The organism is Chryseobacterium hilariae (assembly GCF_051400735.1).
Lineage (GTDB): Bacteria > Bacteroidota > Bacteroidia > Flavobacteriales > Weeksellaceae > Chryseobacterium.
Genome location: NZ_JBLFFJ010000007.1, coordinates 1 through 57,671 on the forward strand (window position 1 = coordinate 1; position 57,671 = coordinate 57,671).

53 protein-coding genes (1 of these 53 running past the window's edge) are annotated in these 57,671 nt (G+C 37.9%); 31 read left to right on the forward strand and 22 right to left on the reverse strand.

Going from position 1 to position 57,671, the window contains the following annotated elements; all coding sequences use genetic code 11:
* Positions 1-137: 137 nt before the first annotated feature.
* Positions 138-707, forward strand: coding sequence for a S24 family peptidase (locus ACMGDK_RS18150; protein ID WP_436809224.1), 570 nt, complete (start codon positions 138-140; stop codon positions 705-707).
* Between the two features lie 286 nt (positions 708-993).
* On the opposite strand, the gene ACMGDK_RS18155 is transcribed toward ACMGDK_RS18150, so the two are convergent.
* A complete protein-coding gene (locus ACMGDK_RS18155; protein ID WP_436809225.1) occupies positions 994-2,172 on the reverse strand; it encodes a T9SS type A sorting domain-containing protein in 1,179 nt (392 codons plus the stop codon).
* A 514-nt stretch (positions 2,173-2,686) separates the two neighbouring features.
* Here ACMGDK_RS18155 and ACMGDK_RS18160 point away from each other — a divergent pair.
* Together ACMGDK_RS18160 and ACMGDK_RS18165 are read left to right on the forward strand one after the other, a co-directional pair.
* Positions 2,687-3,739, forward strand: a complete 1,053-nt coding sequence (locus ACMGDK_RS18160; protein ID WP_436809226.1) for a phage tail-like protein — start codon at positions 2,687-2,689, stop codon at positions 3,737-3,739.
* A gap of 15 nt (positions 3,740-3,754) precedes the next feature.
* Positions 3,755-4,270 (forward strand): phage tail-like protein, encoded by a 516-nt coding sequence (locus tag ACMGDK_RS18165; protein WP_436809227.1) that lies wholly within the window; start codon positions 3,755-3,757, stop codon positions 4,268-4,270.
* A 61-nt stretch (positions 4,271-4,331) separates the two neighbouring features.
* Here ACMGDK_RS18165 and ACMGDK_RS18170 read toward each other — a convergent pair whose 3' ends face one another.
* Positions 4,332-5,099, reverse strand: coding sequence for a methyltransferase domain-containing protein (locus tag ACMGDK_RS18170; protein WP_436809228.1), 768 nt, complete (start codon positions 5,097-5,099; stop codon positions 4,332-4,334).
* Positions 5,100-5,362: 263 nt separating this feature from the next.
* Positions 5,363-5,833, reverse strand: coding sequence for an Lrp/AsnC family transcriptional regulator (locus tag ACMGDK_RS18175; RefSeq protein ID WP_436809229.1), 471 nt, complete (start codon positions 5,831-5,833; stop codon positions 5,363-5,365).
* A gap of 142 nt (positions 5,834-5,975) precedes the next feature.
* On the opposite strand from ACMGDK_RS18175, the gene ACMGDK_RS18180 reads away from it, so the two are divergent.
* Entirely contained in the window at positions 5,976-7,364 is a 1,389-nt protein-coding gene (locus ACMGDK_RS18180) for an MFS transporter (protein WP_436809230.1), read from the forward strand.
* 129 nt (positions 7,365-7,493) lie between these two features.
* Positions 7,494-8,057: a DUF2652 domain-containing protein gene (locus ACMGDK_RS18185; protein ID WP_436809231.1), complete on the forward strand. Its 564-nt coding sequence runs from the start codon at positions 7,494-7,496 to the stop codon at positions 8,055-8,057.
* Positions 8,058-8,158: 101 nt separating this feature from the next.
* On the opposite strand, the gene ACMGDK_RS18190 is transcribed toward ACMGDK_RS18185, so the two are convergent.
* The 5 genes from ACMGDK_RS18190 to ACMGDK_RS18210 form a co-directional block, all read right to left on the reverse strand.
* Positions 8,159-10,420, reverse strand: a complete 2,262-nt coding sequence (locus ACMGDK_RS18190; protein ID WP_436809232.1) for a glycoside hydrolase family 3 C-terminal domain-containing protein — start codon at positions 10,418-10,420, stop codon at positions 8,159-8,161.
* A gap of 232 nt (positions 10,421-10,652) precedes the next feature.
* On the reverse strand, positions 10,653-11,471 hold the full coding sequence (gene metQ / locus ACMGDK_RS18195) for a methionine ABC transporter substrate-binding lipoprotein MetQ (protein WP_436809233.1): 819 nt from the start codon (positions 11,469-11,471) through the stop codon (positions 10,653-10,655).
* Between the two features lie 75 nt (positions 11,472-11,546).
* Positions 11,547-12,203, reverse strand: coding sequence for a methionine ABC transporter permease MetI (gene metI / locus ACMGDK_RS18200; protein WP_436809234.1), 657 nt, complete (start codon positions 12,201-12,203; stop codon positions 11,547-11,549).
* Complete coding sequence (locus ACMGDK_RS18205) at positions 12,196-13,224, reverse strand: methionine ABC transporter ATP-binding protein (protein WP_436809235.1); 1,029 nt, start codon at positions 13,222-13,224, stop codon at positions 12,196-12,198. The genes metI and ACMGDK_RS18205 overlap by 8 nt, the downstream gene beginning before the upstream one ends.
* A 21-nt stretch (positions 13,225-13,245) precedes the next feature.
* Complete coding sequence (locus ACMGDK_RS18210; protein ID WP_436809236.1) at positions 13,246-14,241, reverse strand: EamA family transporter; 996 nt, start codon at positions 14,239-14,241, stop codon at positions 13,246-13,248.
* Positions 14,242-14,746: 505 nt separating this feature from the next.
* On the opposite strand from ACMGDK_RS18210, the gene ACMGDK_RS18215 reads away from it, so the two are divergent.
* Complete coding sequence (locus tag ACMGDK_RS18215; RefSeq protein ID WP_436809237.1) at positions 14,747-16,870, forward strand: type IA DNA topoisomerase; 2,124 nt, start codon at positions 14,747-14,749, stop codon at positions 16,868-16,870.
* A gap of 2 nt (positions 16,871-16,872) precedes the next feature.
* Here ACMGDK_RS18215 and ACMGDK_RS18220 read toward each other — a convergent pair whose 3' ends face one another.
* The gene (locus tag ACMGDK_RS18220; RefSeq protein ID WP_436809238.1) at positions 16,873-17,295 is read right to left on the reverse strand and encodes a hypothetical protein; all 423 of its coding nucleotides are present in this window, start codon (positions 17,293-17,295) and stop codon (positions 16,873-16,875) included.
* Between the two features lie 311 nt (positions 17,296-17,606).
* Here ACMGDK_RS18220 and ACMGDK_RS18225 point away from each other — a divergent pair, with 311 nt between their 5' ends.
* The 4 genes from ACMGDK_RS18225 (at position 17,607) to ACMGDK_RS18240 (ending at position 21,384) form a co-directional block, all read left to right on the forward strand.
* A complete protein-coding gene (locus tag ACMGDK_RS18225) occupies positions 17,607-18,029 on the forward strand; it encodes a PaaI family thioesterase (protein WP_436809239.1) in 423 nt (140 codons plus the stop codon).
* A gap of 111 nt (positions 18,030-18,140) precedes the next feature.
* Complete coding sequence (locus ACMGDK_RS18230) at positions 18,141-18,485, forward strand: phage holin family protein (RefSeq protein ID WP_436809240.1); 345 nt, start codon at positions 18,141-18,143, stop codon at positions 18,483-18,485.
* A 289-nt stretch (positions 18,486-18,774) separates the two neighbouring features.
* Positions 18,775-20,769, forward strand: a complete 1,995-nt coding sequence (locus ACMGDK_RS18235) for a S9 family peptidase (RefSeq protein WP_436809241.1) — start codon at positions 18,775-18,777, stop codon at positions 20,767-20,769.
* A gap of 123 nt (positions 20,770-20,892) precedes the next feature.
* Positions 20,893-21,384, forward strand: a complete 492-nt coding sequence (locus ACMGDK_RS18240; protein WP_436809242.1) for a DNA-deoxyinosine glycosylase — start codon at positions 20,893-20,895, stop codon at positions 21,382-21,384.
* A gap of 192 nt (positions 21,385-21,576) precedes the next feature.
* Here ACMGDK_RS18240 and ACMGDK_RS18245 read toward each other — a convergent pair whose 3' ends face one another.
* The 4 genes from ACMGDK_RS18245 to ACMGDK_RS18260 all read right to left on the reverse strand — a co-directional run bounded on the left by ACMGDK_RS18245 (position 21,577) and on the right by ACMGDK_RS18260 (position 25,767).
* Positions 21,577-22,611 (reverse strand): phosphotransferase enzyme family protein, encoded by a 1,035-nt coding sequence (locus ACMGDK_RS18245; protein WP_436809243.1) that lies wholly within the window; start codon positions 22,609-22,611, stop codon positions 21,577-21,579.
* A complete protein-coding gene (locus ACMGDK_RS18250; RefSeq protein WP_436809244.1) occupies positions 22,602-23,507 on the reverse strand; it encodes a sugar phosphate nucleotidyltransferase in 906 nt (301 codons plus the stop codon). Before ACMGDK_RS18250 ends, ACMGDK_RS18245 begins: the two co-directional genes overlap by 10 nt.
* The gene (locus tag ACMGDK_RS18255; protein ID WP_436809245.1) at positions 23,497-24,894 is read right to left on the reverse strand and encodes a Gfo/Idh/MocA family protein; all 1,398 of its coding nucleotides are present in this window, start codon (positions 24,892-24,894) and stop codon (positions 23,497-23,499) included. Before ACMGDK_RS18255 ends, ACMGDK_RS18250 begins: the two co-directional genes overlap by 11 nt.
* Before the next feature lie 180 nt (positions 24,895-25,074).
* The gene (locus ACMGDK_RS18260; RefSeq protein ID WP_336378301.1) at positions 25,075-25,767 is read right to left on the reverse strand and encodes an AIM24 family protein; all 693 of its coding nucleotides are present in this window, start codon (positions 25,765-25,767) and stop codon (positions 25,075-25,077) included.
* 181 nt (positions 25,768-25,948) lie between these two features.
* Between ACMGDK_RS18260 and queA the strand changes: the two genes are divergently transcribed.
* From queA to ACMGDK_RS18285, 5 genes are all read left to right on the forward strand, one after another.
* A complete protein-coding gene (queA, locus tag ACMGDK_RS18265) occupies positions 25,949-26,998 on the forward strand; it encodes a tRNA preQ1(34) S-adenosylmethionine ribosyltransferase-isomerase QueA (protein WP_436809246.1) in 1,050 nt (349 codons plus the stop codon).
* A 68-nt stretch (positions 26,999-27,066) separates the two neighbouring features.
* Positions 27,067-28,101 (forward strand): dual-specificity RNA methyltransferase RlmN, encoded by a 1,035-nt coding sequence (gene rlmN, locus ACMGDK_RS18270; RefSeq protein WP_436809247.1) that lies wholly within the window; start codon positions 27,067-27,069, stop codon positions 28,099-28,101.
* A 72-nt stretch (positions 28,102-28,173) separates the two neighbouring features.
* Positions 28,174-29,091, forward strand: a complete 918-nt coding sequence (locus tag ACMGDK_RS18275; RefSeq protein WP_436809248.1) for a sterol desaturase family protein — start codon at positions 28,174-28,176, stop codon at positions 29,089-29,091.
* 53 nt (positions 29,092-29,144) lie between these two features.
* Positions 29,145-30,023, forward strand: a complete 879-nt coding sequence (locus ACMGDK_RS18280; protein WP_436809249.1) for a hypothetical protein — start codon at positions 29,145-29,147, stop codon at positions 30,021-30,023.
* Between the two features lie 73 nt (positions 30,024-30,096).
* Positions 30,097-31,074 carry a polyprenyl synthetase family protein gene (locus ACMGDK_RS18285; RefSeq protein WP_436809250.1) on the forward strand — a complete coding sequence of 326 codons (978 nt, stop codon included), beginning with the start codon at positions 30,097-30,099 and terminating at the stop codon, positions 31,072-31,074.
* A 73-nt stretch (positions 31,075-31,147) separates the two neighbouring features.
* Here the strand turns inward: ACMGDK_RS18285 and ACMGDK_RS18290 are convergent, their stop codons facing one another.
* From ACMGDK_RS18290 to ACMGDK_RS18305, 4 genes are all read right to left on the reverse strand, one after another.
* Complete coding sequence (locus ACMGDK_RS18290; RefSeq protein ID WP_436809251.1) at positions 31,148-31,939, reverse strand: hypothetical protein; 792 nt, start codon at positions 31,937-31,939, stop codon at positions 31,148-31,150.
* 99 nt (positions 31,940-32,038) lie between these two features.
* Entirely contained in the window at positions 32,039-32,827 is a 789-nt protein-coding gene (locus ACMGDK_RS18295; RefSeq protein ID WP_436809252.1) for a hypothetical protein, read from the reverse strand.
* 240 nt (positions 32,828-33,067) lie between these two features.
* A complete protein-coding gene (locus ACMGDK_RS18300) occupies positions 33,068-33,811 on the reverse strand; it encodes a hypothetical protein (RefSeq protein ID WP_436809253.1) in 744 nt (247 codons plus the stop codon).
* A gap of 311 nt (positions 33,812-34,122) precedes the next feature.
* Positions 34,123-34,419, reverse strand: a complete 297-nt coding sequence (locus ACMGDK_RS18305) for a hypothetical protein (RefSeq protein ID WP_436809254.1) — start codon at positions 34,417-34,419, stop codon at positions 34,123-34,125.
* Positions 34,420-34,555: 136 nt separating this feature from the next.
* Between ACMGDK_RS18305 and ACMGDK_RS18310 the strand changes: the two genes are divergently transcribed.
* A complete protein-coding gene (locus ACMGDK_RS18310; protein WP_436809255.1) occupies positions 34,556-36,988 on the forward strand; it encodes an alpha-ketoacid dehydrogenase subunit alpha/beta in 2,433 nt (810 codons plus the stop codon).
* Between the two features lie 84 nt (positions 36,989-37,072).
* Here ACMGDK_RS18310 and ACMGDK_RS18315 read toward each other — a convergent pair whose 3' ends face one another.
* Complete coding sequence (locus ACMGDK_RS18315) at positions 37,073-37,459, reverse strand: winged helix-turn-helix transcriptional regulator (protein WP_436809256.1); 387 nt, start codon at positions 37,457-37,459, stop codon at positions 37,073-37,075.
* A 122-nt stretch (positions 37,460-37,581) separates the two neighbouring features.
* On the opposite strand from ACMGDK_RS18315, the gene ACMGDK_RS18320 reads away from it, so the two are divergent.
* Positions 37,582-38,643, forward strand: coding sequence for an NADH:flavin oxidoreductase (locus ACMGDK_RS18320; RefSeq protein ID WP_436809257.1), 1,062 nt, complete (start codon positions 37,582-37,584; stop codon positions 38,641-38,643).
* Positions 38,644-38,867: 224 nt separating this feature from the next.
* Here the strand turns inward: ACMGDK_RS18320 and ACMGDK_RS18325 are convergent, their stop codons facing one another.
* Positions 38,868-39,029: a bacteriocin-like protein gene (locus tag ACMGDK_RS18325; RefSeq protein ID WP_436809258.1), complete on the reverse strand. Its 162-nt coding sequence runs from the start codon at positions 39,027-39,029 to the stop codon at positions 38,868-38,870.
* 169 nt (positions 39,030-39,198) lie between these two features.
* Entirely contained in the window at positions 39,199-40,401 is a 1,203-nt protein-coding gene (locus tag ACMGDK_RS18330; RefSeq protein WP_436809259.1) for a C1 family peptidase, read from the reverse strand.
* A gap of 231 nt (positions 40,402-40,632) precedes the next feature.
* Between ACMGDK_RS18330 and ACMGDK_RS18335 the strand changes: the two genes are divergently transcribed.
* From ACMGDK_RS18335 to ACMGDK_RS18395, 13 genes are all read left to right on the forward strand, one after another.
* A complete protein-coding gene (locus ACMGDK_RS18335) occupies positions 40,633-41,151 on the forward strand; it encodes an RNA polymerase sigma factor (protein ID WP_436809260.1) in 519 nt (172 codons plus the stop codon).
* An 11-nt stretch (positions 41,152-41,162) separates the two neighbouring features.
* A complete protein-coding gene (locus ACMGDK_RS18340) occupies positions 41,163-43,562 on the forward strand; it encodes a vWA domain-containing protein (RefSeq protein ID WP_436809261.1) in 2,400 nt (799 codons plus the stop codon).
* Positions 43,563-43,678: 116 nt separating this feature from the next.
* Positions 43,679-44,182 carry a GbsR/MarR family transcriptional regulator gene (locus ACMGDK_RS18345; protein WP_436809262.1) on the forward strand — a complete coding sequence of 168 codons (504 nt, stop codon included), beginning with the start codon at positions 43,679-43,681 and terminating at the stop codon, positions 44,180-44,182.
* Between the two features lie 68 nt (positions 44,183-44,250).
* The gene (locus ACMGDK_RS18350) at positions 44,251-44,595 is read left to right on the forward strand and encodes a hypothetical protein (protein ID WP_436809263.1); all 345 of its coding nucleotides are present in this window, start codon (positions 44,251-44,253) and stop codon (positions 44,593-44,595) included.
* Between the two features lie 7 nt (positions 44,596-44,602).
* Complete coding sequence (locus tag ACMGDK_RS18355) at positions 44,603-45,004, forward strand: hypothetical protein (RefSeq protein WP_436809264.1); 402 nt, start codon at positions 44,603-44,605, stop codon at positions 45,002-45,004.
* Positions 45,005-45,491: 487 nt separating this feature from the next.
* Positions 45,492-45,959, forward strand: a complete 468-nt coding sequence (locus ACMGDK_RS18360; protein WP_436809265.1) for an SRPBCC family protein — start codon at positions 45,492-45,494, stop codon at positions 45,957-45,959.
* Between the two features lie 364 nt (positions 45,960-46,323).
* Positions 46,324-47,766: an alpha-L-fucosidase gene (locus ACMGDK_RS18365; RefSeq protein ID WP_436809266.1), complete on the forward strand. Its 1,443-nt coding sequence runs from the start codon at positions 46,324-46,326 to the stop codon at positions 47,764-47,766.
* Positions 47,676-50,435: a glycoside hydrolase family 3 N-terminal domain-containing protein gene (locus ACMGDK_RS18370; RefSeq protein WP_436809267.1), complete on the forward strand. Its 2,760-nt coding sequence runs from the start codon at positions 47,676-47,678 to the stop codon at positions 50,433-50,435. The genes ACMGDK_RS18365 and ACMGDK_RS18370 overlap by 91 nt, the downstream gene beginning before the upstream one ends.
* Before the next feature lie 155 nt (positions 50,436-50,590).
* A complete protein-coding gene (locus ACMGDK_RS18375) occupies positions 50,591-50,851 on the forward strand; it encodes a hypothetical protein (RefSeq protein WP_436809268.1) in 261 nt (86 codons plus the stop codon).
* 249 nt (positions 50,852-51,100) lie between these two features.
* Positions 51,101-52,489, forward strand: coding sequence for a dihydrolipoyl dehydrogenase (lpdA, locus tag ACMGDK_RS18380; protein ID WP_426048680.1), 1,389 nt, complete (start codon positions 51,101-51,103; stop codon positions 52,487-52,489).
* 18 nt (positions 52,490-52,507) lie between these two features.
* Complete coding sequence (locus ACMGDK_RS18385; protein ID WP_436809350.1) at positions 52,508-52,606, forward strand: YvbH-like oligomerization domain-containing protein; 99 nt, start codon at positions 52,508-52,510, stop codon at positions 52,604-52,606.
* 63 nt (positions 52,607-52,669) lie between these two features.
* Positions 52,670-53,254, forward strand: coding sequence for a hypothetical protein (locus ACMGDK_RS18390; RefSeq protein ID WP_436809269.1), 585 nt, complete (start codon positions 52,670-52,672; stop codon positions 53,252-53,254).
* 76 nt (positions 53,255-53,330) lie between these two features.
* On the forward strand, positions 53,331-55,271 hold the full coding sequence (locus ACMGDK_RS18395; protein WP_436809270.1) for an alpha/beta hydrolase family protein: 1,941 nt from the start codon (positions 53,331-53,333) through the stop codon (positions 55,269-55,271).
* A 157-nt stretch (positions 55,272-55,428) separates the two neighbouring features.
* Here ACMGDK_RS18395 and ACMGDK_RS18400 read toward each other — a convergent pair whose 3' ends face one another.
* Positions 55,429-56,280: a nuclear transport factor 2 family protein gene (locus ACMGDK_RS18400; protein ID WP_436809271.1), complete on the reverse strand. Its 852-nt coding sequence runs from the start codon at positions 56,278-56,280 to the stop codon at positions 55,429-55,431.
* A gap of 77 nt (positions 56,281-56,357) precedes the next feature.
* Complete coding sequence (locus ACMGDK_RS18405; RefSeq protein ID WP_436809272.1) at positions 56,358-56,936, reverse strand: TetR/AcrR family transcriptional regulator; 579 nt, start codon at positions 56,934-56,936, stop codon at positions 56,358-56,360.
* Between the two features lie 163 nt (positions 56,937-57,099).
* Between ACMGDK_RS18405 and ACMGDK_RS18410 the strand changes: the two genes are divergently transcribed.
* Positions 57,100-57,671, forward strand: partial view of a patatin-like phospholipase family protein gene (locus ACMGDK_RS18410; protein WP_436809273.1) — the 5' portion only. Its footprint extends 229 nt past the window's final position; only the first 572 of its 801 coding nucleotides appear in the window; the start codon lies at positions 57,100-57,102; the stop codon falls past the right edge of the window.

A 57,671-nucleotide genomic window follows, 5' to 3' on the forward strand; every position in this document is an offset into this window, starting at 1 on the left:
GGAAATCAACTTTTATTATAACTTTAAACTAACAAATACTCCCTAAGAGAAAGTCCATTTTCTTTTGAAGACATACATCTATTAAGAATGAAGGCCTGCTTTTGGAATATATTGTGAACATATATAAAACTATTTTATTGAGAGGTATACAAGGGACTTATGTATATGTTTGTAATGAAAATTTACGAATATATCTTCAACAGTTTATTCCATTGTTTATATCTAAGATTAACACTAAGCAACTAAGGCTATTAGATATGCCAATGGAAAATACAATACCTTTTTATGATCTGCAAATAGCAGCAGGGACATTCTCCGAATTTCAAGAGACCGGTGAGATTAAATATATTGAAATGGAAAAATCATTTAATAGTAACGAATATTTTGCATGTAAGGTCATTGGAGAGTCTATGAATAAGATTATACCTAATGATAGTATCTGCTTATTTAAAAAATACAATGGAGGTTCACGTAACGGATTAATTGTACTGGCTGAAGGGCGAAATATTTTTAATGAAGGATATAATTCTAGCTATACTATTAAGCAGTATTCAAGTAAAAAAAATAGTAATGATGGAGATTGGTATCATGAAGAAATAGTATTGCTTCCCATGTCAACAAATCCAGAGTTTAAAAAACTTGTTCTGAAAGATGATGATATACTTGAATTTAATGTTGTTGGAATTTTTGTTAAGGTATTAGAGTAACACAACAAAAGTTTATTAAAAGAATTAACATCCAAAGTGAATTTATTTGTAACAATTCCTTATTCTATTCCAAACTGTATGACTCTAACGTAGCAATACTACTTATGAAGTATTACCGAACAGATTGTAGTAATAGATCTTTCAAAAACAGAGAGTTTATCAATAATACTTATGGAATTATTGTTAAGAAAAATTATCTACTGTTTGAGGAAGCATAAATAATGACAACAAAAAACAGCTGAAGAATCCTCTTCAGCCGTTTTTTTGAAAATAATATATCAAGAATTTAATCCTGGATAACCATTTTTTTAGAACCCGTCACTTTTCCGTCTGTCATCATGGTATACACATATGTTCCGGATTGCAGATCTGAACCTGATAGGGTGATTGTTCCGTTGCCTTTCTCACGGAGTGGGAGGGATTTCACCAGCTGACCGGAGATGTTGTATACTTCTATAGAGGCCGTTTTTGCACTTTTCGGAAGATAATAGCTGATGCTCGTTCCGTTTTTGGTTGGATTGGGAACATTTTGAGCGAGTTGGGCAACATCTGAAGAAGAAAGATCAGTTAATGAAGCGCTTTTATTTAATAGCAACTGTTTCAGTTCCTCTACTGTATTTTCAAGATTTTTAATGCGGTCTTCCAGTTGTTGGATGGTTTCATCTGAAGCCGAAGCTGTTTTGTTGAGTGGCGTATTCGAAACCATTACATTTCCACTGGGATCTACAACCAGCGCGCGACCGCTTCCCGTGGGCAGGTTTTCATGTCTTACCGTTCCTACCGTATGGAAATTGGCAGTAGGGGCGAGTGTAAGAATACCCACACTTTTATCTTTGATCAGCATCGTTGATGTAGGAGATAAGCCAAACATAATGGACAATGGAATATTGTTAGTCAGTTTCACTCCTCCGGTTCCGGACCCGATCACGAAAGAACGGTTTCCGGTAGCCGCCAGATCAATTCCGAATCCCCCGGAATATACATCCTTAAGATCAATACCTACTCCTAATGCAAATTGGTTTGGGTTTCTGATGATGTTTTTCCAGCCCAATGCTACCGATTTTCCGGCATTGTTCAGAACAATGTTGTCCTGTCCGCTCACGATATTGGCGCCTCCGCCATTGCTGAGATCATTTCCCCAGCCGCTTACTAGGGAGCTTCCGGCTTGTGCTCCAAGAATATTGGAGCTCCCGGTAACGATGCTTCCTTTTACTTTGGCGATATTGGAGTTATTCACGGCGTCTACGATAAACGAACCTGCTTCATTAAGGATAGCCTGCCCCGGATTGGCAGATGCTCCGTTGGTTCTCAGGAAAAAAGGTCTCGGATCTATTGTGCCTGCGTAATTTGCCGATGTGATTCCTGCGTTTCCGGTAATCTGCCACTGCTGGGCATTAGCAATTCCTGTCAAAAAAAGCATAGCTGCTGCCAGGCCACTTTTCATGGATAATAATGATGTTTTCATAAATTTTGAGTTTTGATGGTTTTAGTTATCACTAAGGTATGAAATATTGTCATTGAAATTGATAATTTATCACTTTAATGTGATATTAGGAATTTGTTTATTGCTTTAAATTCAATGATAAAGGCAAATTTATGATTATAATTAATTTCTATGGATTTTATTCATACCATCTAATTATTGAAAATCTTTTTATTACCGGTATTATCTAGAGACAAATAATTATACCTAATCAGGAAATGTATCATAACGATGAATCTCTATGTTCCTGAATAGAACTTCAAGCCGGATTTGTAAATATTGGCTTTGCTTTGAAGAATAAAAATTTAATTTTTTTTAAACAACTGTTTAAATACTATTGTCACGTTAGTTAGGTGTATTTAACTCAAATAATTTCAGGCTAAATGAGACCCTGAAATAAAATTTTGGTACATAAATTGTTGAATAGAAGGCTAACTAAAATTTTATTTTTAATACGTTAAATTATATAAAAAATATTAATTTATTATAAAGTCATATGAATAATTCAAATTTTGGCGCCATTAATGGGAAATTCATTTTCTTATTAATGGTTCTTTTTTATGGTATTGCGAACGCGCAATGCACAGCTTACACAGGTCAGGCAATGAATGCCGGCCAAACTTACTGTCTTACAGGAAATCTTACTTTAGCTAACGATATTACCATCCCGCAGGATGCACTTCTTATCATTGAACCTGGAGGTGCACTTATTGTAAAAGGTATTACGGTAAACGGTAACCTTGAGATCAGGGATGCTGCCAGTGTGAAATCTGAGGGATCAATAATAATAGGCGTTTTCGGAAGTCAGAAAAACTCAAAAGTAAAGTTGGGAACAAAAGCATACCTTTCTCTTACCGGTTCGGTTTCCCAGGGAGATCCTTCATTCATGGGAACATTTCCAGGAGCTACTTCAACCATTGATATGGGAACATACAGCGTTGTGGAAATATGCGGAACTTTCAGCCAGCAATCTGTAACCTATCCTTTTATAAACTATATTGGTGCTCCTTTGGGAAAAGCCTATTGTATTGCCAAAGCTCAGGTAAACGGAGGAGGCAGCTCTATACTCAGTAACGATAGCCAGATTATAGCCATTGCGATGGATACGGTAACAGGGCTCGCTCCCGGCAATGCCAGCTTCTGCGGACCAAACGCCACTCAGTCTTCATGCCCAAGCCTTTGGCCTGCCGGGCTTCCCAATGATAAATTGGCCTGCGGTTTTGCAGATGAGATCGTGCATGAATTAGATGATTACTGTACCAAACCTGGAACCTCAGGAACTCCTGACGGTTATACCAAAATGGGAATTACCATACAACAGAAGACGAATAATTGGCCTGAAAATATTCCTAATGGTTTTCTCGCATTGGAATCGAAAACTAAAGGCTTCGTTATCACCAGGGTACAGCATGTAAGCCAGACTCCTCAGCCAGGAGATGCTGTTGCAGAACCGAAAGAAGGGATGCTTGTCTATGATATTCAGGACAGTTGTGTCAAACTGTACAATGGCGCCCAATGGAAATGTATCGAAAGAAGCTGTAATGATTAACCCAATTTATAAACGATGAAACATATAAAAAACATAAGCACAGTCCTGATATTATTGATTTTTAGTTCTTTTTATGCTCAAGTAGCAATAGAAAAAGAAACAATTGACGGCAGGAGCACCATTCTGGACTTCAATAATACCTCTACCAATACAAAAGGCTTTATTCTTCCCGCCACACAGGGACTTCCTGCAGATAGTCCGGCAAACGGAACATTTGTCTTTGATACATCAGATGATAAAGTGAAGATGTACGAAAATAATGCTTGGAAAGCACTTAGTGATGTAGGAAATTCTGCAGCAGTAATAACTAACGGTTCGGATGAAACCGGAAAGGGAGTCGTAATTGGTAATGAAGAAGGAAGTGCAGACGGAATACTCGTTCTGGAATCAACTGAAAAGGCCATGATTCTTCCCAAAATATCTTCGCCGCATCTTAATGTGAAAAATCCGTACCCGGGAATGATATGTTATGATACAGTCAGTAAAACTTTTGCTGTTTTTGACGGAACAGTCTGGAATTATTGGAAATAGTAATATATCATTTTCATATAATGATTAATTCAAGCCCTGTATTAATAATAACAGGGCTTTTTTATTTTTTTCTTCCGTATAACAAAATTCTTTTGAAAGCATAAATAGCCGGAAGTTTTGGGAAATTCTTTCCAATCCGTTGTTTGAACTCTTTGGTAAACGTTTTTTGCTGTTCTTCACTAAGCTTTTCCAGATAAGGAATCAAGGCTGATCCTGAGATAAAGCGGAATAAAGTTTCATGATCTTCGGCAATAATAGGATATACCTTCTGTGAAAGATTCAAATCTTGAATGCCGTTATCGAAGAGGATCTGTGCATATTCATCAATGGTAAGCACTGCAGAAGGACGGTTCCATCCATTAAGCTGTGTACGGAAAGGCTCTTCATCTGCCAGTTCAAATAGGATTTTATTCAGTGTATTTCCTGGCTGATAAGGCATTTGTACCGCCAACTGTCCGCCGGTATTCAGTTTGGAGATCAGCTTCGGAAACAATTCCTGATGATTGTCCGACCATTGCAGGGCAGCGTTACTGAAAATAAGATCCCAGTTTTCATCAGCTGTCAAAACTTCTTCTGTTTCAGCGAGTCTGAAATGAAGCCGCTTATTTTCCAGGGTTTTGGATTTTTCAAGCATTTCGGGAGAAGAGTCGATCCCTGTAAATACTGCATTGGGAAACTTTTCTGTAAGAATGGCGGTCTGTTCACCCGTTCCGCAGCCTAAATCTACAGCTTTCATCTGTTTTTCATCAGCGATAAGCTCTGCTAGGTCATAAAACGGCTTGAAACGGATATTTTTAAATTGGTTATAAACGTCAGGATTCCAAGGCATATTTTGTAATTTAAATGAAAATACAATTTACTCAATCTGTAATAGAAGGAAGAAAATTAATTATTAAAAGAATCTTAAATATGTTTTCTACTGAAGTATCTATCGCAAATTCAGGAGATTTTATTATAGTTTTGGTAACTTCTAACAGTTTTTAAAAAATTTAATAAGAAATAAAGAATAAAGAATAGAGATCATATCATATTTAAAAATCTGCATAATCCGCTAAATCTGCGAGAGATAAAAAAACACGCTAAGATTAAAACTTATAAAATCTGCACGCTTTCCTTAATACTATTCATCACAAAAATACTTTTCGTCTGTCCAATCCCTTCAATTTCAGAAAGCTTATTCACAAAAAACTCATGGAATTCATCCATATTTGGGGCAAGGATTTTAAGCATAAAATCAAAATCCCCGCTGATGTTGTAAAACTCTACCACCTCTTTGAGCTTACCAACCTCTTCAATAAATTTTCCGGCTGTTTTCTTATTGTGGACATTCAGGGCGATCATGCAGATTACCATCATGCCCTTATTTACTTTTTTGCGGTCCAATACAGCTGTATATTCCTTGATAATTCCAAGCTTTTCCATTCTTTTGATGCGTTCATGAGTAGGAGTAGGGCTCAAATTGATCCTTGCGGAAATATCACGCACACTCATTTTGGCATCCTTCTGTAGCAAACGTAGGATAGATAGGTCTTTTTCGTCAGGATTATAATGTTCTGCAGTCATTTGTTCTGTTTTTAGGCTTGTTATTGGTGGTGATAGTGTATATGTTCTTTTAAATTTAATTAAAATACAAATTCGTTCCAAATTTACTATATAATTTTCACATATGTTCTTTTAAAATTAATTTTGCAGGAAATTTGAATACATGAGTACAAGGAAAAATTTGATATTAATATTAGCATCAGTAGGAACTTTTGTGGAGGCTTTGGATATTGCCATTATTAATTTAACGATTCCTTCTATTCAGGAGCAATTCAATATCGGGGCTGAGATTGTACAATGGTTGCAGACCCTTTATGTACTGTTTTTTGGAGGTTTTCTGATCATTGGCGGAAAACTTTCGGACCAGATCGGGCGCAAGAAAATATTCCTTATCGGGGCTCTGATTTTTATGCTGACTTCTTTAGGTGCAGGACTTTCGCATAGCTTTGAACTTTTGGCCATATTCCGTGCCCTTCAGGGACTGGGAGCGGCTTTGATTATGCCTTCCGCTTTATCCATTGTGACAAATACGTTCAGGGGAGAGCAGGAACGTAACCGTGCTATTGGGATTTTCAGCTCTTTTGCAGCGATTGGTTCGGGAAGCGGGCTTTCTGTAGGGGGAATTATCAGTACGTATCTGAGCTGGCACTGGGTTTTCCTGATTAATGTGCCTGTTCTTTTATTGACGTTAATTTTTGCTTATCAATATCTGCCCGCAGATGAAAAAAGTGAAACCGGGCAGAAAACAGATCTTATATCAGGAATGCTGCTTGTTTTAGGACTACTAAGTCTTACCTACGGAACTCATGAACTGATTCATATCAAAGAGAATCCACTGATGATTATCGGCTCTCTGGTGCTTGCTGTTCTGCTTTTGGCTGCTGTATTTCTAAGGCTGAGATCTGTAGCTCAACCACTGATAGATTTAAAGTTATTGAAACACAGGTCGCTGATGATTTCTAATGCAGTTTTCTTCATGTTGGGTGCGTTTTTTATAGGGTTTCTGTTTCTTATTTCGTTAATGCTTCAGAAAGATATGGGGCATACTGCGGCTGCGGCTGGGCTGATGCTTGTGCCCTTCAGTGTCATGTCTGCACTGGCAGCAAAATTTGTTTTGCCTCATATTTCTAAGAGATTAAATTCTTCCCAGATGGGTGTTTTCGGATGGAGCTTTATGCTGGCGGGAGCTTTATCTTTGCTTATTGCGGTGTATACAGGACATCCACTGGCTGTTGTTTTATTAGGAGCCGCATGTATTTCAGGAATCGGAATGACATTCTGTTTTACGGCGCTTTCGGTAATGGGAATTCAGGATGTGGAACCTTCGCATTATGGCGTGGCATCCAGTCTGAGCTCTACGAGTTACTTCCTGGGAGCCGGCATCGGACTTTCGTTCATGACTTTAATGAGCCAGATCTTTCCTTCTCAGTATGCGGTTGGAGATTTAAGCCTGATCATCCTGGTTGGATACGCTTTGCTGGCCCTTGGAATGCTGCTGTATTTTATTGTTAAAAGCTTAAAAATCAGACAGGCTGAAATAGCAGTTTCATAAAATAAAGGGTATTTATTGTGTTTTTCAATTATCATTTTTGTACAGAATCGTAGGGTATGGTTAACGATAAAGTAAAATGAAACTAGATTCGTCTATCATAATGCAGCAGGTTTTTAAACTATAATCATTATGAAGAATATAAATATACATGAGGGTATTATTCTTATTCCTGATTTCAGCGGATTTACTGAATTTGTGTTCAATACCAAACTTTATACAGGAGAATATATTGTAAGGCAACTACTATCTACGTTGATTGATGTGAATGATCAGTATTTTGAGATTTCAGAGATCGAGGGCGATGCTATTTTATTTTACAGGTACGACAATCATCCGTCTTATGAGCGTATTTCAAAAATGCTCTGGAACATGCGGAATGTATTTAACCGAAAGATTAAAGAATTGAGTAAGGAATTAAGTATACCCATTGATATGTCGCTGAAGTTCATTGTCCACTACGGAAAATTTTCACAATATACGATTGGAAGTTTTAAAAAGCTTTATGGCAAAACAATAGTCGAAGCTCATCAGATGCTTAAGAATGAATTTGCCGAGCAGCCATCTTATGCTCTTTTCAGCAATTCTTTTTTGGAAAACAGCGGAAGTGAAGAGGCAGGAATTAATACACAGAAATATCATCTTCCAGAAGGTGGGATGATCCATTATTTCGAGAATGCCAGCGGATGTTTCTAAGTATTGAGCTTTTATCCTTTTATTTCAAAACAAAAAGATTATTAAACGAAAAAAGCAGATCCTTCAGAACCTGCTTTAAATTTTATATAGAATAATGAAAATTATTTCAACGTAAACTTCACCTTTGTTTTAATCGCATCCGAAGAATTTCCGATCAGCGCCTCAAAATCTCCAGGCTCAGCCGTCCATTCGTGCTTATCCGCATCAAAATAGCTTAATGCTGTTTTATCAATCGTGAAAGTGACTTCCTTCTGCTCGCCGGGATTTAGATATACCTTTTCAAAACCTTTCAGTTCCTTTGCAGGACGTGGTACAGAAGCTTTATTATCACTGATGTATAACTGGGCTACTTCAGCACCGGCTTTCTTTCCTGTATTTTTTACAGTCACGGTGAACGTGATCTTATCGTCCTGGGATATTACTGTTTTATCAGCAGAAGCCTTTCCAAACTCAAATGTAGTGTAGCTCAATCCATGCCCGAAACTGAACAAAGGTTTGATCTTTTTCGTGTCGTGCCAACGGTAACCCACGAACACACCTTCGTTATAGGTAATATTGATCGGGTTTTTCTGGTCTTTTCCTTTTCCTGCCGCCAGTTCATCTTTCTGTCCCGGATATTCTCCCAATTGATGCGCTGAGTTATCTTCCAGCTTCACAGGGAAAGTAAACGGAAGTTTTCCTGACGGATTTGCATCACCAGCCAATACAGAAGCGATAGAATTTCCGGCCTCGGAACCAAGATACCACGACTGTAGAACAGAAGGAACTTCTTTAATCCACGGCATTGCCACAGCATTTCCGGAAACCAGAACAACTGCAAGATTTTTATTCACTTTTGCTAATGCAGAAATCAAATTGTCCTGATTGTAGGGAAGTCCGTAACTTTTTCTGTCATTACCTTCACTGTCCTGAAAATCAGATTTATTAAGTCCCCCAACAAAAATCACATAGTCGGATTTTTTTGCCAGTTCGACAGCTTCGTTCAGTAATTCAGCTGCAGAACGGTCGTCTTTCAGGTCCTGTCCGGATTTTACCCCGTTATATTCTCCGCCGATGTCACCTACATAACCTCTTGCATACTGTACATCAGCCTGTTTGCCGAATCTGGTTTTAATTCCGTCTAATGGAAGTGTTTCATATTTTACTTTTAACGAAGATGATCCGCCGCCAACCGTCATGATCTTGATAGCATTTTCACCGATAACGGCAATTTTTTTAGCTTTATTACTATCGATAGGAAGTACATTTCCCTGATTTTTCAGCAATACAATTCCTTCTTCACCGATCTCTTTAGCAACCGCTTTATGTTCTTCAGAAGCAATATTCCCGAAAGGTTTATTCCTGTTCATCGTTGTTTTGTAGGCTAAACGAAGTAATCTGGTCACTTTATCGTCAAGTTCCTGTGTTCCTACTTTTCCAGCTTTGATGAGGTCTAAATAAGGTTTTGCTAAATAATAATTGTCGTAGGCATTTTTTGTTCCTGCAGAAAGTCCGTTCGTCCAGCTCCCGAATTCAAGGTCCAGGCCGTTGTGGATCGCCTGTTCTGTATTATTTACTGCTCCCCAATCCGAAACGACAACGCCTTTGTAGCCCCATTCCTTTTTCAGAATGTCATTCAAAAGATATTGGTTTTGGCTGGCGTATTGGTTTTTGTACATGTCATAAGCGCCCATGATTGTCCAGGAATCCCCTTCCGTTACCGCTGCTTTGAAGGGTGGAAGATAGATCTCATAAAGCGTTCTGTCATCAATATTGACATTGCTCGTGTGGCGGAACATTTCCTGGTTGTTTAAAGCAAAATGCTTCACAGAAGTGGCCACACCATTAGATTGTACCCCTTTGATATAAGGAACCACCATTTTTGAAGTTAAGTAAGGGTCTTCACCCATATATTCGAAGTTTCTTCCGTTTAAAGGTGTTCTGTAGATATTGACACCAGGTCCCAGAAGAATATCTTTTTTTCTGTAGCGGGCTTCTTCACCCAAAGCTTTCCCGTAATTCCAGGACATCTTTTTGTTCCATGTTGCAGAAAGTGCCGTAAGAGCAGGGTAGGCAATGATAGAGTCGTTCGTCCAACCGGCCTGGTCCCATTCGTCCCACATCACTTCCGGACGTACCCCGTGAGGACCGTCTGTGGTCCAGAATTCAGGAATTCCCAGTCTTGGAACACCGGGCGAACTGAATTTGGACTGTGCATGCAGCATTGCCACCTTTTCTTCTACGGTCATTCGGGAAAGAGCATCCTGAATACGCTGCTCTACAGGTTTTGATTCATCTAAATAAACGGGTTGGGTCTGAGTCTGAGCCATATATGAAGCAGCAATAAAAGTGAATAAACTTACAATGGCGGTTTTCTTGAACATAAAATGCCTTTTTATTGATTAACAACAAAAGTAAGTAAAATTTTTATTATCTCAAATTGAGAAAATAAATTTTAATCAATAGTTTTTTTAACCTCGGGCTTCGAAGCTTGAAGGTAGGAGAGTTTTAGGGTATGGGTTTCATATTCTGAGTTTGAATTCTTTGTTAAGACATACAATCAGGACTCTAAAACTCTCTGACTCTAGAACCTCTCATAACAAACTCATCATATTATTACTCATGATCCTCCCATCCCTTCACTGCACCTCCTTTGAAAATCTCCTCAGCTTTTTTAGCCACTTCATCAGACTGGTAAGCTTTTACAAAGTTTTTAACTTTGGCGGAATTTTTATTGTCATGGGTAGCAACGATTACATTAACGTATGGTGAATCTTTATCTTCGCTGAATACACCTTGTTTAGCAGGATCTAATCCAGCTTGTGATGCGAAATTATTGTTGATAATCGCGATAACTACTTCTTTGTCGTCCAAAACTCTTGGAAGTTGTGGAGCTTCAATCTCTAGGATTTTAAGCTGCTTAGGGTTTTCGGTGATATCGGTAACTTTTGGCAGTAATCCTGTTCCTTCTTTCAGTTTTAAAAGTCCATTTTTCTGAAGAAGAAGGAGAGAGCGTCCTTCGTTAGTGGGGTCATTCGGAATTACGATGGTGCTTCCGTTCTGAAGTTGGCTGATTGTTCTGATCTTCTTTGAATATGCTACAATAGGATAGACGAAAGTATTTCCTACTACAGCCAGTTTGTAGCCTCTCTGTTTCGACTGCTCGTTCAGGTAAGGAACATGCTGGAAAGCATTGGCTTCAATATCTCCGTTATTCAAAGCCTCATTAGGGACCACGTAATCATTGAAGGGAATCAGTTCCACATTAAGATTATATTTTTCCTTGGCTACTTTTTTAGCAGCTTCGGCAATTTCCAGTTCCGGACCGTAGGTAATTCCCACCACAATATGATTGGGATCATCTTTCTTTCCTGAACATGCATAGAGTAGGAAAAGTCCAGCCGCTAAAAGAGCTATTATTTTTATCTTTTTCATTAGATTTTTTTTGATTAAAAGGTGGTTGAGGCACTCGAAGCCACCTGTATTATTTAAATTTTCGTGTACTTCCGCTTACCTGTGATCAAATTTTTTAGCCAATCTGTCTCCCGCAAACTGAATAATAAACACCAGTGCTACTAACAGCACTAATACCACGTTCATAATCACAGCATCATAACCGATGTAGCCGTATTGATAACCAATCTGTCCCAATCCACCGGCTCCCAAAGCTCCACCCATTGCAGAATAACCCACCAAAGTGATCAGGGTGATCGCTGCATTGTTGATCAGGGAAGGAAGCGCTTCAGGAAGAAGTACTTTCTTGATGATCTGTAAAGGAGATGCTCCCAAAGCCCTTGCTGTTTCTATTAATCCATGTGGAACTTCAAGAAGGCTGTTTTCCACCAGTCTGGCGATAAACGGAGCTGCTCCGACACTCAACGGAACCAAGGCTGCATTCATTCCAATAGAAGTTCCGATGATCACTCTTGTGAAAGGGATCATCCAGACGATTAAAATAATAAAAGGAATAGACCGGAAAATATTAACCAGAATAGAGGTTATTCTGTAATACACTGCATTTTCCAACAACTGTCCTTTCCTTGTTAAAAATAATAGAATCCCGACCGGAAGACCTAAAACAAATCCAAAAAATCCCGAAACAAACGTCATATAAACCGTTTCCCAAAGTCCCTTTCCCAAAAGAGAAATTACCAAATCACTAAGCATATCCTTTTACTGTATTTTGAATTTTATTCTGGTTGAAATAGTAGATCGCTTTCTGGTTTTCCTCGGCTTCTCCCTGCAGTTGAAGCAGAAGTTTTCCGAAGTTTGAATTGCCGAGATATTCTACATCGGCTTTCAGAAGCCGGTAAGGTATTTTATATTGGTCATAAAGCGTTGAAAGTAGTTTTTCAACACTTATATTTTCGTTGAGTTCTATTTCAACTAGCGGAAATAAACCGTCTTGAGGTTTTTTCTGCAGTTTTTTATTGAGTTCCTGAGGTATCGTCATGATATCTGAATTTATAAATTGGCGGATCACCGGATTTTCTTTATCCGAGATGATTTCGCTTAATGTTCCTTTTGCTAATAATTTACCTTTGTCGATAACCGCCACGTGATTGCAAACGGCCTTGATGACTTCCATTTCATGCGTGATCAACAGGATTGTAATGCCAAGCCTTTGGTTAATATCTCTCAAAAGCTGCAGAATAGATTGTGTGGTTGCCGGATCCAGCGCGCTTGTGGCTTCGTCACAGAGAAGGAGGTAAGGATCATTTGCTAAAGCCCTTGCAATGGCTACTCTCTGTTTCTGCCCTCCGGAAAGGCTTTTGGGATAATCATTGACCTTATCTTCCAGCCCTACGATCTTCAACAGTTCATTGACTTTTCTTTTGATCTCATCCTTACTGACATGATCCAGTTCTAATGAAAGTGCTACATTATCAAAAACAGTTCTTGATGAAAGCAGGTTAAAATGCTGGAAGATCATTCCTATTTTTTTCCGTTCACCCGCAAGCTGTTTTGAACTTAGCTTAGTGAAATCTCTTCCGTTGATGATGATCTGACCTTCATCAGGTCTTTCCAGAAGATTCACAGTACGGATCAAAGTACTTTTTCCTGCCCCGGAAAACCCGATGATACCAACAATATCTCCTTTTTCTATGCTCAGGCTTACCTGATCCAGAGCTTTGAAGGACTGCTTTTTCTGATGAAATGTCTTTGAAATGTTTTTGATTTCTATCATTTTTAATGTCTAGTTTTAATTTTAAATAGGCTGATACGGTCGTGCGGTTTTATTGAAAAACCGCTTCAGTCTTCTTATCTTCACTTTTGATCTTTTTGAAAGTCTGAAGTACTTAGTTACATTGGTGAGCAAAACTCCCACTAAGATCACGGATAATCCGTAGAGCTGACTTCCGTTAATAGTCTGCCCGGCTACGATCCAGCCTGCCAATACGGTAACAATAGGGTTGATATAAGTATGTGTACTTACCAAAGCTGCAGGTTTTACGGAAAGCAGCCATATGTAAGATAAATAAGCGACTATCGATCCGAAGAACACCAGGAACAGAACACCAGCCCATGCCGATACCGGAACATTGGAGAATGAAAAACCATGCCATTCTTTTCTGAATGCAGCAATAATAAAGGCGGCAACACCTGCTGTGATAAGCTGCTGTGCTATATTCATAAACGTAGACTGTGAGGCCGGGTTTTTCTTTGAATATAAAGATCCGAGTACCCAGGCCACAGAACTTAACGCCAGTACAATAAATGCGGTGATACGAAGATTGCTGTCTGTCGCTGCATGGTGTGCACTGGAAACGCTTCCGTTCAGGAATAAGATTAGGCCTACAAACCCAATAATTAGACCTATCGGGATGAATTTATCTGAGAAATAATACTTCCAGTTTTTCTTATCAATAGCAATAAACCAGAACGGTCCTGTTGCAATGGCAATCGCTGCTTCAGAAGCCGATACATACTGCTCGCCCCAGGCGACAAGACCGGTTCCACCAGTAAGAATAAGTATTCCTGTGATGGCATTCTTTTTCCAGTTGATGAGAGAATTGGCTTTTTCACCCTTGGCCAGCAGCCAGCCTATCATCAAAAGCCCTGCCGCCAGGAAACGGAATCCGGAAAGAATAAAAGGAGGAAACCCTTTAAGGCCGAATGAAATGGCAAGAAATGTAATTCCCCAAATCACGTAAATATTGATAAATGCCACCGGCACCAGCCAGCTGTTTTTAGAAGTGCTCATCTGTATATTTTTTGTGTGATGTGTATTAAAATAAAAAGGCCCTACAACGTGGTAAGGCCTTTAGAATATGTAATATAAAAATAAGGTCAGCCACGGGATTTTTGATGCATAGGCATACAGTTGCACATCATCATAGTTTTGATGGTCTGTTTCTTCACTGATTTATGTTTAAATCCTTGTATCATTTTGTTTTTCTTTTCCTGAATACGGTTGCAAATATAGGACATATATTTTTAGTAGTCTACTAAAATGATGGACTTTTTGATATTTTTTATTGTATTGATTTTTAATTAATTGTTTTTCAGTGAATTAATTTATTTTAAGTTTTGTTAATATTCATAGATAATAAACTTTTTTATTGCTTAATTCTACTTAGATTATTAAAGAAAGACGTTTAACCATTATTTTTCTATAGCCTCAACCAGTAACCACAACTCCCGAACAAAATTAGCTTAATCCAAAAAAAATCCCGACTTTTGTCCCCCTTCAATAATTCCGAAAATTCATGAAACTTTGTATTGCCGAAAAGCCCAGTGTTGCCAGAGATATCGCCAAAGTATTAGGTGCTACTACACCTAAACAGGGCTATATGGAAGGTAACGGATACTGCGTGACATGGACGTTCGGGCACCTTTGCACCCTAAAGGAACCTCACGATTATGGCCCTCAATACAAATCCTGGAATTTGTTTTTGTTACCTATAATTCCAGCCAGTTTTGGGATCAAATTAATCCCTAACAAAGGCGTGGAAAACCAGTTCAAAGTCATTGAAAGATTAGTGGAAGAATGTGATGAGGTTATCAACTGTGGTGATGCCGGGCAGGAGGGAGAACTGATCCAGCGGTGGGTTTTGCAGAAAGCAAAATGCAGTAAGCCCGTTCAGCGTTTATGGATTTCGTCCCTGACTGAAGAGGCAATTAAAGAAGGTTTTGAAAATCTGAAACCCGCTGAAGAGTATAAAAATCTTTATCTGGCAGGAAATGCAAGAGCGATTGGTGACTGGCTGCTAGGAATTAATGCAACGAGATTATTTACCAAAAAGTTTGGAGGAAATAAAGCAGTTCTTTCCATCGGAAGAGTGCAGACGCCTACATTAGCGATGCTGGTCCAGCGTCAGAAAGAGATTGATGCATTCAATACCGAGGAATATTGGGAACTCAAAACCAAATACCGTGACGTAATTTTTAATGCAGCGATTGACCGTTTAAAAACTTTAGACCGTGCTGAAAAAGGACTTGAATACCTTAAACTGAATCCTTTTGAAATAGTCTCGTTTGAAATTAAAGAAGGAAAAGAAAAAAATCTGAGACTTTTCGATTTGACAGGACTTCAGGTGGAAGCCAATAAAAAATATGGCTACTCCGCAGAAAATACTTTAAATTATATCCAGAGTCTATACGAGAAAAAGCATGTGACTTATCCGCGTGTGGATACCACTTATCTATCTGAAAGTCTGTATCCTAAAATTGAAGGAATTCTTCGGAAAATGCATTTTTACCAGGATTTGGTTTCCCCGTTATTGGAAGCTCCTATTCCCAAATCAAAAGCTGTTTTTGATGATACGAAAGTGACTGATCACCATGCAATTATCCCTACTGAAGTTCCGCCTTCTCAAAACCTGAGCAGGGAAGAGAAGTTGGTGTATGACCTGATTGCAAAACGTTTTATTTCTGTTTTTTATCCTGAATGTAAAATTTCAAATACCTTGGTAGAAGGAAAAGTAGGAACTATTCCTTTTAAGACGAGTGGAAGGCAGGTTCTGGAACCAGGATGGAGAGCAGTGTATGCAAAAGAACCAAAGGAAGAATCTACGGATAAAGAAAAAGAGAAGGAAGAAGAACAGACTATCCCTGAATTTACCGTTGGAGAAACAGGGCCACATGACCCGATGATTCACCAGGGAAAAACCACACCACCAAAACCATATACCGAAGCAACTTTGCTGAGGGCAATGGAAACTGCCGGAAAACAGGTAGAGGACGAAGAATTACGTGAACTTCTGAAGAATAACGGAATCGGAAGACCATCTACCCGTGCCAATATCATAGAAACCCTTTTCAAAAGGAAATATATTGAGAAGAAAAGGAAAAACCTGATCGCTACCCAAACCGGAATTCAGTTAATTGATACCATAGAAGACGAACTTCTGAAAAGTCCCGAATTAACGGGAGAATGGGAGTCAAAACTCCGTAAAATTGAAAAAGGAGAATATGAAGCCAACCAGTTCAAAGAAGAATTGATTCAGATGGTAACGGAACTGACCGAAAAAGTGGTGTATGGAAAAGGAAAAGTAATTACATTATACGAAGAAAAAGAAGAGGTCAAAGAAAAAATAAAACGTGAGCCTGCCGTAAAAAAAGAGCTCCAGTCCTGGGAAGAAACCAAATGTCCAAAATGTAAAGAACACCATCTGATCAAGGGAAAAGCCGCTGTAGGATGCTCTGATTTCAAGAACTGCGGTTTCAAAATCACCTTTGATATTTTTGGTAAGAAGCTTTCAGACAAACAGCTTTTAGATCTTGTTTTAAAAGGAAAAACTTCAAAATTGAAAGGATTTACTACCCACGCCGAAGCCTTAACAGAGGGAGTTTTAGCGCTTGGAGAGGATTTTCAGGTGCAGCTTTCTTAAATTTAACGGAATAATTTATCATACCAGCCACTGATGTCTTTCTTAATGGCATCATGATATTTACACAAGACTTGAGCCAGTTCAAGCTCTGATCTTTCGGATTTGTAGCTGTTTAAAGTAAGATAACCGAAAAAATTACCATCCTGATCAACAATGGCCGGCGGATAGGAAGCATAATTGCTCCACGGAGAATACGTACTGTATGAACTTCCGTAGTTTCCATAACCGTTCCAGATGGATTTAGAACTAAGCACATTTCCATAGTCGCTGTAAGCATTCCAGATTGAATTTTTATCAAAAGTATCACAGTTTAGACAGCCAAGATATTGATCCTGGTTGGAACCACCATACAGATGCAAGGTCTGAGCCTGAAAAATAAAGCAAATCAGGATGCTTAAAAATGTGAAGGTCTTTGTTGTGATCATATGGATGCTGTTTACTGCAAAGCTACCATTTTTATAAGTGTTTTATAATCCTATTATTTAACCACAAAAGGCACAAAAGGTTTGGGCACTTAAGCTTTTAAGTAAATATATTAAGCATAAAAGTACACTTAAGTTTCTATAAAAATCTTTGATTGTCTGCTATGTGCTCCTTGTTTTCACAACAGTAAAAAACTTTTGTGCTAAAAAACTTGCCTAACGTAAAAGTTTTAGCACTAAGAAGTAAACTTGTTCCAAATTTTCTGGTATTTCTGAAAAACATTGATGTACTTTGTATTTAGATTCAGATTATCATGACTCCAGAAAAAAAGAAACTCATCACAGACAGCTTTGGCCGCTCAGAAACATTGAAATTTTACAATGCAGAATTGCTGGAAGTAGACACCGGTTTCGTTTCCATCAAAATTCCCAAAATGGAAATGATGACCCGTAAAGCCGGAATGTTCAATGGTGCTATGATCGCTTCTCTGGTAGATGTTTCTTCAGGATATGCTTCGGTAAGCCATTATAAAGATGATTGTTATGTAGTTACGGTTGAACTGAAGGTCAATTATCTTCGTCCCGCTTTAGGAGACGCTTTGATATCACGTTCTTACGTTATCAAAGGAGGAGCAAAAATTATTGTGGTAAGGACTGAAATTTATGTTCTTGATGAAAGTACTGGTTCGGAAAGTCATGTGGCGACTTCATTGGTAACCATGATGAGGCTCAAATAAATAGAATCGTAGACAAAAAATATTCGATAAATACAGGGATTATCGGCTTTTTTTAGGGTTAAATGGAACAGGATTTGCAACGTAAATACCATAACATTAAAAAATAATAATATGAACTTAATTATCAGGCTGTTCATTACAGCAATCATTGCATACCTTTTAACTAAGGTGCTTCCGGGTGTACATTTCGAAGGATTTTCTTCGGCAATTATTTTTGCCATCGTATTGGGGGTATTGAATATTTTTGTAAAACCTATTTTGGGACTTTTAGGTCTTCCGCTTACAATCATTACTTTAGGATTATTTGCCTTGGTAATCAACGCAGTGATCATTTTGATCGCAGATTATTTTATAGACAGTATGGTGGTAGATGGCTTCTGGTGGGCATTGATCTTCAGTGTACTGCTGTCCTTTGTGACTTCATTGGCCAATTCTATGTTTTCAGATGGAGATTAATTGATCCAATATAAATACAATCATAGGTCTGCTGTTTTACGGCAGACTTTTTTATTGCTTTAAATTGTAATATTATTCAGTTTAAAATAGCTGGTATGAAAATGTTTTACAATTATATTTACCATTTTCAAAAATATTTATATTGAATCCAGGATAAATCAAAACTTTAATGTTAATTCTTTCGCTCCTTTTTATTTTAAATATTAACTTTGGCCATCTTTGAAATAAACAAAAGGAATTTATAAGATCTACACGATTTCATAATTCCGTTAAAAATGAATATCAACATATGAAACTTAAGTACAGTCTGCTGGCTCTGGCAGCTCCGCTCTTAATGAATGCACAACAGTTAATGACGCCTGAAATTCTTTGGACTTTGAAAAAAGTAGGAGTACAGGCAGTTTCACCAGATCAGTCTTCATTGATTTATAAAGTGGGACAGGTAGATCTGAAAACAGAAAAAACAAAAAATGAGAATTACTTTCTCAATGTTCTTAACAACCAGTCTTCCAAAATAGATTTCGGTAAAAAAGCCCTTATTCAGTGGGATAAAAACGGGATTTATGCTCAGGAGGGAGATAAAATCTACCTTTCAAAAGACAACGGCAAAACCTGGTCTGAATTTTATACCATAGGCGAAGCAGATAATATTGTGATTTCTCCGGACGGTAAAAAAATTGCATTCAGCAAACAGGTTCTGGTAGAAAAATTAATGGGGAAAGACAAATACAGCGATACTCCTAAAACGACAGCTCAGGTATATACAGACCTGAATCACAGACACTGGGACTACTTCAATGAAGGGAAATACAATCATGTATTTGTAGTGAATACCACAGACAAGGCAGAATCTGCAAAAGATCTATTGGAAGGTAAAACCTGGGATTCTCCTCAAAGACCCTTCGGCGGAACAGAAGATTTTATCTGGAGCCCGGATTCTTCACAGCTTTTATATGTTACAAAGCCTAAAAGCGGGAAAGAGTACTCTACAAGTACCAACACAGATATTTTTGCTTACGATCTGGCTTCAGGAGTAACAAAGAATTTAACAGAATCGAACCAAGGATATGATGTTAATCCAAAATTCAGCCCGGACGGAAAATCCCTGGTTTGGCAGAGTATGGCCAGAGATGGTTATGAAGCTGATAAGAATGATGTGAAAATCATGGACTGGAAGTCTGGCAAAACGACAAATCTGACCGCTGGCTGGGATGAAAGTGTTTCAGGAGATGTATTCTGGAGCGGAGATTCAAAATCGATCTATTTTACCGCAGCATTCAGAGGTACAAAACAGCTTTTCTCTTTAGATCCTAAGGCTGCAAAAGTACAGCAGATCACAAAAGGTGATTTTGATGTGAACGAGATTTTCACTGACAATAAATCTTCACTTTTAGTAGGAAGAACAGACATAAACCACGCTACGGAATTGTTCTCTGTCAATCTGAAAAACGGTGAAATGAAGCAGGTTACCGAAGTCAATAAAGATGCTTATGCTAAACTGGCACAAGGAAAATCTGAACTGAAAATGGTGAAAACATCGGATGGCAAAGAAATGGGCGTATGGTTCCACTATCCGCCGAACTTTGATCCCAATAAAAAATATCCTACACTGGTATACTGCCAGGGAGGCCCACAATCTGCACTGACACAATATTTCAGTACCAGATGGAACTTCTCTTTAATGGCCGCCAACGGATATATCATTGTTGCTCCAAACAGAAGAGGAATGCCGGGATGGGGAACAAAATGGAACGAAGAAATTTCTAAAGACTGGGGTGGACAGCCGATGAGAGATTATCTGGCAGCAACAGATTTCGCAAAAACTTTACCTTATGTGGACGGTGAAAGAGTAGCGGCAGTAGGAGCGAGCTATGGAGGATACAGCGTATTTATGTTAGCCGGAATCCATGAAAACAGATTCAAAACATTCATCGCACATGATGGATTGTTCGATATGAAATCATGGTATCTTACTACTGAAGAGCTTTGGTTTGCGAATTGGGACCTTGGTTCTCCATGGGAAAAACCACTTCCAAAAGCATACACAGAATTCAATCCAAGCAATTTTGTTGAAAAATGGAACAAACCTATCATGATTGTTCAGGGAGGCATCGATTTCCGTGTACCTTACGAGCAGGGGCAGGAAGCTTTCCAGGCAGCCAAGTTAAGAGGATTGAAATCTAAATTAGTTTACTTCCCGAACGAAAACCACTGGGTACTTCATCCGCAAAACGGATTGGTATGGCAGAGAGAATTCTTCGACTGGCTGAAGGAAACTTTGTAATTAAAATGTAAATGAATAAACGGAAATCAATTTTCCAATGTTCAAAATTTAATAGGAGCGGGCTTTAGCCCGCTTTTTGTTTTCAGATTTGAGAGGCTTTAGCCAAATTTTATATATTTGAATATGCAAAACAGAATTTCTTCGTTTCCGCCAATAATTGATGATCAGTCCGAAATTTTAATTTTAGGTTCAATTCCCGGAGTAAAATCTTTGGAAAAACAGCAATATTATGCGCATCCGCAGAATAAATTCTGGACTATTATTTTTGAACTGTTCAATGAAGAATTTACCGAAGATTATACTGAACGGATAAATATTTTAAAGAAACATCATATAGCAGTCTGGGACGTTATAGACTCCTGCGAAAGAAAAGGAAGCCTGGATTCGGAGATCAGAAATGAAGAAGCCAACCGAATTGGTGAACTTCTGGAAGAACATCCCAATATTAGATCTATCTTTTGTAATGGAGGAAAATCATACAAAAACCTTCAAAAACTTTTAGGGAAAAATTATAGGTTACCAATAGTTCAGCTACCTTCTACAAGCCCTCTTCATACAGTGCCATTGGATAAGAAACTGGAAGAATGGAAAAAGATTCTGAAATTCTTGATTTAAATTTTTAACCATAAAAGGCATAAAAAATTTTGTGTTTCTTAAAAACTTTAGATCACTTAATTTTAAAAAGTTTATATAAGTAGAAATTAAAGATTTTCAAAAGTTTAAGTATAAGTTTCGGCGCGGGGAGCATCGCTCCCCGCGCCGAAACTTATACTCCAGTCATTGCGAGCACTGTGTTATAGGCAGATACTAATCAACACGCAGATAATTTCTCAGGCCTTTCAGTAGCTCCAGCTGATTTTTTGTCCTGTCCAGATTATGTTCAGCATACTTTGTTGAATAATACTTATTTCCATTCAGATAATCAGTCAGAAAACGGATCGCCTGAATATAAATGACAGTCTGTGCAGCATAGTCAAGGTTTTCAAGCTCTTCAAAAGTCAGTTTATCTTTTAAATACAACAGAAACCCGTCTTTTACGGTTCTGTAAATATGAGGATTAAAGTTATGATCTGCATTTCCATTATCCTCATCCAGTGTATTGGTATAAGATCTTGCCATATCACCGAAATCATATAGGATCGTGGAAACCGTTACCGTATCCAGGTCAATAACAGCCAGAGGCCTTGAATTTTCATCAAAAAGGATATTCCTTACATTAGGATCTCCGTGTATGATTCTTTTGGGCAACAGACCGTTTTTTTCCATTTCGATCCATTTGTGAGGAAGAAAAAGAAGCTCATTCATCATTTTGATTTCCGGTTCAGCACCCTTCATAAGATCTTCATCCGCATATCGTAAAGATGCCTGATAATCCAGGAGCCTTTTTTCAAAATTAATAAAATCAGGAATTGGGGAATGAATGTCCGGAAGGTGTTCCGGATTTACAGTATTTAGAAAACATCCCACAGCCTTTGCAGATTCATAGGCAGTTTTTATATCGGGAATCTTAAAAAAAGTTCTTGCATCTTTAATAAAGCTCAGCATTCTCCACGATTCTCCCTCCTCATCTTTCACTATAAAATTTCCGGTTAACGTTGGTTTCGGTATAACCGGCTGTAGCGGATATTCTCCATCTGCCAGCATTTCATTGATCAGAAGATGATTACGGGTAATGATCTCCGGAAACTGAAAAACAGCGGTATTGATTCTTTGAAGGATAAACTTTTCCTCAGAATAAGGGCTTTCTATTAAATAGGTGGTATTGATCAGCCCATCCGTAATAGGAGTTACCGTACAGTTTTCAGTTCCGGTAAATCCGGCCACAATTTGTTTTAGTTCCATAAGTCTTCGGGGTATCTGTTTTTTTTGATTTCTGAGGTCAGGAAATCTTTAATACTGCTTTTATCATCTGCATAGGTAACACCCATCCATTGCGAAGGTGAGGCTTTCACTAATACCTTTGCTTTTTTCTCATCAATCATTTTTTGAACGGCAGAAGGAATGTAAAATTCCTGTGATAACCCCGGATATGAACTTATAAAATCATTAAAATAAGTTCCAAGAGCATCAAAAACATCAGGATGGAAAATGAAAAAATTCATAGATACCAGCGTATCGGGAATTATTTCTATATCCTTTCCTTTTTCAGTATACATGATCAGATTTCCTTCCTTGCGGATAGAAGTCTGTTCCTCTATTTTTACCAGATAATTTTCAGCATCTAAAGTACATATTCCCCGGGCTACATTTCCATTTCCACTCAAAGTAGATTCTACCGGATAGGCAGCCATTCCGAACTGCGATCCTGAAATATGAACATCCATTTCTTCAGCTGCCAGCTGATAGGCTTCTTTCCCGTAAAAATCATCCGCGTTGATCATCACAAAGGGTTCCTGTACCGTATTCTTTGCGCAAAGAACAGCATGTCCGGTTCCCCAGGGTTTTTCTCTTTCTGTAAAATCAAAATTCTGAGGCAGGAAATTTTCTTTTTCCTGATATACCCAGAGAAGCTCAAAACCTGCTTTTCCGGATATGATATTTAATCTGTCAATATAGTTTTGAGGAATCAGTCTGTTCACAATAATAACGACTTTATTGAAACCGGCTTCCAATGCATCATAGATGGAATATTCCAGGATTGGCGATCCGTTATCCAATATCCCGTCTATCTGTTTTAGTCCTTTGTAACGGCTTCCAAGGCCACCTGCCAATATGAGCAATGTCTTTTTAGAATTCATCCGTCATTCCAAATACAGGTTTACGGGTTTTCCATTTTCCGTTGGTGAAATCAGGAATATCAACAGCCTGACCTCCTTTAGCAATAGATTCCTCGCTGAGCGGCGTAATAGAATACCACAGAGCAAGATCATAAACATCCATAGGGAACTCTATATTTCGCTTGATACATTCGATAAAGGTATTCATGACAAAGAAATCCATTCCTCCATGACCTGCACCTGCAGCAGTACTTTCAAATTTTTTCCACATAGGATGGTCAAATTCCTTCATCCATTTTTCCGTATTTTCCCATAGGTGGCTGTGATTCATTGTTTTTTCAAAATAAATATGCCCCTGGTTGAAATCTCCCCAGCCGAAATCCTGCCACAAACCTTCTGTTCCCTGTACCCTGAATCCAAGATCATATGGTCTCTGTAAACTTGTATCATGGGTTAAAAGGATGGTCTCGCCATTCGCACAGGCAATCTGTGTCGTCACAATATCTCCCTGATTGAATTTTACTTTGGCATTCGGATGATTTTCTCCGCCTTTAGGATGCTCCACGATATATTTGTGCAGTCCAACAGACTTTGAAGAGAATGATGAAAGCCTCGTCAGGCGGTTTCCGCGGTTAATATCCATCATCACTGCCACAGGTCCCAATCCATGCGTTGGGTAAAGCTCTCCGTTACGTTTTACATAATGTTCAGTTCTCCAGTGAGCCTCGCTGAACCCTTTTTCCCCGAATTCAGCACCGGAATTGTAGGGTGTAACACCGTCATTGAAAAGAACTCCTCTTAAATCATGCTGATAGCCGCCTCTTCCGTGAACCAGCTCTCCGAACATCCCTTTACGGACCATATTCAGAACAGCCATAATATCCCTGCGGTAGCAAACATTTTCCATCATAAAAATAGGAACTTTCGTTTCTTCATATACCTTTACAAATTCCCAGCAGTCCTGTAGCTTTAGTGCCCCTGAAACCTCCATTCCTACAATCTTCCTAGCTCTCATTGCTTCCGTTCCCTGTGGAAGATGCCATTCCCATGGAGTAGCAATTACTACTGCATCAATGGTTTTTAATTTTAAAAGATTCCGGTAGTCATAGTCACCGTTTGAAAATTCCTGAGCGGCAGATTTATTATTGTCTTTTAGTATTTTTTGCGATGCAGCAAGCATTCTTTTATCAGGATCTGCAAAGGCTACAATTTCTACGTCATTACGTTTTGCCAGCAGCTTTACATGTTCCTGCCCGCGAAGCCCTACACCAATAAAACCGACACGGATTTTTTTATCTGATTTAAAATCATTGGAATAGGCAAATAAAGAATTAGGTAAAACTAACGCGCCAAAGCTTGCCAGGGCAGCGGTTTTAATAAAGTTTCTGCGTGAAGAGGTGGTGTCCATTGAAATTTTTTCTTAAATATATTAAAAAGTTGCGAGGTGCAAGGCATGGAAAGACTTTGGAATGCAGGATTGATGTGCAGGTAGCTTAGATGATATACATAAAGAGTAATGCTCTTCATAAAAATAAAAAACAGCTGCCCAGTGAAGAACAGCTGCTTACAATCATCAATTTTTAATGTATTATTTTTCTGTGAAATATACTTCTTCGTATGGCTGGATCAGTACCCATCCGTTTCCTGAGAACTTCATCTGGAACTCTTCGCCGCTTCCTCTTCCAATAAGGCTTTTGAAAGAAACATTGGTTTTCAGGTCGGGGCTTAAGTTTCCGGACCATGCTACGGTAGCATTAGGATCCGTAAAAACAGGATTCTCCGGAGTTACCATAAGAGTTAATGGTTCACCATGGGTTGTTATTGCAATATGTCCGGTTCCGGAAAGTTTTACCTGGAAAAGACCTCCGGCCATCATTCCGGCAACGCTTTTAAGCATAGTGATATCACTTTTTATACTCTGTTCGTGGGCAAGAACATCATTCCCGTTAACACATACCGATTCATTGTTCAGATAAAGGATACGAACTTTCTTTCCTGCATCTGCCACATACAGTTTGCCGTTTCCTTCGGCTTTCATCAGTTTGCTTCCTTCACCGCTGATCGCTTTCTTTAAAAGATTACCGATACCTCCTGCCAGCATTCCCTGTCTTTCAAAGTTGATGCCTCCTACATAGCCTACCATGCTTCCTCTTTTGGTCCATACAGCCTGATTGTTGAGGTTAATTTCCAGCATATGTGGTGTTTCAAGCTCAAAATAATCTCTCTGCTGTGGATTTTCTTTAGTTTCGTTGACGAAAGCTTCCAATGAATACTTGCTCATAGTGTAATTTTTTTTAAATATTTCCAAAAATAATCTTTTTTTCCTTCATAGATTACCGTAGAATCACGGTTTTATATTTGATTTTAAATAATACTTGACAAAGGGGTATTGAATGTCGTATATTTGCACACCGAAAATTACACTTGTAATTTGAATAATTTTTAAACCGTAATTTAAAAAAATGAAAACATCAGATTTTAATTTTGATCTTCCTGCGGAATTATTAGCAGAACACCCATCTGAACACAGAGACGAAGCCAAATTAATGGTTCTTAACAGAAAAACAGAAACCATTGAGCATAAGCTGTTTAAAGATGTTGTGGATTATTTCGAGGAAAAAGATCTATTCATTTTCAACAATACTAAAGTTTTCCCTGCGCGTCTTTATGGTAATAAAGAAAAAACAGGTGCCAAAATTGAAGTTTTCCTTTTAAGAGAGCTGGATAAAGAAACCAGAGTATGGGATGTTCTTGTAGATCCTGCAAGAAAAATAAGAATCGGTAACAAATTATTCTTTACTGAAGATGAATCTTTGGTAGCTGAAGTAATCGATAACACAACTTCAAGAGGAAGAACATTGAGATTCTTATTCGATGGTTCTTATGACGAATTCAGAACAAAACTGAAGGAATTAGGAGAAACTCCACTTCCAAAATATATCAAAAGAGCAGTAGAGCCGGAAGATGCAGAAAGATATCAAACAATCTATGCAAAAATAGAAGGAGCCGTAGCTGCTCCTACAGCAGGTCTTCACTTTTCCAAGCATCTGATGAAGAAATTGGAGATCAAAGGAATCGATTTTGCTGAAGTAACGCTTCACGTTGGTTTAGGAACTTTCAACCCGATCGAGGTAGAAGATCTTTCCAAGCACAAAATGGAATCCGAAGAAATCATCATCGATGAGAAAAATGCTGACATCATCAATAAAGCGGTAGATGCTCACAGAAGAGTATGTGCAGTAGGTACTACAACGATGAGAGCATTGGAAACTTCTGTTTCGTCAAACAAAAAGATCTCTGCATTTAACGGTTGGACAAACAAATTCATTTATCCGCCTCACGATTTTGGAGTTGCCAACTCGATGATCACCAACTTCCACACGCCGAAATCAACATTATTGATGATGATTGCTGCGTTTGCAGGAAAAGATTTCATCATGCATGCTTATGAAGAAGCCGTAAAAGAAAAGTATAAATTCTATTCTTACGGTGACGCTATGTTAATTTTATAAAAAAGATAATAGGTAACAGGTTGCAGGTAATAATACCTGTAACCTGAAACCCATCTGCAACCTTACTAATGAAAGATATCCGAGTTTTATCACTTGACCAGCTTAAAGACTATTTTCTGACTTTAGGGGAAAAACCGTTTCGTGCGAAACAGGTTTACGACTGGTTATGGAGTAAAAATCTCCATTCGATTGATGAAATGACGAATCTTTCGAAATCTCTCCGCGAAAAAATTTCCGAAGAATACACCATTAATCCCGTTTCTGTGGACCAGCTTCAGAAAAGTACAGACGGAACCATCAAAAATGGTGTGAAACTTCACGACGGACTGTTGGTGGAATCCGTTCTTATTCCTACAGAGACAAGAACAACAGCCTGCGTTTCCTCACAGGTGGGATGTTCATTAAACTGCGAATTTTGTGCAACGGCAAGACTCAAAAGAATGAGAAACCTTGAAGTAGCCGAAATCGTAGACCAGGTGGCTCTGATCGACAGCCAAAGTAAAATGTATTTCAACAGACCGCTTTCCAATATCGTTTTTATGGGAATGGGCGAGCCGATGATGAATTATAAGAATGTGGTGGAGGCTATCAGAAAAATTACTCAGCCGGAAGGTTTGGGAATGTCACCAAGAAGAATTACCGTTTCCACATCCGGAATTCCAAAGATGATTAAAATGCTTGCAGACGATGAGCTCCGTGTAAAACTGGCGCTTTCGCTTCACTCTGCTATTGAATCCAAGCGTAACGAGATCATGCCTTTTTCAGATAAATTTCCGTTGACGGATATTATGGAGGCCCTTCAGTATTGGTACCAAAAAACAGGTTCGGTCATTACTTTTGAATACTGCGTATGGAAAGGAATTAATGACGGGGATGAGGATATCAAAGCTCTGATCAGATACTGCAAACAGGTTCCTTCCAAAGTAAATCTGATTCAATACAACCCTATCGGAGACGGAAAATATGATCAGTGCAATAAGCAGGCGGAAGATAATTATGTACGTCAGCTGGAAAATGCAGGAATCACTGTAATGATCAGAAAAAGCCGCGGTGGAGACATTGATGCAGCCTGTGGGCAATTAGCCAATAAAACTACGGATTAAAATTTCCTTAAAAAATTCAAAAATTTTCTTAATAGTTTCCTAAAATCCTACCTTTACTTAAACTAATAAGGGATGTTGGATTTCTTTACAGGTGAAGATGGACTTGAAAATGTCTATGCATGGTCAATTCCGCTTCATGCTACAGTAATTTTAGCAGAAATGATCTACAGCCATATTTCTGAGGCTAAACTGTATAATGGAACGGACGTGGCAACGAGTATCTATCTTGCATTGATGAACTTTGGCCTGGATCTGATCATGAAAGCCTTTGCCATGGGAATCATGTTTTTCTTTTATAATCACAGGCTTTTCACATGGGATTTTACGGTTTGGTACTGGCTCATCTGTTTTACCATTACAGATTTTGCCTATTATGTGCTGCATTATGTAGATCATCATTCCAGGGCATTCTGGGCAGTTCATATTACCCACCACAATTCAGAATATTTCAACCTGACAACAGGTTTTAGAAGCCCTGTACTGCAACCGCTTTACAGGTATCTTTATTTTTCTCCGCTTGCTTTTTTAGGCTTCAATCCGTGGCATATTATGGTAGTTTATGCTATTGGTCAAGTGTACGGGACCTGGGTGCATACACAGACCGTAAAAAAACTGGGTATTCTGGAATATATCCTGGTAACTCCTTCACATCATAGGGTACACCATGCCTGCAACATCAAATACCTGGACAGAAATATGGGCATGTGCCTCATCATCTGGGATAAAATATTCGGAACCTTCGAAAAAGAAGACCCGGATGTACCCGTGAAATATGGAATTTATCCAAAAATGCCGGACAATAAGCCAGACACCGTTCTTCTCTATGAATGGAGAAAGATCTGGAAAGATATTAAACAGCCCGGACTGAAATTCTCTGACAGGATCAATTATATTTTTAATTCTCCAGGCTGGAGGCATGATGGAACAGGAAAAACAGTAAGACAATATCAGAAAGATTATTTAATGAAGCAGGAGCGAAAGCAAAAATGAAACCTGCCTGACACTTTCGATAAAAATTCTCCTTAAACGCTTATTTTTGTTCTATGAAAAAATTCATTCTTCTCATAGCTGTTATTATTTTTCAAACTTCATTTTCGCAGCAGACGGAATTTTTAAAAATTAGAAAATACAGAGTTGGTTATCTGGATGATAAAATCCAGGAAACATCAGGGCTGAATATTTTTAATGGGAAACTGTATACATTCAATGACAGTGGTAATGCCCCGGAACTTTTTGAACTGGATGAAGCTTCAGGCAATATCAGGCGTACATTTACAATCGATGCTAAAAATAAAGACTGGGAGGCTTTGACTAATGACGGCAAGAATTTCTACATTGGAGACATCGGAAATAACGGAGGAACAAGAAGAGATCTGGAAATCTATAAACTTCCCTTTGAAAACGATGATGTAAAGAATGACTCTATTGCGAAAATATCATTCTATTATCCGGAACAGACGGAATTCATCCCAAAATATACTGCCAATGATTTTGATGCAGAAGCGATGATTTACCTGAACGGGAAGCTGCACCTGTTTACCAAAGAATGGAAGTCAAAATCCACATCCCATTATATCATTGATCCTGGAGTATCTGAAAAGCAGAAAGCAGAGAAAACAGAATCTTACAAAACTAATTTTGTGGTTACCGATGCTGCTTATTTTAATAGAAAACTTTATCTGGTAGGCTATACCAAGAAAACGGAAGTCTTTCTCAATGTTTTTAGAGAAACAGAACCCGGCATGTTTTTTAAAGAAAAACCGAAACATTATTATCTGGGCAGTGCTTTGGCTGTAGGACAGATTGAAGGCATTGCCGTTAATGAATCAGGCATCTACATTTCAGGGGAAAAATTCAGGTCAGGACTGGGGAGTGCAAAGCCGTCACTCTATTTTATCCCAAATGAAGAACTCAAAGATTAATTTTGTCCTGAAATTGCGTGAAAAAAATTATCTTTGTGAGAATTAATTAGTATTTACCTTTCATTCACAGATTTTGGCAAACATCGTAGAAGAAATTAAGCGACCGATCAATGAGGAAATGAAACTTTTCGAGCAGAAGTTTTATGAATCGATGCAGAGCAAAGTGCCTTTATTGGATAAAGTAACGCGTTTTATTGTTACTACCAAAGGAAAGCAGATGCGTCCTATGTTCGTATTTCTTTGCGCAAAGCTGATAGGTGAGGTGAATGAAAAAACCTACCGCGGAGCTTCTATGATCGAGCTGATCCATACCGCGACTCTTGTACATGATGATGTGGTGGATGAAAGTTTTAAACGACGTAATTTTTTCTCAATCAATGCTTTGTGGAAAAATAAAATTGCAGTTTTAGTAGGAGACTATCTTTTATCAAAATCCGTATTGCTTTCTACAGATCATAAAGATTACGATCTTTTGGGAGTGATTTCCAGAACGATCCGTGAAATGTCCGAAGGTGAGCTTTTACAACTTGAAAAAGCCAGAAAACTGGATATTACCGAAGATATTTACTATGAGATTATCCGCCAGAAAACTGCTACTTTAATTGCTGCATGTTGTGAAATAGGTGTCCTGTCCAATAATGCAGATGAAACTCTGGCTAAAAAAATGATGAATTTCGGAACCTATACCGGGATGGCTTTCCAGATCAAGGATGATCTTTTCGATTATCTGAGTTCCAATGTCATCGGGAAACCTGTCGGTATTGATATTAAGGAGCAAAAAATGACCCTTCCTTTGATTCATACTTTAAAAATAGCCGGTGAAAAAGATCGTAAATATTACTTCAACACCATCAAACGTTACAATAACGAGCCGAAACGCGTTAAGGAGCTTATAGATTTTGTCAAAAATTCCGGAGGTATGGATTATGCCATAAAAGTAATGAAAGATTTCCAGCAGAAAGCTAAAGATATTCTTAATGAATTTCCTGACTCGGAAGCCAAAAAATCACTACACAGTATGCTGGACTATGTGATTGAGCGAAAATTTTAGAACAATAAATTACTATAAATAAAAAATCTGAATGCTCGAGCATTCAGATTTTTTTTGGATATAAAAGGTAAATTTATATTTTCTGTACTGTAACATTCGTGACATTTCCGCTTCCTGTACTTCCTGTTTCAGTAGATAAAACAGTTGCGTTTTGATTGGGAGCTGCAGTGAAACGAACCTGATAACCTGCCGTAGGTATAATGAGTAATGTGGTGTAATTCATTAATTCTCCCACACTTCCTGAGTTAGCAGCAGCATTGTAATGGCTTCCCCTTCCCAGATAATCTGCATCCGGAACAGGTCTTATCCCCAACAGCAACTGGGTTCCCGCTGCCATATTTGTAAAGCTAGCCTGTAGAGTTACCAGATAATTTCCCGCCTGATTAAACGTTAAAACACCTGTTGATGTACTATAACTGTAATAAGGAGAAGTGGCAAGCGGTGCGGAAAATACCAAAGTACTAATGTTACCTGTTGTCAAACTTTGATTAGCTGTAAGGCGGGCATGAAATAAAGAGTATGAATTAAAATTAATGGTCTTCAAAACACCTGTAGCATCAGCTACTACAACTCTGTCAGTTCCTCCGATTCCAATGTTTGAGTTGATGTTCCGGATTCGTGCATTTCCTGAAGCTACATCTAGCTTGTCTGTTGGACTTGTAGTTCCAATACCAACATTAGCGGTACTGGTCACAACAAAATCATTAACCTGCTGTGCGGCCGAAGGTGCACCCGACTGAGGGTTGTCTTTTGCAGCGTCAACATGCAAAGTAGCTTGTGGATTATTAGTGTTTATACCTATTTGTGCATAGATAATACCTGACGTTAAGAAAACGCCAAGAAACGAAATAGTTTTTTTTCTCATCTTTAATTTTTTTCTTTTTGTATGTGAAAATTACCTAACATTCCATTCTGCTTATCAATTTTATACAGAAAGAAAGAATGATTGACAATATGGTAAAATTTAAATTTTTTGTATCGTAACATTGGTAACATTTCCACTTCCTGTACTTCCTGTTTCAGTTGCCAAAACGGTGCAATTTTGATTAGGAGCAGCTGTGAAACGTACCTGATAACCGGCAGTTGGAATTATTAGCAATGTAGTATAGTTCATTAATTCTCCGATGCTGGCTCCTGTAGCTACAGCATTGTAGTGGCTTCCTCTGCCCAAATAATCTGCATCCGGAACAGGTCTTATTCCTATTAATAATTGTGTGCCGACCGGAGCACTGGCAAAACCTGCCTGTAAGGTTACCAGATAGTTTCCCGCCTGATTAAATGTTAAAACACCGGTAGATGTATTATAACTGTAATAAGGTGATGTTGATAATGGTGCAGCAAACAGTAATGTTGTAATTGAAATCGAAACTGGCTGGTTGGCTGCCAATCTTGCGTGGAATAAAGAATAAGAATTAAAATTTATAGTTTTCAAAACTCCATTGGCATCGGCTACTACAACTCTGTCAGTTCCTCCTATTCCAATGTTTGTGTTGATGTTTCGGATTCGTGCATTTCCTGAAGCTACATCTAGCTTGTCTGTTGGACTTGTAGTTCCAATACCTACATTAGCGGTACTGGTCACAACAAAATCATTAACCTGCTGTGCGGCCGAAGGTGCACCCGACTGAGGGTTGTCTTTTGCGGCGTCAACATGGAAAGTAGCTTGTGGATTGTTTGTGTTTATACCAACTTGTGCATAGGTGATACTTGACGTTAAAAAAACGCCAACTAGCGAAATAATGATTTTTTTCATCGATTTAAATTTTTTTCTTTTGTGTGTTAAAAATTTACATAAAATTTTCTTTCATTAATCAAATTTTATACCATTATAGAGATAAGGATTAATAATATGATAAATTTTAGGTTCTTTTTGGAGCTAATTTTATGAAATATGTAAAAATGTGTTTATAATTAAGTAATGCCGTTTCTACAGTTTGTGATAAAAAGCCTGAACATTAGTCGCGTTCAGGCTGTTTTCTCTGATTAATGAGATTTATATTTTCTGAACCGTTACGTTGGTCACATTTCCACTACCCGTACTTCCTGTTTCTGTTGCTAAAATGGTGCAATTGGCATTGGCTGCAGATGTAAAACGAATTTGATAGCCGGCTGTTGGAATGACTACCAGGGTAGTATAATTCATCAGTTCACCAATACTACCACCTGTAATGGCTGCATTATAATGGCTGCCCCTTGCTATATAATTGGCATCTGGAACCGGGCGAATACCTAAAACCAGCTGTGTACCTGCTGCAGCTAAATTAGCAAAACTGGCCTGTAAGGTGACGATATAATTTCCTGCCTGATTAAAAGTCAAGACTCCTGTAGTATTATTATAGGCATAATACGGAGACGTTGCAAGAGGTGTGGCAAATAAAAGAGTTGTTATATTACCACTGACGTGGATTTGATCATTAGCCAAACGTGCATGGAACAAGGAATAATCATTAAAATTAACCGTTTTTAATATTCCGGTTGCGTCAGCCACTACTACTCTGTCAGTTCCCCCAATTCCTATATTAGCATTAATATCACGGATTCGGACATTACCAGAGGCTACGTCTAACTTTTGACTAGGTGTTGTAGTTCCTATTCCTACATTAGCGGATGAAGTAACAGAAAAGTCATTAATTTGCTGAGCTGCGATAGGAGCCCCCGTTGCCGTGTTATCCTTAGCGCCGTCTACATGCAGAACTGTTTGTGGGTTGCTTGTATTTATCCCTACTTGGGAGTACATAAGGCATGTTGTTATTAAAACACCAAAAGCCGAAAATAATTTTTTTTTCATTTGTTTTATTTTAAGTTAAAATTATATAATTTTTTGTTCTGATGTTCAATTTTTATACCATTATAGAAAATATGATTAACAATGTAATATATTTGATAAAATTTTAATCAAAATATTGAGAAATATGTAAAATATATCTCCTGGACTTGATTTAATCTATACACTTAAGCCTTCTACTCACCTTCTTTATAAGAACAGAATAGTGAGTTATTCCCAGAAAGAAATAAAATTTTGAAAAACGAAATGATTGGATGATAGATTTAATCAATTATTTTTACAGTCACAATAATAACTGCTAAAACAATACAAAATAAAGCGATTAAAAATAGATAATCCGCAATGGTCTCATATGTATTTTCTCGCTTTTCGCTTTTAGTCCTGATCGCCATAAACGAAAAAAAACAGCTGCAGGAAAATAACAGGCATGCTATACCTGCAAACTCATCCAGATGTGTATTCCCACTGATTTTAGTGATTTTGAGGGAAGTGATGATAATCAGGGAAAAACCTAAAAGATTGCTGGATGCATTCAGGATGTGAGTTGACTTTTTTTCCATTATTTACAATTTTTTACAATATAAAATACAATTCTTTTATTATCAAATTTTTAAAAAAGATTATTGAAAATTAAAATTAATTTAAAAATTGTATATTAGCGGCATACTTGAAGAATAAAAACTTTTATATCTAGCTATGCAGACAACCTATATTGAAACACAGCAAATTTCTTTCCAGGACTTTAAAAACCAGATACTTGAAGATTACAGGTTAGGAAAGATATCGCGCGAGATGTCTTATCTTGGAAGAAGAGAAGTGCTTACAGGAAAAGCTAAATTCGGAATTTTTGGGGATGGTAAGGAACTTCCTCAGCTGGCCATGGCGAAAGTTTTCAGAAATGGTGACTTCCGTTCAGGATATTACAGGGATCAGACTTTTGCATTAGCAGTAGATGCTTTAACGGTTGAAAGCTTTTTTGCACAGCTGTATGCCGATACAAGCGTTGAAAGGGAGCCGGCATCAGCTGGAAGACAGATGAACGGGCATTTTGCCACAAGAAGCTTAAACAAAGACGGAAGCTGGAAAGACCTTACAGCACAGAAAAATATCTCTTCGGATATTTCCCCTACAGCAGGACAGATGCCTAGATTATTAGGATTGGCTCAGGCTTCTAAAGTGTATAAAAGTGTAAAATTTGAAGGTTCTGAAAAGTTCTCAAAAGGAGGAAATGAAGTTGCTTTCGGAACAATCGGTGATGCTTCTACAGCAGAAGGACATTTCTGGGAAACGTTGAATGCAGCCTGTGCACTTCAGGTTCCTATGATTGTTTCTATCTGGGATGACGGGTACGGAATTTCAGTTCCAACCAGAAACCAGAGAGCAAAAGCCGACATTGCTGAAATGTTAAGCGGTTTTCAGAGAAAAGAAGGAGAAAATCAAGGCTGTGAGATTATTCAGGTAAAAGCATGGGATTATCCTTCATTACTGGATGCTTACGCCAGAGCTGAACATTTTGCCAGAACAGAAAGTATTCCGGTTGTGGTTCATGTTATTGAGGTGACTCAGCCCCAGGGACATTCCACTTCAGGATCTCATGAAAGATATAAAAATGAAGAGCGTCTTTCCTGGGAGGCAGATTTTGATGGAATGGTGAAATTCAAAGAATGGATCCTGAATTATTCAATCGAAATTGAAGGAAAAGAAGAAATTATTGCTTCAGCAGAAGAATTGGATAAGATAGATGAAGAAGCTAAAAAAATAGTAAAAGCAGGCCAGAAAAATGCCTGGGATAACTACCAGAAGACCATTACAGATTTAATTCAGACTGTTCTTCCGTTAGTTGAAAACCTTAAAGGTCAGAATGCCGAAATCGAAGGGTATATTGCTCAGTTCAATAAATTGGTTTCCAAAGCTAAAAAAGATATTTTCCATCTGACGAGAAAAGTTTTACTGGCAACAAGAGGAACAAATTCTGCGGAAAGAACCCAATTGATGCAGAAATACAATGAAGTTTTTGAAATAGAAAAAGATAACTATTCTTCCCATTTATATTCACAGTCTCAGTGGAAAGCTGAAAATGTGAAAGAGGTGAAGCCTGTTTTCTCAGAAAATTCTGAAGAAGTGGACGGAAGAGTAGTGGTAAGAAATAATTTTGATAAAATTTTCGAAAAATATCCTGAAACTTTAGTGTTTGGTGAAGATGCCGGGAATATTGGCGATGTGAACCAGGGATTAGAAGGAATGCAGGAAAAATACGGCGAAGTACGTGTAGCGGATACCGGAATCCGTGAAGCTACCATTCTTGGCCAGGGTATCGGTATGGCAATGAGAGGTTTGAGACCTATTGCTGAGATCCAGTACCTGGATTATATTCTTTACTGCCTACAGGGAATGAGTGATGATCTGGCGACTGTTCAGTACAGAACAAAAGGCGGTCAGAAAGCTCCGGTAATCATCAGAACAAGAGGCCACAGACTGGAAGGCGTTTGGCATTCAGGCTCTCCAATGGCTGGAATTCTGAATCTTTCTAAAGGAATTTTGGTATTAGTACCGAGAAACTTAACGAAAGCGGCAGGATTCTACAATACAATGCTTCAAAGTGATGATCCGGCGGTTATCGTTGAATGCCTGAACGGATATAGATTAAAAGAAAAGCAGCCTGATAACTTAGGTGAATTCACTGTTCCTGTAGGGAAAATTGAAGTGACCAAAGAAGGAAAAGATGTTACTCTGGTAACTTACGGTTCCACCTGGAGAATTGTAATGGATGCAGCAGAACAGTTGGAAAAACTGGGAATCTCTGCAGAAGTTATTGATGTTCAGTCATTAATTCCTTTCGATTTAACGAATGAAATTGCTGAAAGTGTGAAAAGAACCAACAGATTGGTCGTGATTGACGAAGATGTGGAAGGTGGTACTTCAGCATTTATTCTACAACAAATCCTTGAAAAGCAGAAAGCATTCAGATATCTTGATTCGGATCCGTTGACAATTGCAGCCAACGATCACAGACCTGCCTATGCTAGCGACGGAGATTACTTCAGCAAGCCATCTTCAGATGATATGGTAGAAAGAATTTACGCGATGTTTAATGAAGCAAACCCTCAGAAATATCCTGCGATATTTTAATTGGGATTTTTAGATAAAATGAAACCGCTTTCAGAATTTCTGGAAGCGGTTTTCTCTTTAACATATTGGAATATAGACTAAATATCAGACTTTGGCCTCCTTTCTGTTTTCCTTATCCAATAAGCTACATTTTTTTTCAGAATTAAAATCTTCAGCAGTAAATTTCGCTTCCCATTCTTCCAGCAAATATAAAATCGGCAGCAAGGCCAATCCCTTTTCTGTCAATGAATATTCTACCCTCGGAGGCAGCTCTTTAAACTCTTCACGGATAACCAATCCATCGCTTTCCATTTCTCTCAATTGGTCCGTAAGAACTTTTCTGGAAATTACATTAATTCGTACAGCTAGTTCCCCGAAACGTAGCTTACGGTCTTTAATCACCAAAACAATGATCGGTTTCCACTTGCTTCCCAGCGCAGACATTGCTTTGCCTAGAGGACAGCTATATTTCATCAGTTCACTCTTTACCATGCGTTACTTTTATGTTACTAATGTAAGTTACTGCGAAGTTACCACTATTTTTTTGATAAAAGATACAAAAACGAACTATTATTAGTTACTTTGTGTAACAATTATAAAATATCAATTTAAAAATGAGCACAGAATCATTATTTAAACCGTTTGTTTACAAAAACCTGGAACTTAAAAACAGAATCGTAATGGCTCCTATGACCAGGGCACAATCTGATAATGGAGTTCCTACCCAAAATATCGCAGAGTACTATTCAAGAAGGGCAGCTTCAGAAGTAGGATTAATTCTTTCTGAAGGAACCGTGATCAACAGGCCGTCTTCAAAAAATATGCAGAACATTCCTGATTTTTATGGAAATGAAGCATTGGCAGGCTGGAAAAACGTGATCAGTGCCGTTCACCAAAATGGTGGCAAAATGGGACCGCAGATCTGGCATGTAGGAGATACAAGAATGTCTGAAGATTATCCGCTAGCTCCGATGGAGAAAGCTTCTACAATGACTTTAGAAGATATTCAGGATACCATTGCACAGTTTGCTGCTTCTGCAAAATCTGCAAAAGATTTAGGTTTTGATGTTGTTGAGGTTCATGGTGCACACGGCTACCTTATCGATCAGTTCTTTTGGGAAGTAACCAATACGAGAACCGATGAATATGGAGGTAAAACAATCAGAGAAAGAAACCGTTTCGCAGTAGATATCATTAAAGCCATCAGAGCTGCAGTAGGAGAGGATTTCACTATTATCCTCCGTCTTTCGCAATGGAAGCAGCAGGATTACAGCAGCAGATTAACTGCTAATCCAGCAGAAATGGAAGAATGGCTATTGCCTTTAAAAGAAGCCGGAGTAGATATTTTCCATTGCTCACAACGCCGTTTCTGGGAACCGGAATTTGAAGGCTCAGATTTAAATTTTGCAGGTTGGGCAAAGAAAATCACAGGGCAGCCGACGATCACCGTAGGTTCTGTAGGACTGAAAGGAGATTTCATGAGTGCTTTCGCAGGGCAGGGAACTGAAAAAACCGACCTGAACGAATTGATCAAAAGGCTGGATAATGAAGAATTTGATCTTGTTGCAGTAGGACGGGCACTTTTACAGGATCCTCAGTGGGTTCAAAAAATAAAAACCGGAAATACAGAAGACCTTCTTGACTTTTCAGCAGAAAGCATGGCGAAACTGTATTAAGGCGGAAAGGTCAATCGTGAATTGTGAATTCGCTTCGCTGTCAATTTTTATCTTTGTTGTAATTAAGACAATTGAGCATTCCACTTACTTGCAAAGCAAAATTAACCATTCACTATTGACTATTCACAAATTATATTTTTCTTTATTTTTATATTATAAATTTTCACCTATTTATTTAAAAGAAACCCGCTTTCAGAATTTCTGAAAGCGGGTTTTGACTTTTCTTAACCCGGACATTCCATTGTGTCTGAAATGCATTTCCAGCGGGATGGGAAACCGTTTGCCGGCGGAATATAGCATGCCGTTGTTCCTGTAGGACAGTCTGGCGCATTTCCACCGTTAATTTTCTTTAGATCTGATTTTGCTAACTTTTTTAGATTCTTCATATGTAATAATTTGTTGGATAATAAAAGTATATTATTCTCACCAAATGACGAAATATTATACAAATAAAACTGCAAATAATAAAAAATAACCCGCTCCAAAATATCGGAGCGCGGTTTTAACAGATTTAAATATCTAAAATTACCATAATGACGGTAACAGTGATTGTTTTTATAAACCGATGTTCTTTGTTGGTTTCAGCTGTTTAAGGATGCTTTTTGGAACAGCATTCTTATGAACTAAAATAGCCGTCGATTTGTATTCTACATATGGTCTTGTTACATACAGATAACCCTCGAAATCATTAGTTACACCCCAGGAATTTTTAACCATATAATATTCTTTGCCAGTCTGGTCTTTTGCCAATCCTACGATATGCATACCATGATCATCCGTAGTAGAAAGGTTGTTAAGAGATTTCTGACGCATGTCTTCCGTGATGGTTTTATCTTTTTTAGGTTCAGTGAACAAAGTCTGCTTGTTTTCAGCAGTAATCTGGTTCAGATCCATATCCGGAACATAAGCAACCCCATTTTTGTAAGAGAAATAAGGTTCGGAAACATCCGTTGCCCATCCCACAGAATATCCTTTGTTCACAGCGTTATCAATAATAGCTGTAAGATCTTTCATTGGAACATTCCAGTCAGAATCATGGCTCCAGTTATCAGGAATTGGAACTACGAATTTCTGGTAATATGGATAATCTTTGTAAGAAGAGATTTCGATATAATCTTCAGGATTGATTCCTACAACTTCTTTAGCGAATGTTTTGGGAGTGTAATTTTTTCCTTCATACGTAAAGTTAGCCGGAACTTTTCCAAGATATTCATCCAAAATGGCATCTACGGAATCCATCCAGTTATCAGTAAGCTGTGCTTTTGATCCTGCCTGAACAAGACTGTCTAAAACAGGCTTTAATTTTCCCTGCATTTCCTTAAAATTATTAAGGGTCTGTCCAGATTTTAATCCCGTATAAACATCCTGAGGTACAGCACCGTATTTTTTGTACATGTTTACTACATCGTGGAGTTCACCGCCATCTCCCCAGCTGATCGCTCCGTTGTTCAGTACATATAGTTTAGCTTTATCGTGGTAAGAATTTCTGGCTGTGAAAATTTCAGCAAGATCTACAGGCTTTTTACCCATTCTCTGCATTTCGGATTCAAGGAAAGAATTCCCCGAATAGCTCCAGCATGTCCCGGACGAACCCTGGTTTTTTACTGAAGTAGCTCCTACGTCTTTTAACGCCGTGAACTGAAAATTAGCATTTTGAGATTGATTGTTTTTTAATTTGTTGATCAAGTCATCTTGGGCAAACATCATACTTCCTGCAGACAAAACAAAAAGTAATGAGGCAATTTTGGTATTTTTCATTACTATAAAAAGATTATTTATATGAATAGTCGTTCATACTAAAGATTTGTTACAAACGGAAAAGTTAAATTTAAAAGTGAAAAAAGCAGCAGAATAAGGCAAATGATCTACAAATCAGCTATGTTTTTTGTATTCTCAGCCTTCTTTGCTTTCTTTGTCTTTCATCTAAAAAATAAAATGTTTCCAACCCATTCAAAAGTTTATGCATCTATTACAGTATAAAGCCAGACTATGGAAAGAGAATTACTAATAGAATGCCAGCGTAACAGCCGTAGTGCCCAGCGGAAGGTCTACGAGAAAATGGCGGGCAGACTGTACTCAGTCTGCAGACGCTATCTGAAAAATGATGAAGATATTGAAGAAGTATTGGCCGATACTTTTTACAAAATATTCACCAAGATCACCCAGCTTCAGAATCTGGACACCTTTGAAGGATGGGCTAAAAAAATTGCAGTGAATGAATGTCTTCAGAAATTGAGAGCTGCCAAAGCACAGTTCGTCTCCATGGATGATGGTTTTGCAGAAACTTCCGGAACCTTATCAGAAAGCATTTCATTTGAAAAAGATATTCTGAGCCTGCTGAATTTTCTTCCCGAAGGCTGCAGAGCGATTTTCAATCTGTTTGCCATTGAAGGGTATCCGCATAAAGAAATTGCTTCTATGCTTTCGATAAGCGAAGGGACTTCTAAATCCCAGCTCAATTTTGCAAGGAAAAAACTACAGGAACTTTTAGTCAATCAGAACATTTAAACTTTAGGAAAATGGAAAATAATCACGACATAGATAAAAGATTCAATGATGCTTCCAAGCTTTCAGAAGAGCCATCTGTTTTTCAGGGTTTTGATAAAGTTTGGGCGAAGATTGAAGAAAAATTAGATACAAAAGAGAAAAAGAGAATATTACCGGTTTGGCTTCCTTATGGAGTCGCAGCCAGCCTAATTTTTGGTTTGGGAGCACTTTATTTTATCAGTAAAAATGGAACTGTTGAAAATTCAGCCTCTTTAATTGTAGAAAACAGTACTGAAATACATCCTGAAAAAAAGAACATTTATACAGTAGACAGCACAGTTAAATCGAATATTGAAAAGGAAATTGAAATTTCAAAATCATCACAGGAACCGCTTTCTTTAGCAAAAAATAAAGTCATTAAACACCCGAACGACAAGAGTAAAATCTTAGCCGTTAATAAGAATAATGTTCCTGCTGCGCCGGGAAGAGATGGGCAGCGGAAGGACACTTTAAAAACGCAGAATATTGAAGAAGTTGTTTTAACAGGTTTTACGCCTAAAAAGGTACAGGCTTATACCTCAAGTGCTGTTAGTATACAGTCTAATTATATTGCATCAAATACTGTTTCCCAGTCACTTCAGGGAAGAGTAGCTGGAGTTCAGATTCAGGCTTACGGAACTAAGCGGAGAAAAAGTGATCAAATTGCTAATAAAATGAATGCAATCAATAATGGTCTTTCAGGTAATAATCAAATAAGCATAAGAGGTGCAGCAAGTCTGAAAAGTACGAACGAACCTTTATATGTAGTTAACGGTGAGATAGTACAGCGTGATTATTTCAATGCATTGAACCCCAAAAAAATTGAAAGTGTGGAAGTTGTAAAAGGAGCTGGAGCATCAGCATTGTACGGAAGCAGAGGAGCGAACGGAGTGATTATAGTAAAAACTAAAAGGCTTTCCAGAAAAGAGAAAAGAAGAATGGAGGAAATACAGAAAACAATCAGCCAATACAAGCAGAACTCTGTTTACGGCAATGAAGGCTATGATGCATTTGAAGAAAACGCATTTGAGCTCACCAAAAGCCAGCCTTTGTCAACTTTTTCTATTGATGTAGATAATGCTGCCTATTCCAATATCAGAAGAATGATTAATAATGGACAAACTGTAGATAAAAATGCAGTAAGAATTGAAGAAATGCTGAATTATTTTAAATACAGTTATCCTCAGCCGAAAAATAATGAACTATTTTCGATTAATACAGAATATGACAATGCACCATGGAATCCTGCCCATAAACTTTTAAAAATAGGTCTCCAAGGAAAAAGCATTGCCATGGATAAAGTTCCTGTATCTAATCTTGTATTCCTGATCGATGTTTCAGGATCTATGAATGAACCGAATAAGCTTCCACTCCTGAAATCTTCTTTCAAGGTACTGCTGGATCAACTCAGGCCTGAAGATAAGGTTGGAATTGTAGTCTACGCGGGAAGTGCAGGTATGGTTCTGCCACCGACTTCTGCCAGAGAGAAAGAAAAAATAGTTCTTGCACTGGACAATCTTCAGGCAGGAGGAAGCACGGCAGGCGGTGCAGGAATTGAGCTTGCCTATAAGCTGGCTCAGGAACATTTTATCAAAAACGGCAACAATAGGGTAATTATAGCTACAGATGGAGATTTTAATGTAGGTGCTTCTTCCGCCTCAGATATAAAAACCTTGATTGAAGAAAAAAGAAAATCCGGAGTTTTTCTGACCTGTCTGGGTTTTGGAATGGGGAATTATAAGGATAATACGCTTGAAACACTTGCCGATAAAGGAAATGGAAACTATGCTTACATTGACAATCTTCAGGAAGCTAATAAATTCCTGGGAAAAGAGTTTGCGGGAAGTATATTTACTATTGCAAAAGATGTTAAGATCCAGATTGAGCTTAACCCTGAATATGTGAGCTCTTACCGCCTCATTGGATATGAAAACAGAAAGCTGAGAAATGAAGATTTTACCAATGATAAAATTGATGCCGGAGAGTTGGGAAGCGGGCACACGGTAACAGCTTTATATGAAGTGATTCCTGCCGGTGTGAAATCTCAGTTTCTGCCTGAAGAGAATAAATTGAGATACAACAAAACTTCTCCCTCTGGAAATTTTGATGATGAATTAGCAACTATAAAATTCCGTTATAAAAAACCGGACGGAGATACCAGTACAGAAATAGTGCAGACTGTGAAAAATATAGATCATTCTGTAAGCCCAGATTTTAAATTTGCATCCTCTGTCGCATGGTTTGGATTGGTTTTGAGAGGTTCAAAATTAATAATCAAAAAAGATCTTACCGATATTGAAAAACTTGCCAAAGAAGGGAAGAACAAAGATGAAGAAGGCTACAGATCCGAATTTATAAGACTCGTAGAAACGTATAAGTCTATTCAAAAATAGCTTTAAAACAGACATTGCTTTGTGATGTCTGTTTTATTTTAAATTTAATTTTCAAAAATTATTGAAAATTCAAAAAATATAATTACATTTGTTATAGAAATTGAAAATAGAGAAAAATGAAACTTTCAGAAGCAAAAGAAAAGTATATCCAGACTTGGGGAACATTCGCGACAAACTGGGGAATCAACCGTACGATGGCGCAGGTTCATGCATTGCTTTTGGCCACTGGCAAGCCGCTTTCCACCGATGAAGTAATGGAACAGCTGGAAATTTCAAGAGGGAATGCCAATATGAATCTCCGGGCTTTGATAGACTGGGGAATTGTAAGAAAAGAATTTATAAAAGGTGACCGTAAAGAATATTTTGTTGCAGAAAAAGATGTTTGGTACCTGTTCAAACAGATTACAAAAGAACGGAGAAAAAGGGAAATAGAACCTGTCATTGCTTTTCTGGAAGAATTAAAAAACATAGAGGATAATGATTCTCAGGAAGCGAAAGAATTTGTAAAGCTGATGGATGATTTCAGTTCTGTAACGGGAAAGATCAACAATATTATGGATCTGGCGATTAAAAGTGATGATCATTGGCTGGTAGGAAAAATTACCAACCTGTTAAAATAAAAGAGGACACCATCCTTTTTTATTTGAATTTAATTTTCAAAAATTACTGAAAATATAATATTTATAAGATGTTTAATATAATCTCATATGTCATTTTTCTTACAGTGAGTTCTTACATCACCATAGATGTAGGAAGGAGATGTTTTCAGGCTGGAAAGTTTTATCTGGAGTATCTTATTCATGATCAAGATGTGTGTCTTACCATCAACAGAATACTTCTTGGATGTTACTACCTGCTGAACCTGGGATATATTGCTGTCAATCTTGCATTTTGGAGTAGAGTAGCTTCTATTGAGGAACTGATTGCAGTTACTGCTATCCGTATCGGATATATAGCTTTGATCCTTTGTGTGTTGCATTATATAAACATTTTTACACTTTATTTCTTAAGAAACAAATTAACCCTAAAATAATACAGCTATGACCACCACAGTTTTAACCGAGACGTATAATTTTTCAGCGTACATGATCTATCTGCCAATTGTGATTACTCTTACCGTATTGGTATCACAGTTTCTGTTCAAAAACTCAAAAACATTCATGATTGATATTTTCCACCAGAAAGAAGACATCGCGATGGCAACAAACTCACTCTTTAAAATAGGCTTTTATCTCCTGAACATCGGATTTGGCTTATGTATCATTGAGTTTTTTCAGATTGAATCCGTAGAAAGACTGGTTGTTGCTTTAAGCAAAAAAATCGGAGGTTTTTCTATCTATCTCGGACTGATGATGCTTCTCAATCTCCTGTTGTTTCTGAAAGGCCGTAAACATGCCATTAACAAAGAAAAACGTATCGGAAATGAAGACACTGATATTTAAAATCTGGATGTATCTGACCTTCAGATCTTCTAACAAAAGAACCAGAGGAGATTTTCTAACCTTTTAAAATTAATGATTATGCAAACCTTTGCAAAATACGACCTCTATATTCAGCTATTGATTTTAATTATAGGATTATCTCAATCTTTACAATGGATAATTCTTTTATTGGAGGACTGTCATTTCACTTTATGGTAGGGATTTCTCAACTAATAAGCTATATAATCAAGCTTTTTTTAAAGGAAGAAAAATCTATACTTTTCATTATTTACGGAGTATTTATTATGCCCATCTGGATTTCTCTATTATTACTTATCCTTTTTAAATCGCAGGCATATAATTTGTTGATAGCGATCCCATTTTTCGGACTTTATTATAGCCCAATTTTAGCTCTGGTTTATATTTTCGATACTTATAAATTCTATCAATATCAAACATAAATATCTTCCAAACCTTGTATCTGTACCCCGAACTTAAAAACTTAAGAATGGCAACAATATATTTAGAAACCCTAATCAAAGCAGATATTCATAAAGTTTTTGATTTAGCCAGAGATATTGACCTGCACCAAAAATCAACATCAAAAACCAATGAAAAAGCAATAGCAGGAAGAACGTCCGGACTGATTGAAGAAAGCGAAACAGTAACCTGGAGAGCCAGACATTTAGGAGTGAATCAAACTTTGACAACAAAGATTATCAACATGGAGAGGCCATCCCAATTCACGGATGTAATGCTTAAAGGAGCTTTTAAATCAATGAAGCACCAGCATATTTTCAAACAGAAAAAAGGCAGTACGGTAATGATTGATATTTTTGAATTTGAATCTCCGCTGGGATGGATAGGAAAACTTTTTAACCACTTCTTCCTGAAAGATTATATGAAGAAATTCCTGTTGCAGCGGAATCAGTTGATCAGGGAAATAGCGGAAAAAAGTACAAGTACTAACCTTTAAAACGAAAAGAATGAACTTCCTGGAAACAGAATGACGGAAATTAGCCATCATCAACTATGAGATAGATACTGAGGTTTAATGAAATACCTTCCCAAAGGTACAGAACTCGATTTTTTATCACAGAAAAATGTTACGTAAGCCTTGTCGGATTTATATTTTTAAACACAAAATTGTTGGGACTTTCCATTCCTTTTTACAGAAATTTTGAAGAAGTCAATTTGATAGCTTCCCTCTCTTTGAATACGGAAACCGAACTTTTATTGAAAAGTAGAAATGAACTGGATAAAGCGCTGCAGCATTTATTGAAAAATTAAGGTTTGCTGATTAGTGGCAGGATGTTTAATTTAGCAAAAACGAAAGTCATATGCCCATTAAACAGAAAACAAAAACCTTTTTTCTTTCATCTTTTCTTATTTCTTCTGCTTTCTTTTCACAGGCTCATAATGTATCTGCAGGCTATCAGAAGCCGGATGATCCGCTTGTTGTTCAGAATCTGGAGCAGTGGCAGGATCTGAAATTCGGGCTGTTTATGCATTGGGGGACCTACAGCCAATGGGGAATTGTAGAAAGCTGGAGCTTATGCCCTGAAGACGAGTCCTGGACCCAGAGAAGGCCTGAACATGGGAAATCTTACAATGAGTATGTCAAGAACTATGAAAACCTTCAGACTACCTTTAATCCCACAGGATTTAACCCTCAAAAATGGGCAGATGCAGCAAAGAAAGCAGGAATGAAATACGTGGTTTTCACCACAAAGCATCATGACGGTTTTGCCATGTTTGACACCAAGGAATCAGACTATAAAGTTACCTCACCAAAAACACCGTTCTCAAAAAATCCTAAAGCAGACGTTACCAAAGAGATTTTCAATACATTCAGAAAAGACGGATTCAAAATTGGAGCTTATTTTTCAAAGCCCGACTGGCATTCGGAAAACTATTGGTGGCCTTATTTTCCGCCGAAAGACAGAAATGTAAATTATGATCCGAAAAAGTATCCTGAAAGATGGGAAAGCTTTAAAACATTCACTTTTAATCAGCTTAATGAAATTACATCCAACTACGGGAAAATTGATATTCTGTGGTTGGATGGTGGCTGGGTACGGCCTTTCAAAACCATTGATCCGTCTGTGGAATGGCAAAGAACCATCAAAGTAGAGCAGGATATTGATATGGATAAAATTGGCAGCATGGCCAGGAAAAACCAGCCGGGAATCATAGTTGTAGATCGTACCGTACCAGGAAAGTGGGAAAATTATGTGACCCCCGAGCAGGCTGTCCCGGAACATCCCCTTTCCATTCCCTGGGAAAGCTGCATTACGATGGGAGATTCTTTCTCATATGTTCCCAACGACCATTATAAATCCTCCCAAAAAATTATTGAAACACTTATCAAAATTATCTCCGGAGGCGGAAATTATCTCTTGAATATTGCTCCCGGGCCTAATGGAGACTACGATGCAGTGGTTTATGAAAGATTAAATGAGATTTCCGGCTGGATGGAGAAAAACCGGTCAGCTGTATTCGCTACAAGAAGTGCAGCGCCTTATCATAACGGAAACTTCTATTATACCCGGTCTAAAGACAGTAAAACCCTCAATGTTTTTCATATTGATAATCAGAAAGAGTACCAGGCTCCTGATGTACTCACTTTTTCACTTCCGGAAAACTTCAAACCGAAAACATTGAAAATTCTTGGAATCAATACAAAAGTGACGTGGAAACAGACGGGAACTACAGTAGAGCTGAAACTGCCGGAAGACAGAAAAAAATTAAAGTATGCCACAGCTATTCAAATGATGAACTAATGAACCTCCATTTTGTTAAAATTACAGTCATTACGCTGCTCGTAAATTCCACATTTCTGTATGCCCAGAAAGAAAAACCTTTTTACAAAGATCCGGAACAGCCCGTAGAAGTAAGAGTTCAGGACCTGTTAAAAAGAATGACTCCCGAAGAAAAATTCTGGCAGTGTTTTATGATTCCGGGAGATCTGGATAATGTTCCCAAAGACCAGTACAGGCACGGAATCTTTGGCCTTCAGGTCAGTGCCGGAAATCAGGGTGGCGGGGCAGCAGGCCAGCTGTTGAAATATAATGCCGGTGAAGATGCGGAAAAGCTTGCGAGAAAAATCAATGCCATTCAAAAATATTTTGTTGAAGAATCCAGGCTGGGAATTCCGATCATCCCGTTTGATGAAGCCTTACACGGATTAATGCGTGGTGGGGCAACGGCTTTTCCCCAGGCTATTGGGCTTGCTGCCACATTCAATCCCGAAATGATGAAGCAGGTTTCTTCTGCCATTGCAAAAGAATCAAAATTAAGAGGAATCCGCCAGGTTCTGACCCCGGTAGTGAATCTGGCCAGCGATGTGAGATGGGGAAGGACAGAGGAAACTTATGGTGAAGACCCTTTTTTAACTTCTGTGATGGGCGTTGGTTTCGTAAGTTCATTTGAAAACCAGGGAATCATTACCACTCCAAAGCATTTTTTAGCCAATGTAGGAGAAGGTGGAAGAGATTCTTATCCTATTCACTGGAGCAGAAGATATCTTGAAGAAACCCATCTTATTCCCTTTCATACAACATTTACCTCAGGAAAAAGTAGGTCGGTGATGACCTCCTATAATCTTCTCGACGGAAGACCTTCGACTGCCAACCATTGGCTGCTCACAGAAAAACTGAAAAAAGAATGGAATTTCAAAGGCTTTGTCATTAGCGATGCCAGTGCTGTAGGAGGGGCCAATGTACTTCATTTTACGGCAAAAGATTATGATGATGCCTCTGCACAGGCTATGAATGCAGGGCTCGATGTAATATTCCAGACAGAATACAAACATTATCAGCTCTTTATTCCTCCGTTTTTGGATGGACGGATTTCACAAGAAAGGATAGATGATGCGGTAGCAAGGGTTTTAAAGGCAAAATTTGAACTCGGGCTTTTTGAGAATCCGTATATCTCTGACCGGGAAATTCATGAATTGAAAATGATTAATCATAAGCCGTTAGCCGAAAAAGCATCTCTTGAATCTATTGTTTTATTACAGAATAATAGGGGAACACTTCCTGTTTCTTCCGATGTGAAAAAAATAGCAGTGATCGGGACAGATGCCGTTGATGCAAGACTTGGAGGCTATTCCGGGCCCGGAAATCATAAAGTAAGTATTCTTGAGGGAATTAAAAATATTACAAAAGATAAGAATATAGAGATCCTTTATTCAAAAGGTATTACATGGGATGTGAAGGATTTTAAAACGGTTCCTGCCGATCTTTTATCATCTGAAAATAAGAAAGGTTTAAAAGGAAATTATTTCCCAAATACAGGCTTACAGGGAAAGGCGGCTTTTCAAAGGCAGGATGAGCAGATTAATTTCAAATGGACCCTATACTCACCGGATCCTGAAAAACTACAGCCGGACAACTACAGCATCCGGTGGACAGGTCAACTGAAGGCTCCGGGTAATGGAAAATACCAGCTCGGACTGCGTGGAAATGATGGTTTCAGATTATATCTGGACGGAAAATTAATTGTTGATCAATGGGAAAAGCTAGGTTATTCAACAAAAACAGCTGCCATAGATTTTGTGAAAGACCAACAATACAATCTCGTTATAGAATTCCGGGAAAGCAGGGGAGAAGCTCATGTTGAACTCATCTGGAATTATGGTATTGATGATGCTCAGAAAGAATTTAATAAGGCTTTAAAAACTGCAGAAGAGGCAGATCATATCATTATTGCTGCCGGAATTCATGAGGGAGAGTTTCAGGACCGTTCCTCGCTGAGCCTGCCCGGAAATCAGGAGAAATTTATTCATGAAGTTTCAAAACTGAACAAACCCATAACCGTAATTTTAGTTGGGGGCTCTGCTATCAAAACCACAGCGTGGAAAGATAAAGCAGGAGCCATTCTGGATGTTTGGTATCCGGGGGAAGAGGGCGGAAATGCAGTGGCGAAAATTCTTTTCGGAGCGGAAAATCCTTCAGGAAAATTGCCCATTACCTTTCCGGCTGAAGAAGGCCAGCTGCCATTGACCTACAACCATCATCCGACAGGAAGAGGAAATGATTATTATGATTTGAGTGGTGAGCCATTATATCCTTTTGGTTTTGGTCTTAGCTATACCACTTTTGAGCTTTCGGATCTGAAGCTTAATCAGTTGAAATATTCTGAAAATGATACTGTTACTGCCCAAATTAACGTCAAAAATACAGGAACAAAAAGAGGAAGTGAAGTCGTTCAGCTCTATGTGAAAGATCTGCTGGCATCAGTTTCAAGACCTGTTATTGAGTTAAAAGGTTTTCAGAAAGTGTATGTAAATCCCGGGGAATCAAAGCAGGTAACCATTAAAATTCCGGTCAAAGAACTCCGGTTTTTAGATAAAAATATGAACTGGACAGTAGAAAAAGGAACATACAGAATTATGGTCGGAAATTCCTCTAAAAACCTTCCCTTAAAACAGAATATTGAGGTAGAATAATTTCTTATTCAGGATTTATCCTTTTCTAAAGCCTGCTGACAGAAGGTGAATGTGAAGGATAAAAATTATGGTATGATATATGTAATATTTACTTAAACCTGAATGAATTAATTGATAACTAATCATTTTAAAATCATTCTTAAAAGTAAAATGTCATGAAAAAGTTTTTTATATCAACCGTATTGTTATTAGTTTTATCAATAAGTGTGAATGCCCAGAAACGACCACCGGCACCTCCACACCCATCCAAAAGTGAGCTAATCAGCAGTAAATCGCGTGAGCTGGACAAAAAATACAATACAGAAAAGAAACTGATTATGAATCATCCGCTTGCGACAAAAAAGATGAAAAGAGATCAGATGAAAGCTTTAAATGAAAGATACCGGAACGAGAAGAGATTACTTAAAAAACTGTAATCCCGGATCTTTTTAAAATTATATATTAAAACAGATAAAAAAGCCGTTTTCACCAGCTGAGAACGGTTTTCTTTATTATGTGTTGAATTTAATTCTTAAATGGTACTCATGACCTAATTGAAATAGGGATTTAGAAATATTAGGTTCAATGTTAACGGGTAAATGAAGTTTGTTTTCAATGAAATATGAAAGGGCAGAACATATAACATCCAATATTTTTCCTTAAATTCGCATAAAATTTTTAAAATAATGAACTACGATATCATTGTCATCGGAAGCGGTCCTGGCGGTTATGTTACAGCGATCAGAGCAGCACAATTGGGTTTCAAAACTGCAATTATCGAGAAAGAAAACTTAGGGGGAATCTGCCTGAACTGGGGATGTATTCCTACGAAAGCTTTACTGAAGTCTGCTCAGGTTTTTCATTATATCAACCATGCTGAAGACTATGGTCTGAATAAAGTGGAAGCCAGCTTTGAATTTCCAAATGTGATCCAGAGAAGCCGTGGCGTAGCCAGCAAAATGAGCAAAGGAATCGAATTCCTTATGAAGAAGAACAAGATCGACGTGATTCTTGGTACAGCTAAAGTTCAGAAAGGTAAAAAAGTGTCTGTTACAGATAAAGACGGTAAAGTGACTGAATATGCAGCAGAGAACATTATTATCGCAACAGGAGCACGTTCAAGAGAACTTCCGAACCTTCCTCAGGATGGTAAAAAAGTAATCGGATACAGACAGGCATTATCTCTTCCTGAGCAGCCGAAATCTATGATCGTTGTAGGTTCTGGTGCTATCGGGGTAGAATTTGCTGACTTCTATAATACAATGGGAACTAAAGTAACTGTTGTAGAATTTATGCCAAACATCGTTCCCGTAGAAGATGAGGAAATTTCTAAGCACTTGGAAAAATCTCTTAAAAAGACAGGAATCGAGATCATGACCAATGCATCAGTTGAAAGCGTTGATACAAGTGGAGAAGGTGTAAAAGCTACTGTAAAAACAGCTAATGGAAACATTACCCTAGAAGCTGACATCTTACTTTCTGCTGTAGGTATTGCTGCCAATATTGAAAACATCGGATTGGAAGAAGTGGGAATCCAGACAGATAAAGGAAGAGTTTTAGTGAACGAATGGTACGAAACTTCCGTTCCCGGTTATTATGCAATCGGTGATATCATTCCTACACAGGCGTTGGCACACGTTGCCTCTGCTGAAGGAATCACTTGTGTTGAGAAAATCAAAGGAATGCATGTTGAGAAGATTGACTATGGCAATATCCCTGGATGTACGTACTGCCACCCTGAAGTAGCCTCTGTAGGTCTTACAGAAAAGCAGGCTAAAGAAAAAGGATACGAGATCAAAGTAGGGAAGTTCCCTCTTTCCGCAAGTGGTAAAGCAACTGCTAACGGGAATACAGACGGATTCATCAAAGTTATTTTTGATGCCAAATACGGTGAGTGGTTAGGATGTCACATGATTGGAGAAGGAGTTACAGATATGGTTGCAGAAGCAGTAGTGGCCAGAAAACTGGAAACTACAGGTCATGAGATCATTAAATCGATCCACCCGCACCCAACGGTTTCAGAAGCGATTATGGAAGCAGCAGCAGCAGCTTACGGTGAAGTAATCCATATCTAAGATCAATTTAACTGATACCTGTATTCAGAATATGTTTTTAACTGGTCAAAAAACAGTTTTGAAAAGTACAATCAGAAGGACTTTTCAGCGATTTTTGAAAAGTATATGAATAACTAAAATATTAATAACTATATTTAAAGCTCAGATTTGTTCTGGGCTTTTTTTATGATAGCTGCAATTATGAAAAAGATAAATTTATTACTTCTTTTCCTTTGTTTTAATTTTTTATTCTCTCAGAAAGAAACATATTTTTCTGCAAAGTATGTTCTGAAAAGCTCGAAAGATACCATAAAAACAAAAATCCTGAATATCGGATTGTATGATAATGACGAGTTTTCTCCGGCAACTTATATCCGGCAGATCACAGTTTTGGATCCTTTAGGTAAAAAGCTGAAGGTGAATGAAAATGATATTAAATACCTGGAAATAAAGGACCTTAAGAAAGTTAAAAGAACATTTGTTAACTCAAAATCCGTTTTTTCTAAAGATTCCGGGTTGCTTCAGGTGATGTATAGTGGTAATAAGACGCAATGGTACAGAAAGAGCTTCTACGACGGCCCGATCTACACTTACGAAACAAAAAATATTGATTATCTGATCATGCGGAAAAATAAAAATATTAATGAAATATATTTTCAAGCACCCGGAGTAAAAGCACAGTTGAAGGAAATATTTGGAGCATACCCCGACCTTTCACTAATGATAGATGGAATGGTTGAGGATAAAGATTTAATCAAGATCCTTGAACGATACGATAAAAAATAATATAAAGACTTTGTAAATAAATTAAACCATGGATGATGTCTGTGGTTTTTTTGTAAATTCAAGCAAAAATTTAAGCATGAAAAACAGATATATTATTCTTCCTCTTTTGTTCGCCGGACTTCTGTCTGCGCAGACGAAAAATGATTTTGTAAGCCCCAATGAAAATCTTATTGCCGAAAACATCCTGCCTATTCCCAAAAACCTGAATCAGGCTATTAAAAAATATTCTGAAAGCAGAAATGCAGGTATTGCGGACATTCATCCTAATGGAAAAGAGATTATTGCTGTCACCCGTTTTGCATCTACCAATCAGCTTCACAGGATTTCTGTTCCAATGGGAGCGAGAAAGCAGATTACTTTCTTTGATGAACCTGTCGGTACGGCATCATACGAACCTGTAAAAGGAGATTATCTGATCTACGCAAAGGATACGGGAGGAAATGAATTCGGACAGCTTTTTAGGCTGGATCTGAAAACCCTGGAATCTAAGCTTCTTACAGATGGCGGAAGATCGCAGAATGGCGGAGTAACCTGGAAAAAAGACGGCTCAGGATTTTATTTTTCATCCACCAAAAGAAACGGCGGCGACAGGGATATTTATTATATGAATCCTTTAAAACCGGAAGGTACACAGCTGGTGCTGGAAGTAAAAGGCGGTGGCTGGGGAATCTCTGATCTTTCCGAAGACGGCAGAAAACTTCTGATTACAGAATATGTATCTGCTAATGACTCTTACCTGTATATGTATGATCTGGAAACTAAAAAACTGGAACCTATTACGGACAGAAAGGAAAAAGGAGTGGTGCAGGGTAATGCTTCTTTCAGTAAAAATCCTGACGAAATTTTCTATATTACGGACAGGGATAATGAATTCAGCAGACTGGCCGTTTTAAACTTAAAAACGAAGAAAACCGAATATCTTACCTCTCCCATTTCCTGGAATGTAGAAAATTATGATCTGTCTAAAGATAATACAAAGCTTGCCTTTGTAACAAATGAAAGCGGAATCAATAAGCTATATATCCTTGATACGGCAACTAAAAAATATGCGGCTGTAAGTCAAATTCCGGCTGGTTTGATTGGCGGTGTGAAGTTTTCCAATGACGGAAGATCCCTTTATTTTTCAAGATCTGCGGCAGATTCCGGTTCAGATGTTTATAAAATGGATATGGCCAGCCAAAACATAGAAAGATGGACAGAAAGTGAGCAGGGCGAAATGCAGCCAGCCGATATGTCTGTTCCCAAGCTTATAGAATGGAAAAGCTTTGACCAAATGAAAATCTCAGGCTTTTATTACCCTGCGGCCCCTAAGTTTACAGGAAAAAGACCAGTGATTATCAATATTCATGGTGGCCCGGAAGGTCAGTCCATGGCTTCCTCTATAGGATCTTCAAACTATTTTACCAATGAAATGGGAGTTGCTATGATCTATCCAAACGTAAGAGGTTCATCCGGTTTCGGAAAAACATTTATTGCCGCCGATAACTGGGACCTGAGAATGAATTCAGTGAAAGATATAGGTGCACTTCTTGATTGGATCGCCAAGCAGCCTGAACTGGATAAAGACAGGATCATGATCATGGGAGGAAGTTACGGAGGTTTTATGACTTTGGCCACGGCTTACGAGTATGCCGATAAGATCAGGTGTTCCGTAGATATTGTGGGAATCTCAGATTTTAATACCTTCCTTAAAAACACGGAAGAATACAGAAGAGACCTGAGAAGGGTAGAGTATGGCGACGAAAGAATTCCCAAAATGGCTCAATTCTTCACAAAAATTGCTCCTCTGAATAATATCGACAAAATCAAAAAACCAATGTTCATCATCCAGGGAACCAATGATCCCAGAGTTCCTGTGACGGAAGCTGTTCAGATGAGAGATAAGCTGAAAGCTCAGGGAAAAACAGTATGGTATCTGGAAGCTAAAAATGAAGGCCACGGATTCAGGAAAAAAGAAAATGTGGATTTTCAGCGTCTTGCCGTGATCAGATTCATGCAGGAATATCTGCTGAAATAACAGCAGCATAAAAACTGTCTATATTCTGGATGTATCAAAATAAAACCACAAAAGTCAGAAAATTTATATGCTTAAAGTATTTGAAAATTTGTGACTTTTGTGGTTTAAAATATTCTGTAACGACCATGAGAGTGTTGTACAGGGAAGAGAATGCGTTTTATTTCATTTCTTCATTAAGTTTATAACTGTCTTCTAAGAAATGATATTTGACAATTTTTCCGTTGACCACCTTAAAAATAACAACAAATTCGGTACTGAACACTTTGTCATATTTCAGTATTCTGGAGGATAATTGTCCTGCTACAGCAGCGTTTTCTCCTTCTACAGAAATAAAATCAATAGCAAAGCTTTCAGATTGTATGTTATTGTATAATTCTTGAAAAAACAGCTCTATTTCCTCACGGGTTTCTCTTTTTCCTGTCCATGGGAATTTATCCTTATTGCCGGGCAAATCCCAGTCTATATAATCTGCAAAAAGATCCACTATATTTCCTTCTTTCCTTCCGAACTGCAGATCATAGAATTCTTCAACCACATCCCTGGTCGAGGGTACTGAATTTTCTTTACCGGAGTCGTTCCTGAAAATAGCAAGCCTTTCGGTATCTTCCGATGTAAAATCCGGATCTACATAGATATGAACTCTTTTAATCAGTTCACCGTCAAATTCAAAAACATTGCAAAATTTACCAAAAGACGTATGATTGTCCGGCCATTCCTTACCAGACCTTGTGACTCCTTTTTCGTTACCTTCAACCACAATGACAGTATCTGAAAAAGTATACCTGAAATTTTGAATATCATGAGTAAGCTTCTCCAAATGCTTTCCTATGACCTTTCCGAAATTTTTAATTCCCTGTTTTCCTTTTTCAAATCCAAATTTAGGATAATACATTTCTACATCTTCAGCATAAAGATCAAAGTATTCATCATCAAATATTCCTGAATCTATCTTTTTAAAATAGGTTTCAATTTTGTTTTTTCTGATCTCATTTAAAGTCTTTTTTTCCATTTTATTTTACTTGTTAATTGATTTATATTTTTATTATTGTATTTTAAACCGATCGTTCCGTTATTGGATAAAAAAAATTATTTCCTGATTTGTTCCATTAAAAAATCAACCATTTCCGTTACTTCTTTTTTATTTTGCGTTAAGATATAATGACTCCAAAAACTACTGAAAGAAGCAAGAATATAACGGGCAATAACAGTTGAAGAACTTTCACTTCTGATATCTCCTTCTGCACGGGCCTGTAATATGGATCGCTCTAAAATCGCCTGCAGCACCTCAGCATTCTTCAGGATGAACTGCTTAACCTTCTGGTCTGAAGGAGCCACTTCAAAAATAGTTTTTACAATAAGACACGCTCTGTTATCTGTCAGTGTCTGATCTACAACATCCCGGATGATATATTCCAGAGATTCAATTCCTCTATCTTTTGCCTGTGATGATTTTGAGTATTGATTTTCTTTGAAGGCCGCATAATTCGACAGACATTTTAAAAATAAATCATGCTTATTGCCATAGGTATCATAGATACTGCTCCTATTCAGCTTCATGACAGCTACAATATCATGCATGGATGTCGTGTGGTATCCTTTTTCCCAAAAGAGGTTGCGCACTACTTCCAGTTTTTCTGTATAATCAAATTCCTTATTTCTTGGCATGAGACAAATATACAATTTAAACTGATCGTTCCAAATTAAATTCTCTGCTTTTTGAATCAGATAAGAAGAACAGCTACCAGATGTTTTGTTAAAATAATTCTAAAATCTGCATGTTTCTTAAAATTAACCTGATTATTTCAGGCTGTTTTCTTACATTTATTCTATGAATTTTGAGAGAACAGGGCTGGTTTTGTCAGGAGGCGGTACCAAAGGGATCGCCCATGCAGGAGTTTTAAAATTCTTGAACGAAAAAAATATAAACATTGATGTGCTGTCATGCTGCAGTGCTGGATCTATTGTAGGATGTTTGCATGCGGTGGGAAAAACGCCGGATGAAATCCTGGAATTCTTCAATTCGATTTATTTCTTCAACTGGAAACATTTTACCTTCAACCAACCGGGGTTGGTTTCTTCGGTGATTTTCAGTAATTATCTTAAGCCTATTTTTCATGATATGAAATTAGGAGATCTGAAAAAGGAAGTGAAAATTGTAGCCACAGAATTGGTTTCCGGAACCCAGAAAATATTTGATGAAAATTTTGAAGTGGTAGACGCTATTATTGCGTCATGTTCCATTCCGGGAGTTACAACACCATATATCATTGGTGAGGAAATGTACTGTGATGGCGGAGTGCTGAACAATTTTCCTGCAGATATCATCAGAGATGAATGCGATAAACTGATTGGTGTTTTCGTATCACCACCACATGATATTGATATTAAAGATCTGAAATC

What these genes read in the sequence shown, in the direction of transcription:
- ACMGDK_RS18215 (WP_436809237.1), top strand. Translation starts at nt 14,747, where the DNA reads ATGAAACTTTGTATTGCCGAAAAGCCCAGTGTTGCCAGAGATATCGCC.
- ACMGDK_RS18325 (WP_436809258.1), bottom strand. Translation starts at nt 39,029, where the DNA reads ATGAAGAATCTAAAAAAGTTAGCAAAATCAGATCTAAAGAAAATTAAC.
- ACMGDK_RS18220 (WP_436809238.1), bottom strand. Translation starts at nt 17,295, where the DNA reads ATGATCACAACAAAGACCTTCACATTTTTAAGCATCCTGATTTGCTTT.
- ACMGDK_RS18330 (WP_436809259.1), bottom strand. Translation starts at nt 40,401, where the DNA reads ATGAAAAATACCAAAATTGCCTCATTACTTTTTGTTTTGTCTGCAGGA.
- ACMGDK_RS18290 (WP_436809251.1), bottom strand. Translation starts at nt 31,939, where the DNA reads ATGAGAAAAAAAACTATTTCGTTTCTTGGCGTTTTCTTAACGTCAGGT.
- ACMGDK_RS18170 (WP_436809228.1), bottom strand. Translation starts at nt 5,099, where the DNA reads ATGCCTTGGAATCCTGACGTTTATAACCAATTTAAAAATATCCGTTTC.
- ACMGDK_RS18315 (WP_436809256.1), bottom strand. Translation starts at nt 37,459, where the DNA reads ATGGTAAAGAGTGAACTGATGAAATATAGCTGTCCTCTAGGCAAAGCA.
- ACMGDK_RS18155 (WP_436809225.1), bottom strand. Translation starts at nt 2,172, where the DNA reads ATGAAAACATCATTATTATCCATGAAAAGTGGCCTGGCAGCAGCTATG.
- queA (WP_436809246.1), top strand. Translation starts at nt 25,949, where the DNA reads ATGAAAACATCAGATTTTAATTTTGATCTTCCTGCGGAATTATTAGCA.
- lpdA (WP_426048680.1), top strand. Translation starts at nt 51,101, where the DNA reads ATGAACTACGATATCATTGTCATCGGAAGCGGTCCTGGCGGTTATGTT.
- ACMGDK_RS18235 (WP_436809241.1), top strand. Translation starts at nt 18,775, where the DNA reads ATGAAACTTAAGTACAGTCTGCTGGCTCTGGCAGCTCCGCTCTTAATG.
- ACMGDK_RS18390 (WP_436809269.1), top strand. Translation starts at nt 52,670, where the DNA reads ATGAAAAAGATAAATTTATTACTTCTTTTCCTTTGTTTTAATTTTTTA.
- ACMGDK_RS18360 (WP_436809265.1), top strand. Translation starts at nt 45,492, where the DNA reads ATGGCAACAATATATTTAGAAACCCTAATCAAAGCAGATATTCATAAA.
- metQ (WP_436809233.1), bottom strand. Translation starts at nt 11,471, where the DNA reads ATGAAAAAGATAAAAATAATAGCTCTTTTAGCGGCTGGACTTTTCCTA.
- ACMGDK_RS18405 (WP_436809272.1), bottom strand. Translation starts at nt 56,936, where the DNA reads ATGCCAAGAAATAAGGAATTTGATTATACAGAAAAACTGGAAGTAGTG.
- ACMGDK_RS18255 (WP_436809245.1), bottom strand. Translation starts at nt 24,894, where the DNA reads ATGGACACCACCTCTTCACGCAGAAACTTTATTAAAACCGCTGCCCTG.
- metI (WP_436809234.1), bottom strand. Translation starts at nt 12,203, where the DNA reads ATGCTTAGTGATTTGGTAATTTCTCTTTTGGGAAAGGGACTTTGGGAA.
- ACMGDK_RS18180 (WP_436809230.1), top strand. Translation starts at nt 5,976, where the DNA reads ATGAGTACAAGGAAAAATTTGATATTAATATTAGCATCAGTAGGAACT.
- ACMGDK_RS18205 (WP_436809235.1), bottom strand. Translation starts at nt 13,224, where the DNA reads ATGATAGAAATCAAAAACATTTCAAAGACATTTCATCAGAAAAAGCAG.
- ACMGDK_RS18165 (WP_436809227.1), top strand. Translation starts at nt 3,755, where the DNA reads ATGAAACATATAAAAAACATAAGCACAGTCCTGATATTATTGATTTTT.
- ACMGDK_RS18375 (WP_436809268.1), top strand. Translation starts at nt 50,591, where the DNA reads ATGAAAAAGTTTTTTATATCAACCGTATTGTTATTAGTTTTATCAATA.
- ACMGDK_RS18185 (WP_436809231.1), top strand. Translation starts at nt 7,494, where the DNA reads ATGAAGAATATAAATATACATGAGGGTATTATTCTTATTCCTGATTTC.
- ACMGDK_RS18240 (WP_436809242.1), top strand. Translation starts at nt 20,893, where the DNA reads ATGCAAAACAGAATTTCTTCGTTTCCGCCAATAATTGATGATCAGTCC.
- ACMGDK_RS18395 (WP_436809270.1), top strand. Translation starts at nt 53,331, where the DNA reads ATGAAAAACAGATATATTATTCTTCCTCTTTTGTTCGCCGGACTTCTG.
- ACMGDK_RS18225 (WP_436809239.1), top strand. Translation starts at nt 17,607, where the DNA reads ATGACTCCAGAAAAAAAGAAACTCATCACAGACAGCTTTGGCCGCTCA.
- ACMGDK_RS18295 (WP_436809252.1), bottom strand. Translation starts at nt 32,827, where the DNA reads ATGAAAAAAATCATTATTTCGCTAGTTGGCGTTTTTTTAACGTCAAGT.
- ACMGDK_RS18300 (WP_436809253.1), bottom strand. Translation starts at nt 33,811, where the DNA reads ATGTACTCCCAAGTAGGGATAAATACAAGCAACCCACAAACAGTTCTG.
- rlmN (WP_436809247.1), top strand. Translation starts at nt 27,067, where the DNA reads ATGAAAGATATCCGAGTTTTATCACTTGACCAGCTTAAAGACTATTTT.
- ACMGDK_RS18335 (WP_436809260.1), top strand. Translation starts at nt 40,633, where the DNA reads ATGGAAAGAGAATTACTAATAGAATGCCAGCGTAACAGCCGTAGTGCC.
- ACMGDK_RS18350 (WP_436809263.1), top strand. Translation starts at nt 44,251, where the DNA reads ATGTTTAATATAATCTCATATGTCATTTTTCTTACAGTGAGTTCTTAC.
- ACMGDK_RS18310 (WP_436809255.1), top strand. Translation starts at nt 34,556, where the DNA reads ATGCAGACAACCTATATTGAAACACAGCAAATTTCTTTCCAGGACTTT.
- ACMGDK_RS18355 (WP_436809264.1), top strand. Translation starts at nt 44,603, where the DNA reads ATGACCACCACAGTTTTAACCGAGACGTATAATTTTTCAGCGTACATG.
- ACMGDK_RS18275 (WP_436809248.1), top strand. Translation starts at nt 28,174, where the DNA reads ATGTTGGATTTCTTTACAGGTGAAGATGGACTTGAAAATGTCTATGCA.
- ACMGDK_RS18400 (WP_436809271.1), bottom strand. Translation starts at nt 56,280, where the DNA reads ATGGAAAAAAAGACTTTAAATGAGATCAGAAAAAACAAAATTGAAACC.
- ACMGDK_RS18245 (WP_436809243.1), bottom strand. Translation starts at nt 22,611, where the DNA reads ATGGAACTAAAACAAATTGTGGCCGGATTTACCGGAACTGAAAACTGT.
- ACMGDK_RS18175 (WP_436809229.1), bottom strand. Translation starts at nt 5,833, where the DNA reads ATGACTGCAGAACATTATAATCCTGACGAAAAAGACCTATCTATCCTA.
- ACMGDK_RS18260 (WP_336378301.1), bottom strand. Translation starts at nt 25,767, where the DNA reads ATGAGCAAGTATTCATTGGAAGCTTTCGTCAACGAAACTAAAGAAAAT.
- ACMGDK_RS18250 (WP_436809244.1), bottom strand. Translation starts at nt 23,507, where the DNA reads ATGAATTCTAAAAAGACATTGCTCATATTGGCAGGTGGCCTTGGAAGC.
- ACMGDK_RS18320 (WP_436809257.1), top strand. Translation starts at nt 37,582, where the DNA reads ATGAGCACAGAATCATTATTTAAACCGTTTGTTTACAAAAACCTGGAA.
- ACMGDK_RS18345 (WP_436809262.1), top strand. Translation starts at nt 43,679, where the DNA reads ATGAAACTTTCAGAAGCAAAAGAAAAGTATATCCAGACTTGGGGAACA.
- ACMGDK_RS18190 (WP_436809232.1), bottom strand. Translation starts at nt 10,420, where the DNA reads ATGTTCAAGAAAACCGCCATTGTAAGTTTATTCACTTTTATTGCTGCT.
- ACMGDK_RS18305 (WP_436809254.1), bottom strand. Translation starts at nt 34,419, where the DNA reads ATGGAAAAAAAGTCAACTCACATCCTGAATGCATCCAGCAATCTTTTA.
- ACMGDK_RS18280 (WP_436809249.1), top strand. Translation starts at nt 29,145, where the DNA reads ATGAAAAAATTCATTCTTCTCATAGCTGTTATTATTTTTCAAACTTCA.
- ACMGDK_RS18160 (WP_436809226.1), top strand. Translation starts at nt 2,687, where the DNA reads ATGAATAATTCAAATTTTGGCGCCATTAATGGGAAATTCATTTTCTTA.
- ACMGDK_RS18365 (WP_436809266.1), top strand. Translation starts at nt 46,324, where the DNA reads ATGCCCATTAAACAGAAAACAAAAACCTTTTTTCTTTCATCTTTTCTT.
- ACMGDK_RS18230 (WP_436809240.1), top strand. Translation starts at nt 18,141, where the DNA reads ATGAACTTAATTATCAGGCTGTTCATTACAGCAATCATTGCATACCTT.
- ACMGDK_RS18210 (WP_436809236.1), bottom strand. Translation starts at nt 14,241, where the DNA reads ATGAGCACTTCTAAAAACAGCTGGCTGGTGCCGGTGGCATTTATCAAT.
- ACMGDK_RS18340 (WP_436809261.1), top strand. Translation starts at nt 41,163, where the DNA reads ATGGAAAATAATCACGACATAGATAAAAGATTCAATGATGCTTCCAAG.